The organism is Paenibacillus sp. J22FR21, assembly GCF_056269135.1.
Genome location: NZ_JBWDNJ010000006.1, coordinates 115343 through 173013 on the forward strand (window position 1 = coordinate 115343; position 57671 = coordinate 173013).

Consider the following 57671-nt stretch of genomic DNA (forward strand, 5'->3'; position numbering starts at 1 on the left):
GCGCGGAACAGCGCAATCAGTACGGCGATTCCGACAGCCGCCTCGGCAGCTGCAACGGCAATGCTGAACAGAGTGAACATCTGTCCTGTCAGCGAGGGGACAACACCATACTTGGAGAATGCGACGAGGTTGAGGTTTACTGCGTTCAGCATGAGCTCAATCGACAATAGGATGATAACGGCATTCCGTTTGACAAGCGCGCCGTAAAGCCCGATACAGAACAGAATCGCGGCCATGGTCAGATAGGAAGATAACATCTATTCGGCCTCCTTCTTCGCCAGCACGATAGCCCCGATAAAGGCAACCGTCAGCAGCACCGATACGAGCTCGAACGGAATGACATAACCGGTAAACAGCAGCTTGCCGATCTCCATCGTATTGTCTGCCGACGCCGGCATCAGCGGCTGCTCCGGCTCCGGAAACTCGGACTGACGGATGGCATAGAACAGAATGCCGAACAGCGCAAGCGCGCCGATGGTCGTCAATGTTTCGCGCAGCGGCTTAGCCTGCTCGGCCTCCGCCTCCTGATGCTTGGTCATCATAATGCCGAAGATCATCAGAATGGAGACCGCTCCCGCGTAGATGAGCACTTGCACGAAAGCCAGAAACTCCGCTTCCAGCAGAACGAACATACCGGCAATGCCGATAAATACAGCTGCGAGCGAGACGACCATGTGGACGACTTTGGCGAAGCTGACCATCAATACGGCACCGCTGATAATCAGGACGGAGAAGACGAAGAAGGCGACGAATTCACCGGAGAAATTAAAGTTGAACATCGTCTATTTCGCTCCTCCCCTGGCCGCTGCGGGAGCACCGATATTGTTATTGTCTTGGCGGACGTTGCGGTTGTTCTCATCCAGCCACTTCAGATCCTTGAACAGCTCATCTCGGCTGTAGGACGCCAATTCGAAATTACCCGTCATGACGATCGCTTCGGTCGGACACACTTCCGTGCATAGATCACAGAGAATGCATATTTCGAAGTTGATGTCGTAGGTGTCGATGACCTTCCCTTTTTTCTCCGGATCGGGGTTCGCCTTCCCTACAAGCGAGATACACTCCGTCGGACATATACGTACACACTGATTGCACACGATGCATTTGTCCGGTTCAAAATGCTGGATGCCGCGATAGCGGTCCGGCATGATGATCGGCACATCGGGATAGGAAGTGGTAACTTTTTTCTCGGTCATTGATTTGAGCGTAACACCAAGCCCTTTTAAGAGACCTTTCATTCCGTTCCCTCCTGTATATGACTGCCATATTTGCTAGAGACACTTCTCTCAGAGCCCTCAGCCCTACCGAGCCAGAAGCTTATCACTTCACGAACAACTCCATATACACCGCCGTCAGAAACACATTCAGAATCGCTACCGGCAGCAGCACCTTCCAGCCCAGTCCCATCAACTGATCCACGCGGATACGCGGCATCGATGCCCGTATCCAGAACAAGAAGAAGACAATTGCCGAGAACTTAAGCAGGAACCAGATGATCCCCGGAATCCAAGTGAGGAACGGTGCCGGCGCATGCCAGCCGCCAAGGAACAATACGGTCGTGAGTGCCGCAATGGCATACACGTACACGTACTCTGTCAGCATGAAGAAGGCAAAACGGAAGCCGCTGTATTCCACGTGGTAACCGGCCACAAGCTCCGATTCTGCCTCCGGCAAGTCAAACGGCGTTCGGTTGAGCTCCGATACGGCCGCGATCACGAAGATCACGAAGCCGATGATTTGCGGAATGAAATTCCACTGCCAGAACCAATCACCTTGCTGCTCCGCAATGGAGCGAAGGTTGAGCGAACCAGACATCATGATAACGCCGACTACGGAGATGACAAGCGGGACTTCATAGCTGATCATTTGTGCTGCGGAGCGCATGCCGCCGAGCAGTGCGTATTTGTTATTGGACGACCAACCGCCCAGTACAATCGCAATGGTCGAGATCCCAGACAGCGCCACGTAATAGAGCAAGCCCACGTTAATGTCGGCAAAATAAAGCTTTTGCGTATACGGGATAACCGCCAGCACGGCAAAAGCAGGCACATAAGCAAGTGCAGGAGCGAGAATGAACAGCAGCCGATCTGCTTTGCGCGGAATCGTATCTTCTTTAATCAGCAGCTTCGTAATATCGGCTACCGATTGCAGCAGCCCCCAAGGGCCAACGCGGTTCGGACCGATCCGGAATTGCATCCAGCCGATAACCTTACGTTCGAAGAAGATCGCATAGGTCACAAAGCCGAGTACAATCACGAGCAGGATGACGCCCCACAGGAAGAACAGCAGCGCGTTGCCCCACGTAAGTGTTTCTTCGAGCCAAGATCCCATTAGCAGTCAACCTCCCCTACGACAATATCAATGCCGCCCAGAATGGTAATGAGGTTCGTCATGGTTTCCCCGACTAACAGCTTCGGCAATATTTGCAGGTTCACGAAGGATGGGCGACGGAATTTAAGGCGATACGGCTCCGCTTTGCCTTTGGAGACGATATGACAGCCGATCTCGCCTCGCGGTGATTCGATCGCGACATAGAGCTCGCCGGCCGGAGGCCGTATAACGCGAGGAACCTTGCCCATAACATCGCCTGATGACGGGAATTGTTCCACGGCTTGTTTTAAGATACGCAGCGATTGGCGAATCTCTTCCAAGCGGATTAGATAACGATCATAACAATCGCCATTCTTTCCGACCGGTACATCGAATTCGAAGCGGTCGTATAAGCTGTACGGTTTCGCTTTGCGCAAATCCCAGTCGACGCCTGTGGAACGCAGATTCGCTCCGGAGAGTCCATAATCAATCGCGGTTTGCGCATCGTAGCGGCCAATGCCTTTAATCCGTGCCAGGAAGATTTCGTTACCGCTAATGAGTCTGTCATACTCGTCAAGCTTGCCTTCCATGTACGGGATAAACTCGCGCACCTTCTCGATCCAGCCGGGAGGCGCATCCCATTTAACCCCGCCAACACGCATGTAATTGTACGTTAATCGTGCGCCGCATAGTTCATTAAACAAATTGATAATGATTTCGCGGTCGCGGAATGCGAAGAGGAACGGACTCATGGCGCCGATATCAAGCAGGTACGTGCCCCACCACACCAAGTGGCTGGCTACTCGTTGCATCTCCATGACGATCAGTCGCATAAACTCTGCCCGCTCCGGAATTTCAAGCTCCATCATCGTCTCTACCGCATGGCAGAGCACATAGTTGGTTGTCATCGCCGAGACGTAATCCATCCGGTCGGTATAAGGAATGATTTGAGTATAGTTCAAATCCTCCGCAAGCTTCTCGGTCCCACGGTGCAGGTATCCCATGACAGGCGTTGCTTCCGTGATGACTTCGCCGTCGAGCTTGACGACAATACGGAATACGCCGTGCGTGCTGGGATGCTGTGGGCCGACGTTAAGCAGCAGTTCTTCTGTACGAATCACGGCTCATCACACCTCCGGGTCTAGCGGTTCGTAATCTTTGCGCAGCGGGTACCCCACCCAATCGTCCGGCATCATGATGCGGCGCAGGTCGGGATGACCCGGAAAATCAATTCCGAGCAAATCGTACACCTCGCGCTCATTCCAGTTGGCCGTATTCCAAATCGGAACGACGGACGGAATTTGCGGATTGTCGCGATCGGTCTTCACCTTCACCGTCATCTCCCGCTTCGATTGCAGCGATACCAGATGATACACGGTTTCCAAATGCGTCTCATAATCGACGCCGGATAAGTTCCGCAAGTAATCGAATTGTTGCGTTTCATGCGACTTTAACAGCTCGGCACTCTCAAGCAGACGATCCGTCCGAATGACCAGCGTCGGCATATGGCCGTTTATTTCATTTATGTAGGCTTCCACGATGGCATCACCAGAAACGATTGAACGTATGAGGGCAGCAGCTTCATCGAGCTGCGGCTGCTTCGGAGACGGAGGCTTCGGCTCAGCCGGAACGGCTTCGCTCTCCGCAGCTGCTTTGGCTGCTGCTCGAGCTGCGCGCGCTTCCTCTGCAGCTTTGATCTTCGCTGCCTTCTCCGCGTCGACATCGCCGACCGGAGCAGCGCTGCCTCCTTCGCCTTCGGCAGCGGCCTTAGCCGCGGCTCGTGCCGCTCGCGCTTCCGCTGCAGCTTTCAGCTTCGCTTCTCGCTCCGGATCCACAGCTGCTTGCTCCGCAGCAGCTGGCGCAGCCGGCGCGGCAGCGGGTTCGCTCGCTGCAGGTGCCGCTGGCTCGCTCACCGGAGCTGCGGGCGCAGGCTGCGCAGACGGCTCACTTGCTGTCGCTGCCACAGCAGGCTCGGCAGCTTGTTCGCTAGGCGCTGCTGCCGGCTCAGCCGGCTGCGCCTCCGCAGCAGCGTTCTCGCTCACCGGCTGCTCCGGCTTCGATTCCACAGCGGCTTCGCTCCCCGACTTCAGCTGCTCCGACTCCGCAGGCTGTTCTTTCTGCTGAAGTTCCTTCTCTTTATCATCGCTCATCTTATCATCGCTCATCGATTCGTCACCCGCTTCCCGGTCTTCGCCTCGTAGCGGATCTTCTCTTGAAGTTTATTAATTCCATAGATAAGTGCTGCAGGATTCGGCGGACAGCCCGGTATGTACACATCAACAGGGACAATCTGATCGACGCCCTTCATGACCGCGTAGGACTTCACATACGGTCCGCCTGCGGTTGCGCATGAACCCATGGCAATCACCCACTTGGGCTCAGGCATCTGATCATAGAGCCTGCGAAGCAGCGGTCCCATCTTCTTCGTGACCGTACCCGCCACGATCATCACGTCCGACTGACGCGGCGATGTGCGGAACATGACACCGAATCGATCCAAGTCATAGTGGGATGCGCCCGTGCCCATCATCTCAATCGCGCAGCACGCCAGTCCAAAAGTTAGCGGCCAAAGCGAGTTGCTGCGGGCCCATGCCTTCAGTTCCTCCAACGTACCCATAAATACGTTGCGTTCCAGTTCCTTGCGTTCCTCGGGAGTAATCGACTCTAAATTGAATTCCATTTGAGCACCTTCTTCTTCCAGGCGTAGAGTAGTCCAATTAACAATAATCCTGTGAAAATGGCCATTTCGACAAGCACAAATAAGCCGAGCTGCTTATACGCAACGGCCCAAGGGTATAGGAAAACGGTTTCGACATCAAAGATAACGAACATGAGCGCAAACAAGTAGTAACGCACATTAAAACGGACCTGACCCTCACCAACGGGCTCATTCCCGCTCTCGTAAGTGGTCTTCTTCTCTTCATTCGGTTTGTGCGGACGCAGCAAACGGCCGACAGCCAAAGCAACCACCGGAAGCAGGATACCGAGAAGAATGAAGATCGCCACAATCACGTAATTGTTGATGTACTTCTCCACACAATTCGCCTCCATGGGTATGAGTCTATAGGGCGGGATAGGTGCTGACGCCTTGGTCAATTTTCCCTCACAATTATAACAAACCCTGCCACTTGCGTCTATGATGTAGTTGGATGCGCTTCCTTTTTACAAAAAAGGCCAGAATCTGCAGGTTTTCCCCATTAGAATGTACTGCCAATGGAAATTTTATGCAAATTAAACATTTGTAATAGTCGGCATAAGACCTAACATTAGCGTACCAGCTACCAAAATCCCGCATAAACCAACTCGCGGCTCGCTCTCCGCGAAAAGCTAAGAACTTAAGACCTCTACGATTCATTAGAGAATTAAAAAAAGCCCCCTGCGCCAACTATGGCGAATGGAAGGGTGTTTTCATGCGCGCTTGGTAGTCTTCCGGCGAAATGGCCTTAATTTCTCCCCACCTATTTTTAAGTTTACATGTTCTATTCCTATCCATATTGCAAAATCCCTACCATTAAAGGACCTGTTTCCCCCCTTCTCATAACAAACTTCTCTATGCGGATTATCGATAATGGTAAAAAATAGTTATGTAAGCGCTTTACATATGAGAGGAGTGAACTTAATGAAGAAGAATTCACGCTTCATGTCTCTGTGTTTGTCACTTGCAATGCTGTTTGGCGCACTAGTCTTACCGTCCTCAGCCGGGGCGGCGTATGGCGATCGGATCACGATTGCCGGTACGAACTTCTATGCAGGCGGTCAGCAGATCTTCATGAATGGGGCCAACACGCCGTGGAACAGCTGGAATGATTTTGGCGGCTCCTTCGACTACACGTGGTGGGATAACCATTTCCAGACGCTTCGCAACAACGGCATCAACTCCACGCGGATCTGGATTACCTGCGATGGCGAAGTCGGCATTAACATCAACAGCAGCGGTGTCGTATCCGGTGCCACAACCGCTCACTGGAACAACCTCGACAGCCTGTTCCAAATCGCGCAAAATCGCGGCGTCTATGTCATGGCAACCCTAATGTCCTTCGACCATTTCAAAAACACCCACACCAGCTACAATAGCTGGCGCAACATGCTCAGCACGAACGCCAACATCGACACCTACGTCAACAATTACGTCATTCCATTCGTAAATCGCTACAAAACCAACCCATGGCTCTGGTCCATCGACCTCATGAACGAGCCGGACTGGGTGTATGAAGACGCTGCAGCCGGTCAAATCGCATGGGCTCGCCTACAGACGTATTTTGCCAAAGCAGCCGTCGCCATCCATCAGAACAGCAACATTCTAACCACTGTTGGCCTAGGCATGGTCAAGTACAACAGCGCCACCCAATCCGGCTCCACCGACAACAAAATCAGCGATGCTGCTCTGCAAGCACAAGTCAGCAATACACTCGCGAAAGTCGACTTTTACTCTCCTCACTATTATGGCTGGCAAGACCCTTATTTCGGCATCCCATTCTACATGACGCCTACCGCGTTCGGCATCGTCCATGACCGCCCTGTCGTGATTGGCGAATCCCCGGCGCTTGGTTCCACCGGTCATACCATTACAAGCGACTTCGCGAATGCATACACCAACGGATACGCAGGCGTTATGCCTTGGACCTCTAACGGAGTTGATGCCAATGGCAGCATTACAAATCTTGGACCCGCTACACAAGCATTCCGTGATGCTCACTACTCCCTGGTGTTCCCGCCAGCGACAGGCGATACCGCTAAGTTCAATTTTGAGAACAACTCCTTGCAAAGCTTCTTCGGCCGAAATGGTCTAGCCGTATCTGCAAGCACTGACCGTGCGTATGCCGGCAGCTATTCCCTGAAAATGACCTCCAGCGCAACAGGCGTAGCTACCTACTATGCTCAGCTCGATAATCCAAGCAGCCTAAGCGCGAACACGACGCTTACCTTCCGCGTCTGGGTACCAAGCGGCGCTGCCATTGCATCCGTCCAGCCTTATGTCCAAAGCAATAACTGGACCTGGTACGGCACTTATAAAACCTATGCCAGCTTGACGAAGAATGCATGGAACACGATCACCTTGACCATCCCTTCCGGCGCAGCCACTCCGATCAAGAACATCGGCGTTGAGCTCGTCACAACCGGCGCTTGGAGCGGAAGTATTTATGTAGACAGCATTAACTAAAGATGCAGTTAAAGTGAAATAAATCAAAGAGGCATATGTGCATGCACATATGCCTCTTTGATTTAACCTCTCCCAATAGGGATTGGCCATAAAACAGTAAAGTTAATAGTGATTCAAATGAGTTAACTAAACAATACCGAAGGCTCTTTTAAAATTTTTCGTGGAATGCACAAGATAATTATTACTTCGCAGTATGCTCCAACTGCTCACGAGACATTTGCAACTTCTTCTCTCTCTTGCCTTTTTGCACTCCTTCCACTACTGGACCGTGTGAGATACCGTCCTAATGCGATTGAAGGTAGTTCAACCCATCTCCAGGAGAAGTACGTGACTAGAAATATCGGCACAACTGACAACAATACAATCAGCCATGCGTTTAATCGATCGTGTAAGAGATGAACCAAAGCGAAAATAACGGTTGTATGGACAAGGTACATACTATACGATGTTTTTCCAAGAAAACTTACCAAACGGTTATTTAGAGCTTTAGAAAGCTTTTCACTCGCAAGAGCAGCAATAATCACAATTGCGACTCCTACGGAAATGCCCCAATCCATCACAATATCTAAAGCTCTAATATGGAGTATTTCTATGCCTCTTGAATAAGAGTAGGCAAAAAGTCCGACTGCAAATAAGCTTATTTTGTTCTTATTGCTTAAGTCACGGAAGGCGTCTATCAAGTATGAATGATGTTTTGCTAACAGCGCCCCAATTATGAACATTGCAGTATAATGCGCACTGTCCAACCATCCGGTTGGCATCACATAGGATTCTTCTATTCCAAACAGTTTGTTTAATCCACCGACTATGGAAAAACACAACGCGGTTAGTAAAGACACACGCCAATGCGCTTTGGTGATCATAATCATGAGCAAGGGGAAGATTAACGAAATTCTCATTTCATGTATCAATGACCAAACCACGGGATTGTAAACTGATGTGTTGTGGTTCGTATACAGATTGAGTTGTTCAACCCAAGTGTTTAACGTGACATCCTGATTCCACTTGGCGCTCATCCATACTCCAACATCTGACACGCCGCCTTGGAACAGCACCTTGCACAGGATCAAAGCAAATGACATGGCAATTACAAACGGTAGATAGATCCGGCAGAATCTCCTAATTAAATAAGGGATATAGGCAATATTCTTGCCACTATAAAAAGGCAATGCAAGAACGAAGCCACTCAGCACAAAAAAGAAAATCACAGCTTCATGACCTGCGCCGGCTAATAGATACAGTGGCGAGTATTGTATCAACGGGCTTAGCGTCGTGACCACAGCGACCAAATGACACAATAAAACCGCAACTGCTGCTAATCCTCGTAAAGAATCTAACTCATGATAACGCACAGTGTTACCTCCATACGACCTGAATATTTATGCCAACTATAACACGATATAGGTCTTGTGGCCAGCCTAGCCAGCTGATATAATTTTAGTTCTGCATCTTGCCGAAATAGTGTATTGAATATAATATTAATTCGGTAATTTAAAACAGTTAGGAGTTGACTGAGTGTCTTATAAATGGTCTTTGTTTTCGCTTTTTCTCATTTTGACGTTTAGAATACTTTTGGATTTTTCATATATTCATTTCGTCCATCCAATCTTTAACAAATACTCACTAGACATTTCACAAACAAAATTAATAGAATCGTATATTCTTACAATTCTTTTGGCTTTGACCATAATCCGTTTATTTCCTGCCTTAACCAGACCAAGTTATATTGTTGTTTACATTCTATTTTTATGCCTGCTGATCCCGCTATTGTCCATATATGGCCTGGCAAACAACCCTAGAAGTTTTCTTTATATGTGTATCTTGAGTTTGGTAATCATCATTGCCATCACGAGAGGGCTCAAACCAATAAAGTCGCCAACCTTGACGCAAGGTAGAACATTGCTGAAGGTGTTTATTTTCGGCCTCTCCGCCTATGTTTTTCTAAGTCTTATAGCCAGCGGAGGACTTTCAAGACTAAATTTGAACCTATTAAAGATTTATGAGGTTCGTGAGCAGTTCAATGAATCAAAAGGCTTCTTGATGGGATATTTTCTTAGTTGGCAGGCGCTTTCTGTGAACAGTTTATTATTGGCTTACTTCTTGCATAATCGAAAAAAGATTGGAATTGTATTTATTCTTCTTTTCCAAATGTTCATTTATGCGACTACCGGGTTCAAATCTTTCTTGTTTGCTCCATTTTTAATTATTGCCCTTCACTTCATTTTGAACAAAAACAGAGAAAATAAAGCATTGCCATTATTGACGTTAGGTTTTACAAGCTTGGTTGCTTATAGTCTTGTTAGGTACTTCGGCTCGCAGGACATAGTTACCGGGTCAATATTGATACGGAGAACATTTTTCACGCCTGCCATGATTCATAACTTGTACTATGACTTTTTTACCGCTAACCCATTAGTTATGCTCTCAAATTCCATTTTTGCTCCCTTCGTAGCCAATCCATACGGAGATGTGAAAATTATACACGTACTCTCGTCTTATTACTTTGATGAACAGTTTGGGCTGAACGTCGGATACATCGGGAATGCGTATATGAACTTCGGCTTCCTAGGTGTACTCATCTTTTCAATTGTATTTGGTTTGCTGCTGAATTGGTTAGATAGCATTACAAAATATGTGCCTCTATCCGTCGCAGTTTCCAGCATTATCATTCCTTCTATGGCTTTCGTAAACTCTGCTTTCATCACGGTTTTGATCACTCATGGATTTTTGATTTCTTGTTTGTGTTTGTGGCTGTCAGCGAGAGCCAATAAACCTCTCGAAGTAATTCCCCAGAAAGACTTCGAGAGGCGCTCTATGGTAAGGTCGAGTTAAAGCAGAAATAAAATTGCGTCCAAACGGGTGGCGGATAAATTCGCTACCCTGATGGTGCGTAATTCCCGCGCATTAGTTTCCGGTTAAGCTCCGTTTTTCCACCCAAGTCCCCGGCGTTCCAGATGTGATACATTCCCAGGCGTCAATAACATACTTACTGCCTGTTGAAACTCCTGGCTGTCAAATACAATGCAAAGACATACTCGCACGAAAACAATACACGAAGGAGTGAACGGACCTTAAACTCCTCTCTCGCAAGTGTGGGGCAACGGACTAACTTTGCATGGATGCCTCCTGATAGATGAAAAGTTAATATAAACACTTTAATTCCAACATTCGACAAATGCGGTATATTTTTCCGAAATATTAATTCCTCTGACTGAGACATACGTATTAAGCGCCGGGTTGTTTTTAAAGATGGAATTTACGGCAATTACGCCCTCATTGTACTGGTCTCTTACCCCGCCCCCGGAAGGGACCGTGTACGAACTGTCCTGCACATCGACAATGGTATTTCCAGTAACAGAAAAACCTTTGTTTGTATTGTGCATGTTGATTCCAAGTGCGTAAGAATTCTTCAGGTTGTTGCCTTCAACGACGATCCCCATCGTATCCTGAGCATAAATAGCTCCTGAAACGTTGTTGCCGTTCTCTCCACAGGCGTAAAGTTGATTTCCTTTTACGATGCACCCAAAAGCATACTCAGTGGGGCTGACCAGCGTTCCGCGCGCCACCGCCACAACGATCCCGCGGCCTGTGCCGATACCATAGATGGAGTTGTTTATCGCTTTACAATTGAGAGGAGCGAACACATCAGTAGACCCTCCGCTCACGCCCGTTGCCACGATGGAAATGCCGATTTTGCAATTTCGGATCGTGTTGCCTTCAAACAGGATGTTTTCGCCGCTGTGGGTGTCCATCCCCTCCCATAGTGGGTTGTCTTCGATTTCGAAGTTTGTTACTGAGCAATCTTTGCTTTTCGGGTTGGAGGTTAAATCGTTAGGTATTTCGCCCCGCGTAAACGCAATGCCGTAAGCAATGGTCCCGTTCCGGGTGAAATCCCCTTCACCTTGCATTTGTTCACGTGCACTTCCTCCACGGAGAATCCAACAATCCCCGTGTACCCGATATCTTCTATCGTGCAATTGTCAATGCGTATGTTCTTTGCAAATTGAAGGAAAACACTATATCCCCCAAAGCCATGAATGTAACAATCCTCGATGGCACCTTTGGCTTTATAGCTTGAAACAGTCCCGGAACATTCGATTCCCTTGCCGTTATAGTTTAAGGATGAATTGCCTGCGCCTTGGATTTCAAGGCCGAAAAGCTTAAAGTTGTTCCCGAAATTCAGAACACTTTGCTGCGAAGAGGTGATAATCTTTGGCCCATACCCGTAAATCGCTGTATTATCCGGTGTGGTTAGAGTGGACACTTTGAAAATGTACGCTTTGACGTTTTCCGCAATATCCGCCAACTGCGCATCATTGCCGCTCAGTCGGGGCGAACCTATTTGTGTAATATATAACCCAACACTGACATATCTGGCAGGCATTTATTGCAATATCGTCACAACCGGCGCTTGTGGGGGAAGTATTTTTTGTAGACAGCATTAACTAGAATGGACTTTTATGAGGCTTAAAATTAAAGGGACTTATGTGCATGCACATAAGTCCCTTTATAAATTTACGCAGCTATTAATTTAGTTCATATGGCCTAGAATGATCATATTTTCCTAGTATTCGATAAATCCCTTTAAACATCTAACTTTCGCTATATTTTTCGTTTCTTCGCTAATATATTTCTCATACTTTCTTTAATATTTCTTTAGGTTGTCGACATATTGTGACACACTACGCACCAGTACCTTAGTATGATATGTAATATATCTACAGGGAGGTAGAAGTAATGCCAAATTACTATTTCAAAGAAGTATGGTCACCCTTGAAATTGATTGGTGTACGGTTTTACCGCGATGACGACAACCAACTGTGGGTTAAAGTATGGTCCAAGCAAAGACGGCGTGTTGGCTGACCAAACCGTTTATCCATCCACGTTTATAACATCTAGATCCTGTCTATACTTCTCACTAAAACGAGAAGTGTGGCTTATAGAGATGGATCGAGAATCATATAAAAGGTCTTGGGTAGGACTCTTCTGGGGCACGTTGATTAGCACCTTCTTCTGGACAATCATGATCATTGCAATTATGGGCTGGATGAATATCTTTGAAGAGTTCTAGCAAACAAAACGACTGCCCTCAGAATCCACTGAGAGCAGTCGTTTTGTTTGTTCGGTCTGTTTAGGCCATGCCCTTCATGATCTCTCTACCGGCCTCAACTTGGCTATTGAACTCTTTACGGTAGTCCGCAATGACAGCCGTGCTGTAACCATTCGCCTTCAGCTGCGTTTCAACTTCACCTACGATTGTGTTAAAGGAAGCTGTGCACGCATCAAGCTTGGCATAGCCTTGATTCTTAAGCTTTTCTTTCAGCTTCGCATCATCCGTGCTGATGTATTGGATGCCAATATCCATCAATGACGCTTGGCAGCTATTCTGCAGGCTTGTAAGCCGTGACTGCGCATTATCCGTGATGGACTCATAAGATGGCTTAACCGGTCCAGCGCCACCGCCAGTGGAGCCACCTGTCGACCCACCGTTAGAACCACCAGTACCATTGCTTCCAGTACCGCCGTTATTCCCCTGCGAGCCATGCTCAGCCCGATAAGCAGCCGACTCAGCCGATACTTGCTTCTTCACCGGATCCCACTGAATCGCCGTTCCTACCGCTTCTGACATGAAGCGCACTGGCACGTACAACGCACCTTTAACGATGTAACCAGACTGTCCATCTGGAATCACTTTTGTTTTACCATCCACGACAACCTTCACACTCTTCGGTGTAAGCTGTACGGATAAGCCGCCCTTAGCCGACATTTCATTACCATGTGCAATGACATTAGTAAGGTAGTCCTTCAGAACAACAGCTTCTTGTTTGTTCGGATTCGCTACAGTAACCTGGGAAGTCTTAGCATCCCACTGTACGCTCTTTTGCAGCGCATAAGAGACAAAACGCAGCGGCACATAGGAAGTACCATTTACAGCGAATACATATTGTCCGTCCGGAAGCACAAGCGTCTTTCCGTCGAACACCATGTTAAAGGAGCTTGTCTTAACTTTGATCGCAGCTGATGGAGCTGCTGCGACAATGGATTGCGCCGTGAAAATAAGTGCAATGATCACTATGAATGAAAGTACTAGTTTATTAGTTTTATTATAAATCAATGTTATTCACCTTCTCGGATAAATTATTATTTCAAAATAAAAGTGCTTAATACGTTAGATTTGCAATTCTTCCTTAAGAAATACCATAGACTCCAAAACGTAATCTCCCGACATGTCTCCATTCCGATTTTACTTAATTTTGTATCCACAGTCTATTTATGTCTAAATTTTCTTCTTTCACGCTTCCTGCACTCACCATGTCACTTCTTTTATCATTTGGATACAAACAAATAATAACTAATGCTAGCATAATACCTTGTGTTAGCATAGGAGTAAGAAGTGCAGAATTAGTAAGGGAGTACACCGGGATTCCAATAAGTAAGCTGTAGTCTTACTTTTCAAAAAAAGAACCATTATATCTTACGCTACCTTCAACTCAGTTGCACTTGTAACCTTTCTATAATTAATAATAAATATTAAAATCATTAAAAACAACCTAAATACATTTGCAACTAAATTTCCGATACAAAAACCAATTAACCCGTATAGATTATAAAATAAAAAAGAGCATAATATATACACAAACACGTTGGAAAAACCAATTAACCACTGCCAATTAATATTAGTAAATCTCAAAATATACGGATGTATTACAGAAGTAATAACTCCTAAAATTGCACTTGCTGTAGTAATATTTATTAACTCCATAGATTCAGCTGCCCAATTTGGATAGAGAATTTTTAACAATGAATAGCTTACTTGAATAATTGCAAAATAACCGATTAATCCAACTATACTTGTAAAAGTAATCATATATGTGAAATTCTTAATTCTCAACTTATTTGATTTAGATAAGTAACTTAACATCACTCCGTTTATTGGTGTAATCATCATTGAAATTATTCTTCCCGAAACTGAAGCAGTATAGTATATTGATACCGCTGTTGGACCAAGAAGAGGGAATAACAGTAGTTTATCAGCGTACGATAATATATTTTTGAGAAAAATTGAACAAAATAATACAAAACTCTTATAGGTTGTTAACTTAAAAAATTCAGTAGTAGTGAAGCCTTCTTTTAGAAGGTTGGAGTGTCTTGTAATGTACAGCAAACTGAGTCCTAAACCAAAAATTATAGTAGCTTGCCAATAACCAGTAATATAAAAGAATAGTACGCCAATTACGTACCCGATACCTAATATAAAATTATTGATTAATATAGCTTTATAATTTAAGTTGATCCTAAAAGTTACAATTAAGTATTCTCTCAATAAATTAATAGATGATAAAATAATAATTAAAAGTACGTTCACAATTGAAAAAGATCCCTCATAGTATACCGTTCCCACAACTAGCAAAACAGAACTTATTACTAAACTACAAAGGAGTAGAACATTATAATCACCTTTGATGTTATTCTTTTCATAATCATTATTCATTAGTAACCTGACATTATTCAGGACATTTCCAAATGGTAAGCTTAATAATGTATAAAGACTTACTAAGGTAACCACCAAACCATATTGAGCATTCCCCAATTCCTTTCCGAAAATCGGAAGTACGATCAATTGGAGCACTAATATTGGAATTCCAGAAGCTATTATGTTCAACATGGCATCTATTATAATTTTTTTTTTGAACATTAAGTTATTACCTCATTTTCACTTCAATCTTCTTCATTTTACCTATCTTCGGAAATATCAAGTAAATATTTAAGATGAGTTAGTCAACCATCACGTTTCCAACTCGGAACTTTACTAAGTATTGGCCCAACTTTATCAAGCCTCAAATGATGAATATATATCGTTAAGCTTTATTTTCATCTTATCCCACGAATAATTGTTGTAGAAATTTCTCGAGGTTTCCCCCATCTCTTTAAGGATATTCTTATTATTACATATTGTATCTAGCATCTCATCAAAACTAGATACTGAGTAATCAATTAAAAAGCCGATGTTATTTGCTCCAACCAACCGATCCAAACCTGTATTCTTGGCTACTACAATTGGTTTTCCTAAATACATAGCTTCATATACCTTGTTAGGTGCAGAATATTTATGATTTTTCACAGAAGGATTATAAATTGCCATCATTAAATCACACGAACTATAATAACTAAAGGTATCCGAATAGTTTACTTTTCCTAAAAACTTAATATTTTCTACTCCTCTAATTTCTTCCTTTAACCATTCCTCTAGCGGTCCTAATCCACCAATAGTAATATGGACTTTCTTGTTCTTTTTTGCAATCTCGACAATCTCTTTGATAAATCTTTTATCTGATAATGTTCCAATATAACATATTTTCAGAGCATCATCTGATAAAGGGATCTCAACCGAGTGAATCTTTTTAGCTTCACTCAAAATTACAGGTGTATTATGTACAACAGTTAAATTTTTAGGTTTTGAACCTTGAATTTGGTTAATGCGATCCTCGGTACAAATTATTGTTGAGTCTGCATTATTAATGACATTGTATTCAATAAATTTGACTATGTTTTCTAACCTTTTTGGTATACCGCGTCTGCTATCGATATAAAAATCAGCGATATGATAAATATGTTTCTTTCTAAATACTTTTGCAAAGATGCTACAAGGAAGACCTGCATCTAAATCAAAACTATGTATAATATTAATTTCTTTCCGTTTTTTTACTAGGATTTTAAAGATTATTGCCTGATATAAAAATAAATTAATTAAATTTGCAATTCCTCTACCCATTTCTGATTCCAGATTAATTTCATAGTTTTCAATTGGCATCTCTTCATAAATAAATTTTTTCTTCGTAACCTTTTTGTTAATTTCTTTATCTCTATTTCTAGTTATTAACATCGGTTGATTTTTTACTGCAGCGGCACCCACAGCCCTAATTAAACTAGCGTTTTTTTCTACCGCAGCATTTCTCACAATACAAATATTCATTATGCACCTCTGAACTTTCAAATAACTACTAGGGTCCTTAATCATGTTTGTTATTGCGTAATATTAAATCAGGACCCTCCCTAAGATTCCACTTGTGGTGGACATTTTCCTACAATTTATATGTCCCTTCAAGCATACATATATTTTTGGTATCTAGAATATACTTGTCTTTTATTTCATTCAAATTACTTTTGATATGGTCATGCCCTACCATAATAATAAGGATTTCGATCTCATTTAGAAAATCCTCAAAATTCATAAATTGATGATCTACCATTCTTGTTTTTACTAATGGATCATATACCTTAACACCAAATGCTAAGTGCTCATCCATTCTTTCTAGTAATTGCAGTGTAGGACTTTCTCTTATATCATCGACGTTCTCCTTATATGTTAGACCATATAAGCCAACTTTTGAAATATCTTTAATTCCACGCTCTCTCATAATATCTCTAATTCTACCAAGTACATGCCTAGGCATAGAATCATTTATTTTTCGTGCTGATAGAATTAAGTTAGTTAGATCCGGGTAATCTCCAACCAGAAACCACGGGTCTACTGATATACAATGCCCGCCTACACCTGGACCAGGTTGTAATATATTAACCCGCGGATGCTTATTAGCAATTTTTATAATCTCATAAACATCCATATTATCGGCACGGCAAATTTTCGTCAATTCATTAGCGAAAGCAATATTAATATCACGATATGTATTTTCTACTACTTTAGACATTTCTGCAGACCTGATATCCGTTACAACTATTTCTGATTCGCAAAAGTTTGCATACAGGGATTTTACCTTCTCACCAATTTCCAAATTGTCTGCACCTATGGTTCTAGAGTTATGTTCAAGCTCATAGATCATATTTCCAGGAATTATTCTTTCAGGAGCATGTAACAAATGAACATCCTCACCTATAACAAATCCCTTTTTTTCAATTTCCGGACGAACATATTTATCAATTGTTCCGGGGGAAATCGTTGATTCAATAATTAATGCTGCGCCTTTTTCACAAACTTCTAGAACACTATTCACAGCCGAACATACATACTTTGGATCAAGTTTCTTACTATCCTTGATATAAGGCGTTGGAACTGCAATAACGTAAGTATGTGTTTTTACATATTCTGTTGTAAATTTGATTCCATTAGAAATTGCTTCCTGGAAGAGATCTTCTAATCCCTCTTCTTCAAATGTAAGCTTTCCTTCATTTAATGACTCGACTAGATTTGAATTATAATCGGTTCCCACTACTTTTACACCACTTTTTGCAAACATAAGCGCTGTTGGTAAACCAATATAACCCAGTCCTATTATATTAATCATTGTTATCTTCCCTTCATTTTTGAGAAAAACTCTAACATCAATTGAAATGGCAACATTAGATCAAAAAAACCTTGATTCAGCCACTCGTAGAAATTACCTTATAAAAAAGATTGGATATTATTTCAGTGGTATGTTTCTCCTCAACAAACTTTCGCCCATTTAACCCAAATTGTCTACCAACATTTTCATATCCCTTATAAATATGCATAATGCTCTCTGCCAATTTTTCAGGGTTATTTGGATTAATAGTCACTCCTGCTTGTGCAATAGATATTAAACTCCCTCGAACATTTGAAGCAAAAATAATAGGCCTATTTGAAGCCATGTAGTCATAAAACTTATTCTTGCTTATCCCGTACTTAAACGCTTCTCTCTCCATTAAACCACAAAACAAGAGCTTAGATTTTTTCAATATTAACGGTATACTATCCCTGGATTGTTTATCCACTAATATCACATTATTCAACTTATAATCTTCAATAATCTTCACAAGGTTTGCTTTCTCTGGCCCACCTCCAACAACTACTAAATTTATGTCCGAATACTCTTTTAATAATTTAGCGGATTCAACAAATGTAGGTAGTCCTTCACTTTTAGAGAGAGCCCCAGTATAGGTAACACAAAATTTCGAGTTTAAAACATCATTTAATTCCTTGGGTAGAATATTATCAGAGTAGTTAGCGTGAATATCAAACTTTTCTATATCTATGCCGTGTGGTATGTAATGAATTTTATTTCTATTGATTTTATACTTCTCTTCCATGTATTCAAATGCGAATGGCGCTGTTGTTATTATCGCATCAGCTAGTCCATAATATTTCTTTTCCAGGTTTTCCAAGTATGCGAAAATGAGTTTCTTTTTTAAACCTGTAAAATCTTCATACATACTTAAAGGCCATAAATCTCTAACTTCAACTATAAATTTAGCATTGTACTTCCGGCTCAACTTATATCCAGCAATCCATGCCAATGGGTGTACAGAAGAAGCAATTACAACCGTAGGAGGCTTCTCAAAGTTTTCATATGAAACAGCCATTTTTTTGTAATTATTGTAATTAATAAACCTACCCAAAGTGCCTCTATAGCCGGGTGTCGTTTTAAATCTAACAATCTTAAAGTTATCAGAGAACTTCGCTTCATTTATTTCTTCTTTGGTGAGATAACTTTTTCTCCCATGATCATAAGAAGATGCCAATATACAAACATTGTGTCCTTTATCTGATAGACTCTTAGCTAACTCGTAGTGTCTTCCACCGCCACCAGTATCTGGTGCTGTTGCATGGTGATTTAAAATCACTATATTTTCTGCGCTTCTAGCTATCATTTCATGTACCTCTCTCAAACTATTCTTTTGTTAAGTACAATAGCTTAATAAACTTTAAAACTATGTAATGATTTAATTTTTTTTCATTAATTTCGCAGGATTTCCTACAAATACAGAATAGGGAACCTCTATATTTTTAGTTACAACCGCACCGGCTCCAATGACAACATCATTGGTTATTTTAATATATGGTAAGACGGCTGCTCCTAGGCCAAGGAAAGAACCTTCACCTAATTCAACAAACCCACCAAGATTAACGCCTGGTGATACTTGAGAGAAATTATGTAGAGTAACGTCATGCGCTATAGTAGATAATTTATTTACAATTATATGTTTGTTTATCTTTGCCTCAGGATCAACAACCACACCTGGTAATATAATGCTACCTTCGCCAATTTGTGCAAAAGGAGATATGGTGGATTCCTTACTAACTACGCTTGTGTAGCGTAGCCCTAAATATTCGGTTACAATTCTTCTTCTTATATTGTTATTGGCAATAGCTATAACAAAACGTATATCGGTCTTATTTCTTAGATAAATAGTCTTTTCAACTTTCCCAATCACCGGGGCACCTAATACACTACTCCCTTGAAAATCTTCATTATCATCAAGAAGAGCTACGTTGGGTTGTTTATAATCCTTATTTCTGAGAATACAATCTATTGTCAACTTACCTAAACTACCAGCACCGATAACGATTATTTTTTCTTCAGGTGAAGTGTTGTCCCACCATTTCTCGGTGTAATTCATTTCATGTCAACTCCAACTATGCTCAAGTTAATTAACGCTTGTTCCTTTAAATTTCTCCATCGATATATGAGAGCTTTGATTTACGCTTTCTTTCTTAATAACTTTATATATTGTTTGAAATAGTAGTTTTATATCTAAGAAGAAAGATACCTTATTTACATAAAAAATGTCCTTTTCAAACTTTTCTTCCCACGTAATAGCATTCCGTCCGTTTACTTGTGCATAGCCCGTTACTCCCGGTCTAACACAATGCCTACGCGCTTGAGCCTCATTATAAAGTGATAGATACTCAACTAATAACGGCCTTGGCCCTACTAAACTCATATCACCTTTTAAAACATTTACTAGTTCAGGTAATTCATCTAGACTTGTACTTCTTAAAAACCGTCCAAACCTTGTATGCCTTAATTCATTTGGTAATAGTTGCCCCTTTTCATCTCTCTCATCTGTCATAGTTCTAAACTTATACATTGTAAATATTTTTTCATTTAATCCAGGGCGCTTTTGCTTAAAAATTACTGGTCCTCCAAGTTTGACTCTGACTAGTAAAGTAACGAATATAATGACCGGACTCAAAACAATAATAGCAATAAAAGCTAATATAAAATCCATTGGTCTTTTAATAAACTCACTATAAAATCTGATGCTATTTTTTTTCTCCATCTATGCCCACCATAACTTTTTTATAGTCTCTACAACACGTTCTAAATCCGCATCTGTCATATTTGTATCGGAGGGCAGACACACTCCATTATTAAATAGTTTTTCCGATACGTCAGTTCCTACGAAATCGTATTTTTCAAAGAACGGTTGCAAGTGCATTGGTTTCCACACAGGGCGAGACTCAATATTTTCTTTTTCTAAAGCTGTAAAAATATCAATAGGTCTCACTCTACCATTCAAAATCAATGAACTTAGCCAAAAGTTTGGTTCGTTCCACTCATTACAAGGCATGAAAGAGATACCTTCGAGTGAGCCCAACTCTCTTCTGTAGTACTCAAAAATATATCTCTTCTTCTCTACTCTTTGATTAAGCACTTTTAACTGTCCTCTACCGATCCCTGCTGAAATATTACTCATTCGGTAATTAAATCCTAACTCACTATGTTCATAGTGTCTTGCTTGATCCCTACTTTGTGTAGCCCAGAACCTAGCTTTGGCTATTCTTTCCTCATTATTAGAAACCAACATTCCACCACCTGATGTGGTTATTATCTTGTTTCCATTAAACGAGAAAATGCCGTAATCCCCAAATGTTCCAGTGTGTTTATTCTTATAATATGTACCTAAAGACTCCGCGGCATCCTCAATTAATGCAACGTTATGCTTCCTGCAAAGCTCGACGATTTTATCCATATCCGCTGATAGTCCATAAAGATGCACTACAATAACAGCTTTCACTTGTGGATACTTTTCAAATGCCTGTTCCAAAACAGTCGGACACATATTCCAAGTCGTTTCGTCACTATCAATAAAAACAGGGATTGCATTCTGATAGATTATTGGATTTGCTGTCGCTGAAAAGGTTAGCGACTGACAAAAAACAATGTCATTTTCAACTACTCCTGCTGCTTTCAGTGCTAAATGAATTGCTGCAGTTCCAGAAGAAAGGGCTGCTGCTGACTTTGAACCCACCTTTGCCGCTAGTTCGATTTCAAATTGATTAACATTTTCTCCCAGTGGAGCAATCCAATTTGTATCAAAAGCTTCATTTACATACTGAAGTTCATAGCCCTCTTCGCTCATGTGTGGCGAAGAGAGAAATATTCTATCTTTCATTAGATAAACTTCCCTTCAAGAAACAATTATTGCGAAAAGAATCATTTTCCATTGATAGCTGATTATAACAATCGCTTCCCGGAGCGCTGATGGGTACTGACCACCAACAGTCGCACAGAAAGCGATTTGTGGATTACATTCACTTGTTTGAATCACCCTTGCTTGTTTTCTTTACTACCTCATCATATTTCTTCCCTTGGCTGACACCATATTTATGTGCAATTACTGAGAGTTTGTTATACTGTTCTGGGCTTACTCCATCGAGTATGATTTTCCGTGCCTCTCTCTTTTCCTCTATTGTTAGGCCGCCACCTGCTAGTTTTTGCAGTTGTTTCATTTCGTTCATACTCAGCTTTGCTAGAAGTATTGAAGTAACGGCAGCTTTATCTTTCACGGTAACTTTATCTTTTACGCTGTTAGCCTTATCTACCGATACTTCCGCAGAGTATTTATTAAGATCTTCTTTTTCATTAGGCTTTACACTATCATCTGAGGATTTCTCTTCATTAGGAGCATTATTGGCTTGATTATTGCCTTTTGGTTCACCACTTGTTCCCGATGTATCTGTTACATCTGGTGTACTAGTTGGTGATGAATCATTATCTTTATTGTCTATTTTGTCTCCTGGTGGAGTATTATCTTTAGTTTCATCTAGTAATTCGGATTCAAAACTATCTGCCAAAGAGCCAATTACCTTATTAGCCACATAATTAACTGTAAACACACCTGCAATACCAATAATTACCACAATAGATGCCACCCAAACAAAAACTTTTTTCCATCTCTTCATTTTTCGCAATGTATTCATTCCTCTCACTTACATTTCCTGATGTTAGGAAACATCCTTATACAACGGTACAATGTACTCAATGACATTTCGAATATCATCCTTCTCTTCAACAATTGCACGCTCAAGACGTTTAAACTGAAGCTCCAACTCCGCTTGGTTAATACCCAATGGCTTACCAATAAATATTCGATTATGCTTCGTCTTCGCAATCGCCTCTTCATTCAGTAGCAGTTCTTCATACAGCTTCTCCCCAGCACGGATACCGGTAAACTCGATTGGTATCTCGGTATATGGTTCGAAACCAGACAATCGGATAACATCCTCTGCAAGCTCTACAATCTTGACAGGCTGGCCCATATCTAATACGAAGATTTCACCTCCGGCAGCAAAGGCACCTGCTTGGATGACGAGCTGTACGGCCTCAGGGATAGTCATGAAGTAACGCACCATCTCCGGATGCGTGACAGTTACAGGACCACCGGCTGCGATCTGCTCTTTGAACCTAGGTATAACACTGCCTCTGCTACCTAGAACATTACCGAACCGGACAGCAACATATTTGGTATTACTTATTTGATCTCTCATTTGGATATACATTTCCGCAATCCGCTTGGTCGCACCCATGATGCTTGATGGATTAACTGCCTTGTCTGAAGAGATGAGAACGAATCTCTCAACCTCATAACGATCAGCTGCATCAGCTACATTCTTGGTGCCAAACACGTTATTCTTAACGGCCTCAGCCGGGTTTCTTTCCATAAGTGGAACATGCTTATGCGCGGCTGCATGGAAGACGACTTGTGGTCTATGTAAGCGGAATACATCATCAATGCGTTGACGATCTTGGATGTCCGCAATGATGGTTTCGAGTGCGAGGTCTGGGAAGCGTCTGCGCAGTTCCATCTCAATGGTATAGATGCTATTTTCTCCATGCCCCAATAGAATCAAGGTCTTGGGCCTAAATATCGTGATTTGTCGGCACAATTCAGAACCTATGGATCCACCGGCACCCGTTACAAGAACAACCTTGTTCTCTACATAATCGGCAATCCCTTTCAGATCTGGCAGGATAGGATCGCGCCCCAGTAAATCTTCCAGATCTATATCTCGCATTGCACTAACCGATACCTTGCCGGCAATCAGATCATTCAATGCAGGTATGATTTTCACTTTAGCATCTGTTACCCTGCAAATCGAAATGATCTCGGACAGCTCTGACTTCTCAGCTGATGGAATGGCAATTATAATCTCGTTAATCTTATGTCTTCTCACAATTGCTTCAATTGCGTACCGATCGCCGAGAACAGGTATTCCCAGTATGCGTTGCAGTAACTTCTTATTATCGTCGTCAATAAAGCCAACTACGTATAATTGCGCATTAGCATTGCTCTTAATCTCTTTCGCGATAATGGCACCGCAGTCTCCGGCTCCAATAATAAGCACTCTAGACTTATTAGTAGCAGTATTCTTACTATCTACGATCATTCTCCATATGAAGCGGATGCCACCCATAATCAACAGCATCGTCTCCATGGTACGCACCGCTATTGGCAATGGAACGTTCTCATCCATGAAGAGGGTCGTTAAACCATAAGAAATTCCCCAGCCAAGTATGACTGCTCTCAGCAGAGAAACTAGTTCACCAATACTAGCGTATCTCCATATACGTTGGTACATCTTGAAGTAAACCATCGTAATGTTGCATATTACCGCCGTTACTAATGCATAGATCACCATTTGCAATACAGAGTCTGCTGGAATGGTCCCCTGGTAACGGAATAAATAAGAGGTTCCAACGCTAAAGCAAACGATTAATGAATCAATTCCCAATAAAAGCAAAGAACGCTTCTTGTACAGCATTGGACTTCCCCCATGTTCTCAGTATTACTATCCGGCTTATATGCCCTCAATTGGTAGTATTAGACAATAGTCCCAGATATAATAATAGAACTTTTTACCTGGTATAACAATACTTAAGAACTACTTTTCTGTTTCACTATAATAATAGTAGTAGTAGCCATCGCTATTCTTCTGCTCAATGTTCTTCAGTACCACACCGAGAATTCTTGCCTTTACATGCGTTAGTTGTTGCTTTGCCTTGATAACCGCATCGCGTTTGACCTTACCTGATTCGACGACAAGCAGGACGCCATCACATTTTGTCGAAATAAGCTGTGCATCTGTTACGGCTAACGTCGGAGGGGTATCGATTAATACAATATCAAACTTGGTTCGCAGTTCTTCGATTAGTGCACTCATCCGCTGAGACGCAACCATCTCGGAAGGATTAGGCGGTACAGGACCGGAAGGAATAATAAATAAATTAGGAATGTCCGTCGCTTTAACCGCCTCATCCAGCTCACACTGCCGTGACAGTAAGGAAGACAAGCCATGACGATTGCTTAGCCCAAATGTGTGATGCATCGTCGGCTTGCGCATATCGGAATCGATGAGTACGACTTTCTTATTCGCTTGGGCATAAACTACGGCAATATTAGCGATTGTCGTTGACTTTCCTTCTCCCGGTGATGCAGAGGTTCCCATAATGACTTGAATGTGATCATCGACTGAGGAGAAATCAATATTCGTCCGCATCGCACGATAAGCTTCTGAAATAGGTGACTTTGGTTCGTAATATGTAATCAGATATCTGCTATTTCCCAACTTGGACACTCGAAATCTCACCTGCCTTTACGTTACCCGTCTTAATCGCTTCTTCTCGATTCGCATGTTCGTTCTTTACTTTGGCGATTTGGCCCATTGTCGGCAGTTCCAAGTATCGCAGGACATCCGCCTCAGTCTTAATGGTGTCATCTAAATACTCAAGTAAGAAAGCAATTCCTGCGGCTGCCATAAGAGATACTACGAAAGCCAAAATCACATTCAGCTCAAGCTTGTTATTGACCGGAACCGGATCTTTGCTTGGATTCACCTTCGCCAAGTTCAGTACGGTTACATTCTGCACGTTGAAGATTGTCGGAATTTGTTCTTTAAACACCTGCGTCACTGCATTCACAATCTCTGCTGCTTTCTCATAGGAGAGATCCTGAACAGCCATCGTCATTACTTGCGTATTGTTGACGGAGCTTACTTTCACTTTCTTAATCAGATCATCCACGCTCATGTTAAACTCCGGATGCTTGTTGGACACTGCTTCCATAATAGCCGGTGTCTTTATAACTTCTTTGTAAGTATCAATCAAACGAAGATTGGCATTCACTTCGTTCAAATCCAAGTCGTTGGCGGAAGCACCTGTGGCGGCTGTTCGATTGACAACAATCTTCGTCGTCGCTTGATAAACCGGTTCAATCATGAAATAACTATACAACCCCGCTGCCATTGAACAGATGACTACAATTGCGACGATCATCCATTTCCGTTTGGTAATAATCCGTATATAGTCTCGGAGTTCTAACTCGATTTGCACATCATATCCCTCGCAATTTCATCATCAAAATTTTGGATTAATCTGGGTGAATTTTGTTCTTTAAAGCAATATACATCCCCCATTGAAGGGGGATGTATATTATGCCATTCCATCCTGTGATGCTAGTTGATTAACCCTTGAAGTTAAATGCACGGTAGATAATAACTGCTGCTTGAGCGCGTGTAGCTGTAGCGTTTGGATTGAATTTACCTTTATCACCAACAACAAGTCCGTTGTTCGCTGCAAAAGCTACTCCGTCCTTCAAGCTAGTACTAATCGAACCAGCATCCTTGAATGCGTCTAGAGCCTTCAGGTCTTCTGCGTTAGCTTTGACCCCTTTAGCCGCTTCCAGGCCACGAGCAACCATTACAGCCATCTCTGCGCGTGTAATTGTAGCGTTAGGCGCGAAGGAAGTAGCTGTACGGCCCTTGATGATACCAGCTTCGGATGCTGCAGCTACGAATGGTGCGAACCAGTCAGCAGCGTTCACGTCGCTAAAGCCTTCTTTGGCCAATACGTTGTCCAGATCAAGTGCACGAACGAGCATTTTAGCGAACTCAGCGCGTGTTACTTCGCCATTCGGAACGAATGAGCCATTAGCGCGGCCTTGGATAGCGCCTTTAGCAGCCATAACTTCGATCTGGCGGCCAGCCCATGCTTTTACTTTGTTCGTATCTTTGAAGGTTACTTTATTCTCAACGACTACATATGTGGAGAAGTGGTCACGCTTCTCAGTGATCACGCCGTCGTGGAATACGCCCCCATAATAAGTCGTACCGTCGAATACTGTTAGAAGTTCTTTGTCGACACCTGTTGTATTTACAGGAATGTTAACTTCAATTGGGCTGCTGAACTCGTGAACTTCTTTACCGCCAACTGCTAGGGCGAAGTCGTAAGCGTCAGATACAGCTTTCAACGAAGTTGCAGGACCCGCAGGAGCGTTGTTCTTCACATTGAACGTGAAAGCATCGTTGATCTCAGCACCAACTGGCAATGTCGCGCTAAAGCCATTGAAGCCAAAGTTAAATCCAAGTACGCCAGCACCGGTAACTTTCTTCACGCTGTCGCCGATAACGGAAACACTAACATCTTTGGCATTAACAGTTCCGAGATCAACTGTCAGTACCACTTTAATAGCTGCTTCCGCACCAGGAGCCGCATCTTTCAAAGCTGCGATAACCTTTGCGATTTCGTTGATAGCTTTTTCAATTGCTGCCGCACTTACCGTTACAGTTGCTTTACCATCTACAATTTTAACATCGCCTTTAGCATCGATCTTCGCGAGTTCTGCGATAGCTGCTGCAGCTTTATCAATCGCTTCTTGGATCAGCTTGGCTTTCTCTGCGCCTGTTGCAGCTGCGATCTTGCCTTTAAGGTCCTTTAATACATCTGCAATCGATGGTGCTGTGACTGGTGGAATATAGACTGTGCCAGTAGAGTAAGTCAATGTATCTGATTTCTCAAAGATTACTTTGCCTTGAAACTTCGCTTGGATTAATGCTGTGCCAGAAGTTGCCGTAGATGCCAGTGTTACTTTACCTGCTACTACTTCAACATTCACATTGCCGCTTGCGGTCCATGTAAGCAACGCATTTGGAATTGTAATTCCTTTAAGTGTAAGTGTGTATGTGTGAGTGCGTCCGTTGTCTGCAGTCGTAAACGTGTTTACGGTTTCTGCGCGAACAGCTGCTACCACTAGTGCTTTCGTTGCTGCTTCTCCCGCTGGTAGTGCAGTTGTGAAGTTCTCGAATGTAGCCGCCAACCCGTCTGCCAGATCTTGATTTGAAGTGTTACCTTTTAGAGCGTTGAGCACCTTGCTAACAACTAGCGTATCGTTATCCAATACATCCTTCACACCGGCTTTGATCAAAGCTACTGCCAGTGAGCCTGACTCATCAGTAAGCAAATCTGCTAGATTCGTTTGCACAGCTTCAACTGCTGCCGTTTCAACTGCATCAACAAATGCCAGCAGGTCATTTACAGTAAGCTTATCTGTGTTCGTTGCAGCAGCCAATGCTACTAGAGCTGCTTGCAGATCTTCATTGGAACGAATCACTTCGATTTCTTCGTTGCGCGTGCTGTACATAATCGAACCAAGAGCTTGGAATGTGTCAAACAGTAATTCTTTGTTAGCATCATTCTTAATTGCCACTGGAACATAAACCCATAGTGGATTGATAGCACTGTTGTTAGCTACAAAAGTCAATCCACCGATTTGAGTGCGAAGATCACGAACCTTCTGCGCTTCGCCACCTGCGATTAGCGCTGTGTGAATACGATCTAGTCTAGCCAAGAAATCAGCATATGTTGGCGTTGTTGCCGTTGCTGCTGATGCAACATTCGACAATCCAAGTTGCTCTGCCAATCCTTTGTTGCTAAGTGGCAATCCTGCCAACGAACCGGCTACTAGACTTGCTGCGATGGTAGTTACTACTAATTTTTTTCTTACTGTCACTATAAGTCACCTCTACTTAAGAATTTGTCTAAAATTGCCGCCATATGTAACAATCACTACCAATAGTACCATCCATTAACTAGGTGGTCAATTATCTACCAAAGAATTTTAGGAGATTTGACAGCTTTTTACTTTTGGAAGTTTTGCCCATCACTGGAGATTCATTGAATACATAATTTCTAATTATGGCTTCAGCATTTTGCCTGTAACATTGCTCGAAGTTCTCTCCCAATTCTTCTCTTACTCTCTTATAAGCTTCTTGAAGGCGATAACCGCGACGCACGACATGATGGGCATCTGAAGAGAGCGTATGTATGAGACCTTCTTGGCATAGCTGCCAGGCGGAACGTTCGATTTGTTTACCAAATCCACCAAGCAGAGAGTGAGTCGTCACTTGGCCATAGGCACCTGCGTCTACCATTTCTCTTAATTTGGATGGATTCTGAACAACCTCAGCATTACGCTCGGGATGGGCAATGATCGGCCGTATGCCCATAATCTTGAATTCATGAATATATTCCAGCATCCGCTTAGGAACGGAGGAAGACGGCATCTCTAATAAAATATAGCGGGATTTGGCCAATGTGGTCAGCTCCCCAGCACTTAGTGCTTCAAACATATCACTATGTACACGAATCTCTTGTCCCACATGCAGTTCAAGCGAAATACTCTCCGTTGCAAGACGCTCTCTCAGCAGCTCTACTTGCTGGTTCGTGAAAGCCGCATCATTCATATAACGGCCATTCGCGTGATGCGGTGTGGCAATCAGTCCGGTAATGCCATCCGACACAGCGGCTCTAGCCAAATCCAGTGCTTCTTCCATATCAGCAGCACCGTCATCAATGCCCGGCAATATATGCGTATGAATATCGATCATGGCAGGACCTCCTTACGATGTCGGATTTTCTCATTATACTACAGATTTACCATCTGAGTGTGTCCATCATTTGTCAGTTTATTTCCAAATGATTACATCTAAGATCACAAAACAAAAAGACTGATTCTCTCACAGAATACCTCTGCGAAAAGAATCAGTCTTCTTCGCTAACTATCTTAGCGCGACTTTACCGAGATACGGTTAAGTGCACGCTGCAAGGCGAGCTCAGCGCGAATTTGATCATACTCGTCGCGCTTGCCGTTAATGCGTTGCTCTGCACGCTGCTTCGCGGATTCTGCACGGGAAAGATCGATGTCGCCCGGCAGTTCTGCACTCTCAGCCAAGATAACCACTTTATCCTTACGGATCTCAAGGAACCCGCCGTTAACGGCAATTGTTTCTTCAGAGCGGTCTTTCTTGATCGTAACAGGAGCAATTCGCAAAGGCGTTACCATCGGAATGTGATTAGGCATAATACCCATCTCACCCTCGGAGCCTTTAACGATAATCATATTTACATCCTCCGCGTAAACTTTACGCTCAGGTGTTACAATTTCCAATAAAAAGGAGCTCATGATATTACCTCCCTAGCTATGAGCGATTAAACCTCTTGAGCAAGTTTTTCCGCTTTAGCAACCGCGTCTTCGATCGTTCCGACGTTATGGAATGCCGATTCTGGAAGGTGGTCGTACTTACCTTCAAGAATTTCTTTGAAGCTGCGTACCGTTTCTTTAACAGGAACGTACAAGCCCGGGATACCATTGAACGCTTCCGCAACGTGCAGTGGTTGCGCGAAGAACACTTGAATACGACGCGCACGGTGAACGATCAGCTTGTCTTCTTCAGACAATTCGTCCATACCGAGGATCGCGATGATATCCAGAAGCTCTTTATAACGTTGCAGAACTTTCTTAACGGTTTGCGCTACTTGGTAGTGCTCTTCGCCAAGAATTTCAGGCGTCAGGATACGGGAAGACGAAGCGAGCGGATCTACGGCCGGGAAGATACCCATTGCAGCGATGTTACGCTCAAGGTTAGTCGTTGCATCCAAGTGGGCAAACGCCGTTGCAGGAGCCGGATCCGTATAGTCATCGGCAGGAACGTAGATCGCTTGAATGGAAGTAACGGAACCCTTCTTCGTGGAAGTGATACGCTCTTGCAGTTGACCCATTTCAGTTGCCAATGTTGGTTGGTAACCTACTGCGGATGGCATACGGCCCAGCAAAGCGGATACTTCTGAACCAGCTTGCGTGAAGCGGAAGATATTATCGACGAACAGAAGAACGTCTCTTCCTTCTTCATCACGGAAATACTCAGCCATTGTAAGACCCGTCAAAGCTACGCGAAGACGCGCACCCGGAGGCTCATTCATTTGACCGAATACCATCGCTGTCTTAGCGATAACACCGGAGTCGCTCATCTCGTGGTAAAGGTCATTACCTTCACGAGTACGCTCACCAACGCCGGCGAATACGGAGATACCGCCGTGCTCTTGTGCGATGTTGTGGATAAGCTCTTGCATCGTTACGGTTTTACCTACGCCCGCACCGCCGAAGAGACCGATTTTACCACCCTTGGAGTAAGGAGCCATCAAGTCGATAACTTTGATCCCTGTTTCCAAGATTTCTTGTGATGTCGACAATTCTTCAAACGGAGGTGCTTGACGGTGGATCGGGTTAGAGATCGTACGGTCAACATCACCATTGTTATCGATTGGATCACCAAGTACGTTAAATACACGGCCAAGTGTTGCTGGTCCTACAGGTACTGTGATCGGTTTACCCAAATCCACAGCCTCTGTTCCTCTGACAAGACCGTCAGTGGAAGACATCGCAACGCAGCGAACCAGATTGTCGCCGAGGTGAGTTGCTACTTCAACCGTAAGGTTGATATCGCGCTCGCCTGCGCCTTGAGCCGCTCTTTCGATTTTTATCGCATTAAGAATCTCAGGCAATTGTCCGTTGTCGAACGCAATGTCGACTACCGGTCCTGTTACCTGGACTACACGCCCCTTGCTCATTCTTGTACCTCCTTCATGTTTTCCGAAGCTGCACCGCCGGAATTGAAACGGCCGTTAGACCGATCACAACCAGCTGGTGCTTACTTCGGATGCATTAATGGTGAAGCTTATGCCTGTGCGTTAGCTCCGCCGACGATCTCTGCGATTTCTTGTGTGATTGCTGCCTGACGTGCACGGTTGTACGTCAACGTCAAGCCTGCGATCATCTTCGTCGCGTTCTTCGTTGCATTGCCCATCGCTGTCATACGTGCGCCGAACTCGCTCGCTTTACCTTCCAATACCGCGCTGTAAACAACCGTTTCCGCGTATTTCGGCAATAGAACGTCGAGTACCTTCTCAGGTGACGGCTCATATTCGTAACTTGCCTTCGCGCCTGTAAATTCAGACTGATCCAGTGGAAGCAGCTGCTTAATGACAGGAACTTGGGTAATTGCATTATAGAATTGGTTATACACCAGGTTTAGCTCGTCATATTTACCGCTTTCGAAGCCTTTAACAGCAGCTGCTGCCAACGACTTGATATCGGCAAATTTCGGTGAATCGGAAAGTCCTGTTACTTCATCAGCAAGGTTGATGTTCCGGCGTTTGAAGTAATCCCGGCCTTTACGTCCGATGACGAAAACGTCGTATTCAGCAGCAGACTTATGCTTCTCCTGAATCTCCGTCCATACTTTACGAAGCACGTTCGCATTGTATCCGCCCGCCAAACCGCGGTCCGACGTGACGACCAGGTAGGCCGTACGTTTGACTTCGCGGCTTTGCAGCATAGGATGCTTAATCGCGCCCCCGCCCGATGCAATGCTCGCTACGACTTCCTTGATCTTGTCGGTATATGGACGTGATGCTACAGCGGCATCTTGAGCTCTCTTGAGCTTAGCGGATGCAACCATCTCCATTGCCTTCGTGATCTGTTTCGTATTCTGCTTACTCTTGATCGAGCGCTTAATTTCGCGCATACCTTTAGCCATTCGTTGTCACCACCTTATTACCGGCCGTATGGGTGAAGCAAGCCTCACCCTAACCAGTTCTATTCCGCACAGTATTCAAACGGTATACGTTAAGCAGCATACCGTTTGAATGATTAAAGAAAGGTTTTAAACCGACACTGCAAAGCTGTTCTTGAACGATTTGATCGCTTCAACAAGCACTTTCTCATTGTCGGAAGTCAAATCTTTCGTATCGCGGATGGAAGCGAAAATTTCTGGTTTGTTAGCATCCACGTAAGCCAGAAGGCCAGCTTCGAAGCGGCGTACATCTTGAACCGGAATATCATCAACGTGTCCACGTGTAACCGTGTAAAGGGAAACGACCTGGCGCTCTACCGGCAATGGCGCATTAACGCCTTGCTTCAAGATTTCCAGTGTGCGCTCGCCGCGGTTTAGACGGGATTGCGTTACTTTATCAAGATCAGATCCGAATGCTGCAAATGCTGCCAATTCACGGTATTGAGCAAGGTCAGTTTTGAGCGTGCCCGCAACTTTCTTCATGGCTTTGATTTGAGCGGAGCTACCTACACGGGATACAGAGTTACCAACGTTAACCGCTGGACGCTGACCGGAGTAGAATAGGTCGGACTCTAGGAAGATTTGACCATCCGTAATCGAAATTACGTTTGTCGGGATGTAAGCCGAGATATCGCCGGCTTGCGTCTCGATGAATGGCAATGCAGTCAAGGAACCGCCGCCAAGCTCATCGTTCAGCTTAGCTGCGCGCTCAAGCAAACGGGAGTGAAGATAGAATACGTCCCCTGGATAAGCCTCACGACCCGGCGGACGGCGAAGCAGCAAGGAAAGCTCACGGTATGCTGCCGCTTGTTTGGAAAGGTCATCATAGATAACTAGTACGTGTTTACCGTTGTACATGAACTCCTCACCCATCGAGCAGCCTGTGTAAGGTGCCAGGTAAAGAAGCGGGGATGGCTCGGAAGCACTCGCTGTAACAACGATTGTGTAATCCAAAGCGCCTTGTTGGCGAAGGGATTCAACAACCGTACGAACAGTGGATTGTTTCTGACCGATTGCAACGTAGATACAGATAACGCCGTTGCCTTTTTGGTTCACGATCGTGTCGATCGCGATTTGAGTCTTACCTGTTTGGCGGTCGCCGATGATAAGCTCACGTTGACCACGGCCGATTGGAATCATCGCATCGATCGCTTTGATACCCGTTTGCATCGGCTCGAATACCGATTTACGAGCCATTACGCCCGGTGCCGGAGATTCGATTGGACGTGCTTTAGTTGTGTTGATTGGTCCGTTGCCGTCAACCGGTTGTCCCAGTGCGTTTACTACGCGGCCAAGCAAAGCTTCGCCAACCGGAACTTCCATGATACGACCTGTTCTCTTCACTTGGTCGCCTTCGCGGATGCCTGTGTAAGGTCCCATGATAACGACACCGACGTTGCTCTCTTCAAGGTTAAGGGCCATACCCATAACGCCGTTCGAGAATTCGAGCAGTTCGCCGGCCATAGCGTTCTCTAGGCCGTGTACACGTGCGATACCGTCACCGACTTGGATGACCGTACCGACATCAACGACTTGAATTTCGGATTTAAATTGTTCGATCTGTTGTTTAATCAGCGTGCTGATTTCATCAGGTCTGATACTCAATTCCGTTCACCCCTATCTACAATGCTTGAGTTTTCAAAGCTTGTTCAAGTCGAGCCAGCTTGCCGGAGAGGCTGCCGTCATACAGACGGTCGCCGATGCGCACTTGCACGCCGCCGAGCAAAGCCGGTTCAACGATTTGTTTCGCGATAATGCGTTTGCCAACCATTGTACCGAATTGCGCAGCCACTTTGGACAGCTCTTCAGCGGACAAGGATTTAGCCGTATATATAGTAGCGTGTGCCTGACCGAGCGCATCGCCCGCTACCTTCGTATAAGCTTCGTACACTTCTGCGATCGCGTCATGACGGCCGCGGAGAATGAGCAGCTCTACTGTATTCAGTACCATTACCGACACTTTGTCAGATAGCGCACCTTTAATAATGTCGATCTTCTTCGTCACTTCAACGTTTGGCAAACCAAGAAACTTACGGATTTCCGCGTCTCCGGTCATTGCGTCGACGACGATTTTCAGTTGTTTCTCAACATCTGCAATCGCATTATTGCTTTGTGCAAGTTCAAACAGCGCTTTAGCGTAGCGTTTAGCTACGACGCTCTCGCGGCTCATTTGCTTCCAACCTCATTCAAGTATTGGTCAACAAGCTGCTCTTGCGATTTGTCATCGATTTGTTTCTCGATGATTTTGGAAGCGATCATGACGGACATACCGCTAACTTGACTGCGGAGTGCAGAAATCGCTTTGTTCTTCTCGCTTTCGATATCTTTGACAGCGTCGTCCTTCAGGCGAGTAGCCTCGGATTTAGCAGCATGTACGATTTCATCAGCTTGCTTCGTGCTAGTTTGTTTCGCTTGCTCAATAATTTCATAAGCATCTTTACGTGCTTGTTGAAGGGATTGCTTCTGCTCTTCATACTGTGCTTCGGCTTGTTTGCGGCTGTTCTCCGCGCTCTCAAGCTGTTCTTTCACGAACTGCTTGCGCTGTTCCATGATGGAGAATAGCGGACCGAAAGCGTAACGGCTTAGCAGCCAGTAAAGAATTCCGAAAGCAACCAGTTGGATGAAAAAATTGGACCATACGATATCCAACGTACGTCACTCCTTTCCGTAGATTAGCCGGCTCTCAATTGAAGCAGGCAAAAGGAAGGCGCGGAGGCTGATTGCACTCCCCGCCATAATGCATTAGTAATCTTACGCTTTGCCCAAGAAGATGAACGCTAGTACTAGGGAAATAACTGGAAGTGCCTCTACAAGCGCTACCCCGATGAACATTGTAGTTTGAAGAGTACCACGAAGTTCTGGTTGACGGGAAATACCCTCAACTGTACGACCTACGATCAAACCGTTACCAATACCTGCACCCAGTGCTCCAAGACCGAATACAATTGCTGCTGCAACTAATGCCAAAGCTCCCATTAGAGAAATCCTCCTTAAAATGTTTACATATAGTTTTATTGTTTCCTGCCAGTAGCAGGTTTGTTACTGACTTAATGATGTTCTTCGTGAACGATCGCTTGCGACATGTAAACCATCGTTAGCATAACGAATACGAACGATTGAATTGCGCCTACGAAAACACTGAATCCTTGCCATACAATCAGCGCCGGGATACCAAACCATCCCATGCCCATGATGACGCCAATCATAACCTCACCCGCGAAAATGTTACCGTATAGACGAAGCGATAGCGAAAGCGGCTTAGCGACCTCTTTGATTACGTTAAGCGGGAAGAACGCTGCATAAGGCTCGAAGTAATGCTTGAGGTAATGCTTACGATTGCGACGCAGACCCTCGATGTGCGTGAGCACGATTACGATAGCCATCAATGCGCCGGAAACCGCGACATCGGCAGTTGGTGATTTCCACCATGCGAGATGCGCTTCCTCTTCACCGTGCAAGTTAAGCTCCATGCCTGCAAATGTCGCTCCATGATGCGCCTCGGTAATGATACCGAATGGTAGACCCAGCAAGTTGGCAACAAACAGGTACATGATCATAGCAATACCCAGCGTCAGGTACGGACGGCCTTTCTTCAAGTCCATCGTTGTACCGATGATGTTCTGTACGAATTCGATAACCCACTCCAAGAAATTCTGCATCTTAGTCGGGTTAGTGACCGAAGCGTTACGAACCGCCAGCTTAGCAATAATAAATACGATAATGCTGGTGATAACTATCATGATAATGGCAGCCAAATCAAATCGAATGCCACCCAGATTCACTTCAGGAAAAATATGATCCATTAGTTGTTTTCACCCCTTTCATCGGTGGATTGCCGTACGGCCGGATCTCTCTTGGCTTTAAATCCCAATATGAGTGTTGCCAATTGAACAACAAATAATCCAGCTACTGTTCCATAGAGGCTAAACGAAAAGTACTTGGTTGCGATTACAACCGCCAACAGTGCAATACATGCGCGAGTCAGAAAACCAAGGTTATGGCGTTTCTGAATTCCCGCAGCCGATATAGCGCCGACTCGCTGTACTTTCCAAGAAAGATGGAAGGCGTTTGCAAGACTTGCCGCAGTTCCGAGAACAAGACCGCCGAAGAACGGTTTATATTCCGGAAGGAGGGCCCATCCAATAAAACATAGAGACAAAAAAAAGAACGTAATACGCTTAACCGTTCGAAGGTGGCCGGACAAATCATCCATTATTTCGCTTTGCCCCCTGTAAACGCCTTGATCAGAATGATGGTGATGAAGACCGCGACAACAAAACCAATAGCCATGCCAACAATGGAGCCGTACCCGGTGTCTTGCGCTTGATCAACCTTGAGTCCAATCCAGTAGCCCAGTCCAAGACAGGCACCGATTGTCCCGCCAACGGATCCGATAAGACCCATGGCACGCCAAGGATTATCTCCGAAGCTGCTGTTATCCGTGTTGCGATTATTGTCGTTATGGGACGGATTCGTCATCCTAGAATCACTCCAAAACTCTTATTTATTTTAGCCAAGCGGGTTCGCTTTTGTCAATTGATATAAATTCAAACATTTAGTGAACGGTTACCCGAAAACCCTTGATTTACCTGGGGTTTCCGGGTTTCCAAACCGTACAGTAGCACTGTATGCTGTTGCGTTACTCGGAATGCTATACTACCGATGTAAACTATGAACGTTGTGTGAACGGCTCTGGACGATTGTCCACTTTTCCAAAATGATGCAGGATCGCCTGAACAATCCGAACAGATGCTTGCCCATCGCCGTAAGGATTGGCCGCTTGGCTCATTTTCTCATACAGCTTGGAGTCGGAAAGCAGCGCATGAGCACGCTCATAAACAACCTCTTCGTCCGTGCCTACCAGCTCAAGTGTCCCTGCATCAATACCTTCAGGTCGCTCGGTCGTATCGCGAAGCACTAGGGTCGGAACGCCGAAGGACGGCGCTTCTTCCTGCAAACCGCCGGAATCCGTCATAATCATGTACGTATGCGGGTAGAAGTTATGGAATTCAAACACATCGAGCGGCTCGATTAGCTTAATACGCGGATGATTGCCAAGGATCTCATTCGCCGGCTCGCGAACTGCAGGATTCAGATGCACCGCATACACGACAACCACGTCTTCAAATTCATCAGCAATCCGTTTCACCGCGCGGAAAATATTACGATGAGGCTCGCCCAGCGCTTCACGGCGATGAGCCGTCATCAGAATCATGCGCTTACCCGCCGCCCATTCGATCACGGGATGCGTGAATGACTTGTCCACCGTGTATTGGAATACGTCTGTCGCCGTGTTGCCGGTTATGTAGATCGTAGACTCCGATTTGTTCTCTTTGCGCAGATTGTCAGCCGCTCTGTCCGTCGGTGCGAAATGCACATCCGAGAGCACGCCTGCCAGTTGGCGGTTCATCTCTTCCGGATATGGAGACATTTTGTTCCATGTACGCAGGCCTGCTTCAACATGCCCAACCTGGATCTGCTGCACGAAGGAAGCATAGCTGGCCAAGAAACAAGTCTGCGTATCGCCATGCACGAGCACGATATCCGGTTTCGCTTCGCGAAGTATGGGTTCAAGACCTTCAAGTACTTTGACGGTCGTTTCCGTCAGCGTCTGCCGATCCTTCATCACGTTGAGATCGTACTCCGGCGTGATTTTGAAAAAATCGAGCACTTGATCGAGCATTTGGCGATGCTGCGCGGTCACGCAGACAACGGACTCAATCTGATCCGGATGCTTCTCCAGCTCAAGTACCAACGGCGCCATCTTAACCGCTTCCGGTCGGGTGCCAAAAATCGTCATTACTTTAATTTTAGACAAAGCATGTCACTCCTAATTGTAGCGTAGCAAATAGAGCCCCAAGTTGCAGACGCTTGATTATTTGGTGCCAAACATACGGTCACCGGCGTCGCCCAGACCTGGTACGATATAGCCGTGATCGTTAAGATGACTGTCCAGCGAAGCAAGGAAAATATCGACTTCCGGATGCGCCTTCTGTACAGCAGCAACACCTTCCGGTGCCGCGATGAGACACATTAGCTTGATTTGCGTGCAGCCGCGTGTCTTGAGCGCTTGAATAGCTGCGTTCGCCGATCCGCCCGTAGCGAGCATCGGATCAATAACGATTAACTGACGCTCTGTAGCATCAGCAGGCAGGTTGACGTAATACTCCACCGGCTCGAGTGTTTCCGGATTACGGAACAGCCCGATGTGGCCGACTTTAGCCGAAGGAATCAACTTAAGCATCCCTTCCACCATACCGAGTCCTGCGCGCAGTATTGGAATAAGGCCAACCATGCGTCCGGAGACGATTTTGCTTGTCGCTTCAATGACCGGCGTTGTGACTGTAGTCGTTTCAAGCGGTAAATCTCTCGTAATTTCATATGCCATCATCGTGGCGACTTCATCGACTAATTCGCGGAAATCCTTGGTTTTCGTATCTTTGTCGCGAATAAAGGTCAGCTTATGCTGGATTAGCGGATGGTCACATATTGTGAGATTGCCCATAGTTCTATTCATCCTCCTGAAATGCTTCTTCAACTGACTATTATAACATTCGGCGCATCAATGTGCTATGTGGGCCATGCAAAGCAAGAAACACATGCAAAGTATACCCGAAAGGGGCTTGAATTACGTGGACGAGAGCGTGAGCGAGAAAATGGACGGGAACGCGGACGTGCGCGTGAATGTGAACATGGGAGTGAGCGTAATTACAAGCTTAGCTGCTGCCGCCGCAGCTGCTTCCACAGGACGAACCGCCTCCCGAGTCGCCACTACCACCTGAACAATTGCTGCCACCGCCATCGAATCCTCCGTTGCCGGAATCACCATTGCCGGCATCATTATTGCCGCCGTCATTATAGTCAGAGGAGCCCCTATCGTCGTCGTTGCTGCAAATCGGGGTAGTCCCACCGCTGCCGTCGCCGTTCGCGTTACGTTGTTCCTCGGTTTGACTCTCATCCATCTGATTATGAAAGTTGTCGATCGGCCCGAATGAAGAGTAGAAAAACATCCCGGAGAGCACTCCGGTCGTCATCATGTCGGAGGAGTCCATGACACGGTTATCTTTGTAAATCGGCTGTTCCTTAGCGGACGCGAGCTTGCCGCCACGATCAATTAAGTAATCGATGGTTGCATTCAAATCATCAAATTGCGCTGCTGCCTTCTCGTTGAATCGTTTGCTGCGCAAGTCATCGGAGTCGCTCGTTTCCAGCTCATACATCAACTCATGCGGCAGCGGTGTCCGATAAAACGCGCCCCATAGCTGTCCGCTCACCGGTACAGGAAGAAACAGCTCACCGTAGATCCAATCGAACCAGGCTCGTTCGCCCTGTGCAGGCTTCGCATCCGGACCATGCGGGGCATGATGAATCGTCCCTCCGCAAAACTGCTTGCAGAACTGCTCATACTCCCGGGTGAACATCAGCATTTCATGCCAAACCTCATCTACGCGCACGCTGTACATCGGTACGTTCCGAAGCACCCCGCACATGAGAAAATAACGCTTCAGCTCAAACCACTGCCATTGCCATTCGCCCTCACGCATGCTTGGCGTGCGTTTCATTACGCGGTCTTTCACGCGCGCTTCGAAGTCCTGCGACAGCGCAGCCTCGAGCCGCTCGGCAGCGGAACGTGCCGGATGCCCCTCGGGTACGCCGAGGTATTCCGGTGGCTTACGCGTCGGCATGACGTTTCGACGGCCACTGCCTGCATGGAAGCCGCCTGCTCGAGACTGCTGCTGAGTACCTCGGGATTGGAACAGCTTCACCACGATAAACACCAAGATAATTATGAAAAAAACTCCAAATATGCTCATACGTCGAGGCTCACCGCCTTTGTTAGGGATATAGGGTCATCATATCATGCCGAGGCAGATGCGCTGATTATTTTTCGCTAAATTCAGGAAAATTAATCGGTTGGTTGAGCGAGGTAAGCGTGAAAAAGAAGCTGTTGCAGGTCGCATGTGGGAATGGTTTGTGGGTGGCGGCTAATATGATGGTAACGTGTTAATAGGATGGTAACGAGTAAATGTTGCTAGAATGGCAACATCTCTCTCCTCCCAATGGGCACTCTCTACCTTATGTTGCGCGAAATGCAACATTCCAATGGGGATTGGCCCTTAATCGGCTGTTTGAAGCAAGAATGTTGTAATCTCAGCATCATTTTCCTCTATGAGACTATTAAATCCACATAATGTTGCATATTGGGCAATATATCGTCCACCTCGTTCCAGATCAGCGGTATATCCATCACAAGGAACTGCCGAGCAAATAAAAAAGATGGCATCCGGTCGAGCCGAATGCCATCTTTTCGTAGGATTACCCGCGGAGCAGCAGGCGGTTAAAGTAGTCGATTGTGAACTGAACGCCTTTGTCGCCGAGCTCGCCCGTCCATGTGTGGGAATGCGGTTCGATGCTCAAGCCGCCTTGGTAGCCACTCCCATAGAGGATCGCCATGAACGTTCCCCAATCTGTCTGATCCATGCCTGCCGGCGGATCATCGAAACGTTTGCCGTCAATGATGACGGAGCCTTTGATGTGGATATGCTTGATGCGCGAGCCCCAATCCACGATTTCTTTCAAATAATCTTGTCCGGCATATCGGGCATGCGAAGGATCGTATTTGATGCCAAGCTCCGGCAAATGGCCGTGAATGAGCTTCCACGCTGCATCGTCCACAATGTAATTGTTCCAGTGGCAGTTGTACGTCGCAATGGTGATTCCGCGCGTTTTGCCATATTCAATCAGGACGGTGAAGTAGTTAATCGCCGCTGTGATGTTCTCGTAATAGGAGAGCTCTTCGATGTAGTTGCAGCCGCCTACAAATACCGGACAACCAAGCTCTTGGCAAGCATCGATAAGTGCTTGTGATGCCTTCAGTTCCTCTTCGTTGATGCTGCCATCCTTATTGATCCGATCAGGGCCCCAACGTCCGATCGATGCAACAGCTACGCCGGTCCGCTCACTCGCGGCTTTCAGCTCCGGCACAAGGTCCGTGAAGGTAGCAGCAGGAGTGCCCACATTGACGCAAAACTCTAAAAAGGCCAAGCCGAGATTGGCCGCATAATCGAAGCTTTCAGCACGATAATCTGCAATGATTCCAAGTTTCATGTTCGGTTCGACTCCTTCGTCTTCATCCTATTATGGCTAGCCATTCCGAAACGTTTCGGATTACCCGCACTCCCACTATATAACCAGAAAGAAAGCGATTGCAACATAAATTAATCGACAAAAGCTAGATGATTAGTGTGAGTAATTTGCATGGTCGGCAGGGCAGTAGCAGGACAGAGATCGAGCAGCGGGACTGCGGGTTGCTACAGATGGAACAGTATGCGGCGGGACTGCGGATCGCGATAGTTGGGGCGATGAGTTGTGGTGTAGCAGGAGCGACAGTTAGGAAAATGAGCAAGGGGTTCGAGCGGGGAAATTGTGTATCAGGCGGCGGTGTTGGCAAGCTAGTTGCTGTGGTTACTCACTCGTACCCTCACCTCACCTCACCTCCACTCCCACTCTCAATTTCACTCTCGCTAACGAACCGTACAGGTCTTATTTTGCGGAAATAGGGTCTTCTAAAATTCTAACGAACCACAGGGGGCTTATTTCGTCGGAAATGGCGGTATCGAGCATGATTGAGGTGATATAAGACCTGTGCGGTTCGTTAGAATTTTAAATCGGGGGAAAACGGCGAAATAAGACCTCTACGGTTCGTTAGAGTTGAACGTGCGGTGGCAGGAGTGCAGCAGCGCTCCCCTCTCACCTGACTAATGATTCCGGCTCCGCGGCATGCATGGTGCTGAACGCAAAAAGGCGGCACAGGACTGAACCCCACGGAACGCACAAAAAGGTGGCATAGGGATGAACCCTTTGCCACCTTTTTGTGATTTTGCCAAGTCGATATTAGTAAGTCATGCCCGGGTAAAGCGGGTATTGCGACACGAGGTCGCTTACCATACCGCGTGCTTTCTCCAGAACGGACTCGTCCTTCGGATTCTTGAGCGTCATGGCGATGACTTCTGCGATTGTAGCCATTGCGTCTACGCCCATGCCGCGCGATGTCGCTGCAGGCGTACCGATACGGATACCGCTTGTGATGAACGGGCTCGTTGGATCGAACGGAATCGCGTTTTTGTTGACTGTGATTTGAACGGAATCCAGAACGTGCTCCGCATCTTTACCTGTGATGTTCAGGTTGCGAAGGTCGATCAGCATCAAGTGGTTGTCGGTACCGCCGGAAACGATGTTGATGCCTTTCTCAATAAGAGCGTCAGCAAGCGCTTTTGCGTTGTCGACAACGTTCTTGCCGTATTCTTTGAACGAAGGCTGAAGCGCTTCGCCGAAAGCTACTGCTTTTGCCGCGATAATGTGCATCAGAGGTCCGCCTTGGGAACCCGGGAATACTGCTTTATCGATCGCTTGCGCCCATGCTTTGCGGCAAAGGATCATACCGCCGCGAGGTCCGCGAAGCGTTTTGTGCGTAGTTGTTGTTACAAAGTGTGCATGTGGAACCGGGCTTGGGTGCAAGCCAGCAGCTACCAGACCTGCGATGTGCGCCATGTCAACGAAGAGCAATGCGCCTACGTCGTTAGCAATACGGCCCATTTCTTCAAAATCGATGATGCGCGGGTAAGCCGATGCGCCTGCAACGATCATGCGCGGACGGTGTTTGAACGCCAGCTTGCGCACTTCTGCATAGTCGATTGTAAATGTTTCTTCGTTAACGCCGTAGGCCACGAAGTTGTACAGAAGACCGGATGCATTAACCGGGCTGCCGTGCGTCAAGTGACCGCCATGCGCCAGGTTCATACCAAGAACCGTGTCGCCCGGGTTTAGAGCTGCCAGGTAAACAGCCATGTTCGCTTGTGCACCGGAGTGAGGCTGAACGTTCGCGTGCTCGGCACCGAACAATTCTTTGGCACGGTTGCGTGCGATATCTTCCGCGATATCGACATGCTCACAGCCGCCGTAGTAACGTTTGCCCGGGTAGCCTTCTGCGTATTTGTTCGTCAGCACAGTGCCCATTGCTTCCAATACCGCTTCGGAAACGATGTTCTCGGATGCGATAAGCTCGATGTTGTCGCGTTGGCGCTGAAGTTCCAGGCCTAGGGCTTTCAGGATTTCCGGATCTTGTTTACGTAGGTTTTCCATGTTGATGAGTCCTCCTCAAGATAAATAAGTATATTCGTTAGTCGCAAGTGCCAGCAGATGTTGCCGGGCCAGCCGCTTCTCGCGTGTAAACCGCACGTTCCCCGCCAATTAGCTTCGGACGGGTGTAAGCCATCGTTAAATGCGCGGATCCGATTGCTCGAATCGTTGGTCGCACCGGTACCGCAACACGCTTCAAGTGCATGCCGATGAAGGTGTCGCCGATATCGATGCCCGCATGTGCCTGAACCGTCTCGGTCAGCACGGCATCCTGCAGCGTTTGGAACGCGTAGGCTGCCATCGAACCGCCGGCTTTGCGCACAGGGATTGCCGAAACGAGATCTAAGCCATACCGCTCGGCAGCTTCCCGTTCCATGACAAGGGCCCTGTTGAGATGTTCGCAGCACTGATAAACCGGATAAAACTGCAAGTCTTGACGCACCTTCTCGACCCCCGCATAGATCGCAGCTGCCGTTTCTATCGTGCCTGATGTACCGATCCGCTGTCCGAGCACCTCGCTGGTAGACACGCCGATTACGAGCAGCTGTCCTTGGCGAATGCCGGACGCGGCTGCAAGCTCGCGGACTATGGTTTCTACATCCTTGGTCAGCTTTGCCGAATCCATGCTGTTTATTCCGTGGTCTTGGTCGCTCATCGCCGGGTACGCCCCTTACTCAGATTTCGCCGCATCGGCGAAGTCTGCTTCAAGCTTCATTACTTTGTTCACACGGCCGATATGACGCTCGCCACTAGAGAACGGGGTCTCGAGCCAAATCCGGATAATCTCTTGGGCCACGCCGGGACCAATAACGCGCTCACCCATGGCCAGTACATTGGTATCGTTGTGCTCGCGGGTTGCTTTGGCCGAGAACATATCGTGCACGAGCGCGCAGCGAATGCCTTTGACTTTGTTAGCCGCGATGGACATGCCGATTCCAGTGCCGCAGATGAGAATGCCGCGCTCTGCCTTGCCTTGTGCAACAAGCTCCGCAACAGGAAGAGCATAATCCGGGTAGTCTACGGACTGGTCGCAATCGCAGCCAACGTCCTCAATCTCGTGACCAAGCGATTTGATAAACGGAACTAGCTCATCTTTCAAGCGGTAGCCCGCGTGGTCTGCGCCGATGGCGATTTTCATATCCATTTTCCTCCCAATAGAACCGCACATGGCGGAAATTGTCGATTCACAATGGCATTAGTATACCTGATTTCGCCGAAAAAGACGAAAAAAGAGCAAGCATGCATAATGCACGCTGCTCTTTGCCCAGGCGACCGGCCGTATGATCCGATGCTCCACCGTGGTTTAACCCACTTTCGTCGCCAGTTACATCGGAAACCGTCTTTAGTTGCTTTTATCATAACGGATTTCGGCCTCAAAATCAATCGTTGCCGGCAAGAAACGGCATCTGCCATCCTTTGGAAGCACTCTCTGTGGCGCAAAGAAAAGAGAGGGAAATTTACAGAAATAATATCAAACTTATCCCTTCAGTCGGTCCAGGAGACGGCCCAGCGCCGCTTCGATTTGGGTCGCACTCTGCTCATACATGGCCAGCGATCCGCCGAAAGGATCTTCCACATCGAAGCTGGGAATTTGCCGCTCCAGCTCTAAGAGCTTGGACCGCTCCTGCGGAGTCAGCGGCTGGCCCAGCGCTTGCTTGATCTGCCAGGTCGAATAGAGCCCTTCCAGTTCGGCGATGTCCGAGAGCACCTTGGGGTCCGTATTCACGAACTCGAGCAGCGTATGCGTCTTGTCCACCGCAGCCGGAAAATGCTGCAGCAGCTGCCTCTTATGGCTGGCAGTCATCGTCAATATAAGATCAGCCCACGCAATCGAGCCGCCTTCGAGCGCTTTTGAGGTGCCGTTGTGCGCGATATCACGATTGGACAGCGCTGTCCGTGCATGATTGGAAACAGGCAGTCCATCGATCGTGGACACGCCTGCGGAACGAATATCGAGCTGCATGCCCCTTTGCTGGGACATCGCCCGAAGCAGCGCTTCAGCCATTGGTGAACGGCAAGTATTGCCGGTGCACACGAATAGAATCCGTTTCACGATTGATTTCGCTCCTCTTCGTAGGTGTGGTTTGGGATATGGTGAACTGGTGAATTGGTGAATTGGTGAAGAAAATGATGCTGACGCAAGATTGCTATGCCGTATTTCGTTTCGCGCTAACGAATCGCTGTATGATTCGTAAGCGTGCGTGTGCCGGAAGGTCAGAACAGGAACAGCAAGCCGAATGTAAATAAGATGACGCCGCCGCACGCTTCCCCGTACCCGCCGAGACTTGTCCCCACCTTACGACCGAGCAGCAGTCCAAATACGGACATCATCCCTCCGGCAACGCCGAACAGCAGTACGGTCAGCAGCATGTCCGTATCGAACATGCCAAGAGAGATGCCGACGGAAAAGGAATCCACGCTCACGCCTAACGCGAACAGCAGCATCCCCCATGAACTGCGATAGTCGATCGACTCTACGGCGTCGCCGCGCAGCGAGCTGTAGATCATATGGCCGCCGAGCAGCAGCAGCAGCGCACCTGCCGCAGTCGTCGCAACGCCGCCAAGCAGCGTACTTACATATTTACCCGTGAAAATGCCCATGAGCGGCATGATCATGTGAAAAAGCGCAATGATCGCGCTAAGCTTTGCTATATCCTGCAGCCGAATGCCTTTGAGCCCAATGCCGATACCCAGCGAAAAAGCATCCATCCCTAGTGCCACAGCAATGATCAGCAGCGTCAGCAATTGTCCGGCATGCATGCCCGCCTCAACCATTTCATCCTCTCCTTGTCCGCAACCTCTCCACAAGCATATGCGGACAAGATTGGAAAGATGACCTTGGGGAGGCGCTAGGCGCGCGAAAGGGCCGGTGGCACGGGCTGCGGCGGGGTGATGCGGTTAAGGCTGGACCGGTGGCGCTTGGTGCGCGCGGATTCGCTAGGCCCGGCGCGGTGAGAGCAACCGCGTAGCTGGAGCACGGCAAGCGCCGTCGCTAGACGTGGACCACCGCGTGGCCGGCCGCTTTGGATAAGCGGTTCATGAGCGCATGGCCGATCCCCTGCTCCGAGCAGGTCTCGGCCCAAATGCGCTGTACGCCGCGATTGTCGAACTCGCGCAGCGCATTATAGAGGCCGTGCGCAGCCGTTTCCAGCTGCGCCAGGCTGCCGACGACGAGCACGCAGTCGGCGTCGTACCGAGCAGCATGCTCGGCGAAGGCGAGCACGCCTGTGCGCTCGCCGCGCGCTTTCGCTGCGCTGGCCTCCGCCTGAATATAGGCGGAGACGGCGTCAGCGTCGCCTTTGACCAAGTGCATCAGCCCCTGCGGGGCGTAATGCGCATATTTCATGCCGGGCGAGCGCGGCGCCTGCGCTTCCGCAGCGCGAGCTTCCGCCGCTGATGGCGCAGCAGCGGCTGCCTCCATGCCGGCGCCCGGCGCGGCAACCGCGTCGAAATCGACCTGCGCCGCAACCTCGCGCAGTGCTTCGGCCGTCACGCCGCCGGGGCGCAAGATCCGCACAAGATCGCCGTCAACCTCGACGACGGTCGATTCAAGGCCTACACCTGCAGCGCCGCCGTCGACAATACCGTCGATCAGGCCGCTCAGGTCATCTCGCACATGGGAGGCCAGTGTCGGACTCGGACGGCCGGAGCGATTCGCGCTTGGTGCCGCCAGCGGACAACCCGAAGCAGCAATAAGCTGCAGCGCCACAGGATGAGCAGGCATCCGCACCGCAACGGTAGCAAGTCCGGCTGTAACCCGTGGCGAAACAGCCCCAGGCTTCACCGGCAGCACAATCGTCAGCGGCCCCGGCCAGAAACGATCCATGAGCCGCTCAGCGAGCATGGACGATTCTCCTTCCAGCGGAAGTGTCAGCTCCTCCAGCTGCTTGCGATCCGAGATATGAACGATTAGCGGATTGTCGGAGGGGCGCCCTTTTGCCTCAAAAATCCGTTCAACCGCTGCCGTACTCCTCGCATCCGCCCCTAGCCCGTAGACCGTTTCAGTCGGAAAAGCAACGGTCCCGCCTTCTCGCAGCAAAGCTGCAGCCTCGTTAAGTTCACCGTCACGCGGGTGGTGGCTGTCCACTTCCCAGAGTAATGTTTTTCGTAGATGGATGGTCAATGTCGTATCCCCAGCTTCTGCTTTGTTTTGCCCCATTATACCATACGCCGCCAAGCGCCATCCAAACAGCCCTCTCCCATACAATAAAAGCCCAATCGCGAGGTGCGCGATTGAGCTTTATTAATTGTTAGCTAAAGAGGCTGCGGAAGAAGCTCAAGATCGACTTGATGATTTCCCACAGAAAAAACTTCACTTCCGGCTGCTTCGCTTCACCTGCTTGAACATCTTGATCGGAAGCTTTATCTTGGGCAGGAGCATCTGCCGCGACTGAGGTTACTTTTGCATCGTTGTCTGCTTTGGCACTTACACTTGCTGTTGCAGCTACCGCCGGAGTTGACGCTTCCCCACTCACAGCATCCACGAAGCAGAGCGGCGGGAACAGTACGCACCACCAGTTTTGTCCGGCACCAGCACCGAGCGTGATGCGAAGCGCTTCGTAGTTACCGGCAGGGTACACTTGCGTGCCATATATTTTAGTTGGAAACGGCACTTGGCCGAGTTCCGCTTGGAATCCATAGTGAAAACCGCGCGAGCTGAGTTCGGCCGAAATAATGCCTTCGATGTCGCTCATATGATTGCGGATTGTGGCACGCGCTTCCTCGATTGTTTGCGGACCAGCCACCCAGTTGTTCATTTCCGCTACGATGGCATCACGAACCTCACGTTTTACCGCTTGATCGGACGCGCTGTCGGAATTCGCTAGAATACGTAGACGAATAGATTCAGACGGAATGCCGCCGCCGGCAATCGCCGCATCGGCACGTTGACTTTCCCAGCTCATAAGCAATACTGCGGCGATAAGAAGGACATACCCATAAATCGGACGATAAGGAAAACGGGAATAAGTGCGAATCATAACGACAAGCTCCTTTGTGGCACCCGTCGGTGCATCGGCTTGCGTTCCGGAACGATCATATCCCCATTATGTCCCTCGCGGCGGCTCTCTAAACCTATCAATCCTCTTAAAAAGTTTCGTAGAGTAAAAGAGAAACAGCGCCTCATGTAACTTGGCTCATGTATGTTAGTTGGAGTAGTTTCGAGTGCGTAAAATCGGCTATTATAGGCGGAACATGTTGGCGTTTAGAAAACACTCTTGGGATTGAACAACTGTAAGCGGAATAGCCGCTTAAGAATGGTGGAAACTAGCTAGTTTGGTCCTCTTTAGCGGCATAGTCGCTAATTCTAACGTTTTCTGGAGCCTGCACCTGTTCTGTTTTCGCCATTTCAACCTTCAAAACGGCCAACAAAAAGCCTGAGAGCTCAATTTCGGAACTCTCAGGCAAATATACACGCTAGTTCACTGCTGAGAGTCGGATTTTTGTACTCTCAGCTCCAACTAGAAGCTGCTTCCGCTGATCGTCATACTGAGAGTTCGATTTCCGATCTCTCAGCCCCATAGAAAGCGCGATTCTCACCGCAACAACAAAGGCTATTCCACCGCCAGCACATGTCGGCCAATGCCTGCATAGTCGTCGATGATGCGCACCTCGCGCCAAGCGCCGATGCCGCGGAGCAGGTCGGCGACCGCTTCGGCTTGGCCCATGCCGAGCTCGAAGCCGACGATGCGCGGCAGCGCGGACAGCTGCATGAGCTGCTCGGCCATGCGCCGATACGGCGTCAGGCCGTCATCGCCGCCATCGAGAGCAAGACGCGGTTCATGATCGCGCACTTCCGGCTGCAAGCCGGCAATGTCACCCGCCGGAATATACGGCGGGTTCGAGACCAGCACGTCGATGCGCAGGCCGGCCACGCCGCCATTCGCGTCGACTCCAGGCTCCTCGGGCCGCGTCTGCGCGAACGGCCCGAGCAGGTCGCCCTGCACGAACGTCATGCGCGCCGCTGCGCCTTGGCGTTCCGCATTCGTTCGGGCGACAGCGAGCGCGTCCGGCGACAGATCGGACGCGCATACGCGCCACTGCGGACGCAGCGTTGCCAGCGTCACGCCAATGGCGCCGCTGCCTGTGCCGACATCAACCACTGTCGGCCCCATGACGACACTCGCCCTACTCGCTGCTTCACCTTCTTTTACAGCCTTGCCACTCACTTCCCCGCCTTCTTTTACCGCCTCGCCGCTCACTCCCGCGCCTTCGCTTACAGGCGCACTACCACTCGCCGCTGCTCCTTCACTTCCTGCATCGCCCTCGCCCGCAGCTTCCGGCCACAGTTTATCCGCCGCTTCCAGTACGGCTTCAACCAGCAGCTCCGTCTCCGGTCGCGGGATGAGCACCGCGGGCGTGACAAGATACGGCAAGCCGTAGAACCACTGCTCGCCGATTAAATACTGCACCGGCTCGCCGGCTGCTTTGCGGGCAAGCAGCGCTTCCCATTCTGCCGCGTGCTGCTGCGGAAAAGGGTCTCGCCAATCGCGAATCAGCGCCGCCCGCTCTATTCCGAGCACATGCAGCAGCAGCAGCTCCGCATTATTGCGAGGTTCGCTGACGCCACGGGCTTCCAGCATCTTCGTCGCACGCACGCAGACTTCCCCAATTGTAAGGTGCACCCCGCTTCCGCTAACTCCTCCAGCTTGACCATTTTCCACCACAACAAGCACTCCCTTATTCTCAAACTTTATAATCTCTACACAAGTTCGCTGCTTCTCTCGAAGTTCGATTTCCTCTCTCGAGGTTCGCTTCTTCTCTCAAAGTTCGCTTACTTCGTTCCTTCAAGCTCCACTCGCATCATTCTTTCGAGGTCCCACATCTCCAAGCTACACAAACGGGAGCAGCCTAGGCCGCTCCCGTTTACTCCATCTATAATTCGCTCTAAGATTGCTATTTCACCGAACTCTTAAACCAAATTCTCGCGTTCCATCAATTCCGTCTGAGCCGTTAAGGTCAGCGCATTGATGATTTCTCCCATATCGCCGTTCAATACGGAATCGAGCTTGTGCAGCGTAAGGCCGATACGGTGATCCGTTACCCGGCTTTGCGGGTAGTTGTAGGTCCGAATCCGCTCGCTGCGGTCGCCTGTACCGACTTTGCTCTTGCGTTCGCCGGCATACTTGGCTTCTTCTTCTTGACGCTTGATATCCGAAATCCGCGCACGAAGAACTTGAAGCGCCTTCGCTTTGTTCTCGTTCTGCGACTTCCCATCCTGACACTGAGCCATGATGCCCGTCGGAACGTGAAGCACTCGAACCGCTGATTTGGTTGTATTAACGGACTGACCGCCTGCACCGCTGGAGCAGAACGTATCGACCCGAATATCTTTATCGAGGATTTCAATCTCGACCTCTTCAACCTCAGGCATAACTGCAACCGTTGATGTCGACGTGTGAATCCGGCCGCCGGACTCCGTTACCGGAATCCGCTGAACGCGGTGCGCGCCGCTCTCGAATTTCAGCTTACTGTATGCGCCTTTGCCGGTTACCATGAAGATAACCTCTTTGAAGCCGCCAAGATCGCTCTCGCTGAATTCAAGAAGCTCTACGCGCCAGCCTTGAGTATCCGCAAATTTCATATACATCCGGTACAAATCCGATGCGAACAAGGCCGCTTCGTCGCCGCCGGCAGCGCCGCGAATCTCAACGATAACGTTCTTATCGTCATTCGGGTCTTTAGGCAGCAGGAGAACATGAATATGTTCTTCAAGCTCAGCCTGGCGCGTGCTCAGCTCATCGACTTCCATCTTCACCATCTCACGCATTTCATCATCAAGCTTCTCGTTCTGCATTACTTTTGCATCATCAAGCTGCTCGGAAACTTGCTTATATTCCGTATATGCCTCATAAGGAGCTTGCAAGTCCGACTGCTCCTTGGAGTAGTCGCGCAGCTTCTTCGGATCGCTAGCCACATCCGGATCGCACAACAGCTCGCTCAATTTCTCATACCGGTCAGCGAGTGCCTGTAAACGGTCCAACACTGTCATTCACCTCTACTTTAGAATAAATCCAATTGATTGTTCCTTTAGTATAACATAACGCACTACAAACCATAAACGTGACAATTTTGGAGAATTTGCCGACTTTAGTACAACTGCCGCAAGACATAGCAAAAGGACCCGAGAATTTCGGGCCCTAAAACCAACCATTCAATCGCTAAACGTTGAAACGGAAATGCATAACGTCGCCGTCTTGCACCACGTATTCTTTACCTTCAAGGCGAAGCTGTCCTTTTTCCTTCGCGGCATTCATGGAACCTGCCGCCATCAGATCGTCATAGGAAACAACCTCAGCACGGATAAAGCCGCGCTCAAAATCCGTATGAATAACGCCGGCCGCTTGCGGTGCCTTCATCCCTTTACGAATCGTCCAAGCACGCACTTCTTGCACGCCTGCCGTAAAGTAAGTGTACAGTCCAAGCAGCTTGTATGCTGCGCGGATCAGGCGGTTAAGGCCGGATTCCGTGAGGCCAAGCTCCTCTAGGAACATTTCTTTGTCTTCGCCTTCAAGCTCAGCGATTTCGGATTCTACTTTCGCGCTGATCGGCACTACTTCCGCGCCTTCTGCTTTCGCGAATTCACGTACCAATTCCACGTATTGGTTGCCATCGGAGTTTGCCGCTTCGCCTTCGCTAACGTTGGCTGCGTACAAGATCGGTTTCATCGTCAGCAGGTGAAGATCGCGAACAAGCGCTTTCTCATCCTCGGAGAGGTCCAGGCTGCGCGCCGGTTGATCGTTGTACAACGCTTCTTTAATTCGTTCAAGCGTTTCTACCTCTTGCACGACCTTCTTGTCGCCGCCTTTAAGGTTTTTGCGGGAACGCTCGATCTTGCGGTCAACGGAATCGATATCCGCCAAAATCAACTCCAGGTTGATCGTGTTGATATCGCCGATTGGATCGACTTTACCGGATACATGCGTGATGTTGTCATCTTGGAAGCAGCGAACGACGTGTACGATCGCATCAACTTCGCGGATGTGCGCAAGAAACTTGTTGCCGAGGCCTTCGCCCTTGCTCGCGCCTTTCACAATACCTGCAATATCGATGAATTCAAAAGCAGTCGGAACGGTTTTGTTCGGGACAACCAGCTCCGTCAATTTATCAAGACGCACATCCGGTACTTCAACGACGCCTACGTTCGGGTCAATCGTACAGAACGGATAGTTCGCGGATTCCGCGCCCGCTTGCGTTATTGCATTAAATAAAGTGGATTTGCCTACGTTCGGCAAACCGACGATTCCAGCTTTCAAAGCCATGTATGAAGACACCCCTGTTCCGTATTAAACAATCTCATGACATTATACATGAAGGGGGGGAAATAAAAAAGGAGACTCCGCGGATTCCCAGCATGCAAATGTTTGATTTTCCACGTTAATCAGCTAATACTGGAGAAATTGTTCGGCTTCCAAACGTTCGTCAACATCCCGCATGCCACCCCCTCAATCCGAACATACTACCTCATGTGCGACCATCCTTCGGAGGTGAACCGACATGGAAAACCAAACGCATAAAGGCAATTACAAAGGCACCACCAAGATGCATGCCAAGAATCAGGATATGGCCTTCGTCAACGATACCATTGAGGATGCCAAGTCCATCACTAACTTCAACCACGTGAAGAAGAAAACCGATAAGTAAGCCGGTCTCGCGGACCCTCCCTCTGCGTAGGAGCGGCACGACAAAGAGGGTGTCCCGCAAGATCATTACTGATCCGCGGACACCCTTTTTCTTGTTCGCCTTTTCCCTACGTCTCTAGCTTACGCCGGTATAAATATGAATCGCATCGCGCAGAAACTCGGCCGATCCCGGTTGATCCACGTCGTAATACGCTTTGAACCGTTCATCGTCCACATACATTTGCGACAGGTTAGCATGAGCTTCCTTGGTGTACTGCGGCCAATAGAAACCCAACCATTGACGGTGCAGATCGGCTGTCTTCTGTGCGAGCTCGCCTGCCGGATCCCCCTGCTTGAAAGCCTCCGCCAGCGATTCCTTGACCTCCTCGGCCAAGCGAGTGACCCGCTCGTGATCTTCTTGCGACATGCCTTTAACCTTCGCATTCGACTTGTTCACGACGTCATCGCCGTATTTCTCGCGCGCTTCCTTGCCGTATTTCTGCTCATTCTCGTCAATTAAGCGCTGTTTAAAGCCCTCAAATTTCTGTTTATCGCTCATAGAAATTCTCCCTTCAGCGGCAGCGATCGTTTGATCCACGTTTGCGATCAGCGCATCGAGCTGCCTTCTTCTGTCGAGAAGCTGTTCCCGGTGCTGGACCAAGGCTGCGGTGCCATTGAAGGACGGATCAGTCAGAAGCTCTTTAATGCGATCCAAGCTGACGCCAAGCTCCCGATAAAATAAAATCTGCTGCAGTCTGTCGACCTCCGCCTGACCATAAATACGGTACCCTGAAGAATTCATTCTTGCCGGCTTAAGAATGCCTACTTCGTCATAGAACCGCAATGTCCTCGTACTGATACCCGCGAGCCTGCCCAGCTTCTGAACGGTATATTCCACCTTCATCACCTCCCGACAACCTCACTCTACACCTTTACGTAACGTGAATGTCAAACCCATTTTTATTTATAAAATTGCGCGTTTTCCGCTCCCCTTACCCACGCATCCGTATCATATCCGCGTTCTTCCCAATATCCGGTATGATTCCCTTCAATAAGCTCAACCCGATTCAACCACTTGACCGACTTATATGCGTACATCTTCGGAACGATCAGCCGCACCGGGCCCCCAAGGTCGCTTGGAATCGGTTTGCCGTCGTGCAGCACCGCTACCAGGACATCATCCATATCAGCCTGCTCTAAAGTAAGGGAATCCGTATAGACGCCGTCGCCGGAGTACAGCTTCACTGTCTTCGCGGAAGACTTCACGCCTGCCATCTTCAAGAAATCCTTGAGCTTGATCCCTTCCCACGTGTTGCCCAGAACCGACCAGCCGGTCACGCAGTGGAAATCACTCACTTGGACTTCCCGCTTGAGTGCCACGAACTGCTCCCAGGTCCACTGCAAACGTTTCTCCACCAAACCGTCTACAATGAAACTGAATGTGCTGTTATCGAACTGCGGAATCGGCGTCACCGTATAAATGCGGAACGAGCCGCGGCTTCCTCCGCCAATGGGCGGCGAAGAGGCCGGAAGCGGTTTCGGTGCAGGAATGAGCGAATTGGCGTCAGCCTCTATGATTTCATCCAGATTCGCGCCGGGCGTCAGCTGGTTGCCGAACCATTTTAGAAAAGATGGCCCGATCGCAATGGCAATACCCGCTCCTACCGTAACGCGAATAAACGAACGCCTCGACATAACCGCCTCCGGTTTGGCTGCCGGATGAAGGCCTTCGCCTTGTTGTCCTGTCTTAACTGTGCGGCGATGCGGCTCTTTGAGCCATTTCAGCCTTGTGATGGAGTGGTAGATGATATAAGGAAGTCCGATCCATGTCAGCAGGTCATGAATGGTGAGCGCGCTGCTCGACCATGCCGGCCCAACCGCCTTGAATTGCCACAGAAGCACGCCGGACAGCAGCCAGCCGATCAACAGACCCAGTACGATGATGACGTTCGCTTTCTGCCACGACTTGCCCTTCAACTGTTTCCAGTGCTTCGCGGCCAGCGCTAAGTAGAACACAACCGGCAGCAGCGATGCGATCCCGACCACGATATGCACATAGCGGATGATGACCCGGCCTTCACCCAGAATGCCGCGCCATAACCCTTGAAACAGCACCAGTCCTGTCAGCGTCAGAATGACGACAATCCAACCGTTCACGGAATGAAGCTTAGCCAACTTCTTGCCGTACCCTTTGCGAAGCTGCGCGAGCCAGTTCTGCATGGAAGACCATTCCCCCTTGGCGGTTTATTCACTACCCACTACCTATACAGACGTGCGAATGAATCCGAAAAGCTCGTTATTCCATATGTATTTACGCAACGAAGCCCTCACACCATGTAGGCGCGAGGGCTCGTGAAGCAATACTTAGATTTGGCCTTGAATTTTGTTTTTCAGGGCGTCTTTGGATTGCAGACCAACCATTTTATCAACCGGTTGACCGTCTTTGAACAGAATTAGTGTCGGGATCGACATAACGCCGAATTGGGATGCCAATTCAGGCTCCTCGTCCACGTTGATTTTAGCGATTGTAGCTGTACCGGCAAGCTCGCCGGAAAGCTCTTCTACGATTGGAAGCTGCATTTTGCAAGGTCCGCACCATGGCGCCCAGAAATCAACGAGCGTTACGCCGCTCTCGATGCTTTTGTTGAATGTGTCTTTCGTCAATGCTACTGCCATATTCAATCATCCTCTCTACTATAAGTTCACAAGCTTATGGGAAGGGAAAACCCGTCACACCTTGTTCAGCACTGCTCGCATTCCTTAATCTGACCCAGCACATCGGAGATCGTGATGCCGCCAAAATAATTCTCCAGCTGCTTCTCCGCTCTGCAAAAGATCCCATCCATGACTTCACGCATGTTAGAGCCGACGACACAATCCATCTCTGGATTGCCCGAGCACCAGCTCGGAATAACGGAGCCTTGCGCCATTAACCGGTAAATGTCGGCTAGGTTGACGACGGCCGGATCCAGTGTTAACCGATATCCGCCTCCAGCGCCTTCCCTTGTATCGACATAACCGCCTCGCTTCAAACAGCTCATCACCTTGCGGATTCTGGCAGGATTGGTCGAGACATTATCGGCAATGGCTTCGCTGGGAGCCATGCGTTCTGGCAAATAAGCCAAGTAAACCAAACTGTGTACGGCAATGGTGAATTCGCTGTTCATGCTTAACGGCACCCCGCTTTGTACTGTAATCATATCAGTTACAGTTGAACCTGTCAACGGCGGTTGTACTTCTATTTTGCGAATAGGAGCAGTTGTCTATTCAAACAGCTCCAGCTGCTGCGCAGTTTCCTGCGGCGGAGGAGCCAGCTTAAACGAACCGCGCGGCGGCAGCTGGTGCAGCATCGCCATAAGCTGTAAGGCGTTATCCGCCGCATCGCCGCCGGAGTTGTTATTGAACAGCACGCATACCGTGCCGGTTGATTGCTCCAATCGCCTTAGTCGCTCCACCCACTCTGACAGTTCCGTTTCATTATAACGGTACAAATATCGAACATCCCGCCAGTTAGGTTGTCCAGCGGACACCCATCCATCCGTGTTGCGCCCATGCAGCCGTACGATGGTGAACTGTTCATCCGTAGCCGCTTCTACGATGGGAATGGAGCCTTCACCGGCTTGCGGCTCATCGCACACCGTATGAATCCAGCCTTCTCGGCGCGTAAAAGCAATGGTTTTCTCGCTCATTTCGCTTGTGAACCAGCTCTGGTTCCGAAATTCGAGTGCGCAAGGGATATCTGCCATCCGTGCCTTGGCCGTCCGCAGTGTCTCCACGTTAGGCCGCGTGCAATTAAACCACGGCGGGTATTGGAATAGTACGGCAAGCAGCTTGCCAGCGGCGCGGATCGGCTCAATTGCTTCTCGGAACGCTTGGAACATGGCCGCCTCGCTTTCGTAGGGATGATGCCCTTTTCCCCCGCGCGCATGACCTGTCATCCCTTGATAAGCCTTGATGACGAAGCGGAAGTGATCCGGCGTTTCAGTTGCCCATTTCTCCATGACCTGCGGGGACTGAATCGCATAGAAGGTGCTATCCACCTCGACGACCCGAAACCAGTGCGCATAGGCAGGCAGCTTATTCTTGTCCTTGCCCGCTTCCCGATATAGCTCCGAATGATCGCCCCAGCCGCATAGACCGATTTCAATCATACCGTCCCCTCCTTATTCACCTAACCGAAGTTTCTTATACCGATTATTTTACTGTCCTCCTAAATATTAACGCAACTATTCGAAAATGCACCATGCGCCGTATCTGCCCTTGCTTGATATGCAAAACTACATTAGCATGGTTATGTAACCGCAACATATTAAGAAAAGACCTGACAAACTATTCGAAAGGTTGTCGTTTCCATATGCATATTGACCTGTACTCGGATGTGGTCTGCCCCTGGTGCCGCATCGGCAAGCAAAATCTATACCGTGCGCTCGAGCTCTGGTCGGAGAAGAACGATGAGCCGGTCACCGTCACTTATCACGCTTATCAGCTTGATCCCGGTCTGCCTGAAGAGGGCAAACCGTTCGATGATGTGATGGCTAAGAAAATGGGCGGCCCCGAATCGATGAAACGCGCCACTCAGCAGGTTACGCAAGCCGGTGCGGCTGTCGGCGTGACGTTCCATTTTGACCGGGTCACTCGGATGCCGAACACGCGTCTTGCGCATCGTTTTGTCGCGATTGTGCCTGAGGAGCGTAAGGCGGAAGCAGTGGAA

60 protein-coding genes and 1 riboswitch (2 of these 61 running past the window's edge) are annotated in these 57671 nt (G+C 47.6%); of the genes, 6 read left to right on the forward strand and 54 right to left on the reverse strand.

Annotated elements, in window-relative coordinates:
* The 8 genes from nuoK to AC0YNS_RS21515 all read right to left on the reverse strand — a co-directional run.
* Positions 1–257, reverse strand: the 5' portion of a protein-coding gene (gene nuoK / locus AC0YNS_RS21480; RefSeq protein WP_090982274.1) for an NADH-quinone oxidoreductase subunit NuoK. Its footprint begins 46 nt before the window's first position; 257 of the gene's 303 nt are visible here — the first part of the coding sequence; the start codon lies at positions 255–257; its stop codon lies off the left edge, out of view.
* Entirely contained in the window at positions 258–779 is a 522-nt protein-coding gene (locus AC0YNS_RS21485) for an NADH-quinone oxidoreductase subunit J (RefSeq protein WP_475783015.1), read from the reverse strand.
* 3 nt (positions 780–782) lie between these two features.
* On the reverse strand, positions 783–1238 hold the full coding sequence (nuoI, locus tag AC0YNS_RS21490) for an NADH-quinone oxidoreductase subunit NuoI (RefSeq protein ID WP_090982270.1): 456 nt from the start codon (positions 1236–1238) through the stop codon (positions 783–785).
* Positions 1239–1320: 82 nt separating this feature from the next.
* The gene (gene nuoH / locus AC0YNS_RS21495; RefSeq protein ID WP_475783016.1) at positions 1321–2331 is read right to left on the reverse strand and encodes an NADH-quinone oxidoreductase subunit NuoH; all 1011 of its coding nucleotides are present in this window, start codon (positions 2329–2331) and stop codon (positions 1321–1323) included.
* On the reverse strand, positions 2331–3431 hold the full coding sequence (locus AC0YNS_RS21500; protein WP_475783017.1) for an NADH-quinone oxidoreductase subunit D: 1101 nt from the start codon (positions 3429–3431) through the stop codon (positions 2331–2333). The genes nuoH and AC0YNS_RS21500 overlap by 1 nt, the downstream gene beginning before the upstream one ends.
* Positions 3432–3437: 6 nt before the next feature.
* Entirely contained in the window at positions 3438–4475 is a 1038-nt protein-coding gene (locus AC0YNS_RS21505; protein WP_475783018.1) for an NADH-quinone oxidoreductase subunit C, read from the reverse strand.
* Entirely contained in the window at positions 4472–4990 is a 519-nt protein-coding gene (locus AC0YNS_RS21510; RefSeq protein WP_090982261.1) for a NuoB/complex I 20 kDa subunit family protein, read from the reverse strand. The genes AC0YNS_RS21505 and AC0YNS_RS21510 overlap by 4 nt, the downstream gene beginning before the upstream one ends.
* A complete protein-coding gene (locus AC0YNS_RS21515; RefSeq protein WP_090982453.1) occupies positions 4975–5361 on the reverse strand; it encodes an NADH-quinone oxidoreductase subunit A in 387 nt (128 codons plus the stop codon). The genes AC0YNS_RS21510 and AC0YNS_RS21515 overlap by 16 nt, the downstream gene beginning before the upstream one ends.
* A 568-nt stretch (positions 5362–5929) precedes the next feature.
* On the opposite strand from AC0YNS_RS21515, the gene AC0YNS_RS21520 reads away from it, so the two are divergent.
* Positions 5930–7471, forward strand: coding sequence for a carbohydrate binding domain-containing protein (locus AC0YNS_RS21520; protein WP_475783019.1), 1542 nt, complete (start codon positions 5930–5932; stop codon positions 7469–7471).
* A 206-nt stretch (positions 7472–7677) separates the two neighbouring features.
* Here AC0YNS_RS21520 and AC0YNS_RS21525 read toward each other — a convergent pair whose 3' ends face one another.
* The gene (locus AC0YNS_RS21525) at positions 7678–8823 is read right to left on the reverse strand and encodes an acyltransferase family protein (protein WP_475783020.1); all 1146 of its coding nucleotides are present in this window, start codon (positions 8821–8823) and stop codon (positions 7678–7680) included.
* Positions 8824–8986: 163 nt separating this feature from the next.
* Here AC0YNS_RS21525 and AC0YNS_RS21530 point away from each other — a divergent pair, with 163 nt between their 5' ends.
* Entirely contained in the window at positions 8987–10303 is a 1317-nt protein-coding gene (locus tag AC0YNS_RS21530; protein WP_475783021.1) for an O-antigen polymerase, read from the forward strand.
* Between the two features lie 323 nt (positions 10304–10626).
* Here AC0YNS_RS21530 and AC0YNS_RS21535 read toward each other — a convergent pair whose 3' ends face one another.
* Positions 10627–11379, reverse strand: coding sequence for a hypothetical protein (locus AC0YNS_RS21535; protein ID WP_475783022.1), 753 nt, complete (start codon positions 11377–11379; stop codon positions 10627–10629).
* Positions 11295–11855, reverse strand: a complete 561-nt coding sequence (locus AC0YNS_RS21540) for a right-handed parallel beta-helix repeat-containing protein (protein ID WP_475783023.1) — start codon at positions 11853–11855, stop codon at positions 11295–11297. The genes AC0YNS_RS21535 and AC0YNS_RS21540 overlap by 85 nt, the downstream gene beginning before the upstream one ends.
* Positions 11856–12208: 353 nt before the next feature.
* Here AC0YNS_RS21540 and AC0YNS_RS21545 point away from each other — a divergent pair, with 353 nt between their 5' ends.
* Positions 12209–12334: a hypothetical protein gene (locus AC0YNS_RS21545; protein ID WP_475783024.1), complete on the forward strand. Its 126-nt coding sequence runs from the start codon at positions 12209–12211 to the stop codon at positions 12332–12334.
* Between the two features lie 82 nt (positions 12335–12416).
* Entirely contained in the window at positions 12417–12542 is a 126-nt protein-coding gene (locus AC0YNS_RS21550; RefSeq protein ID WP_475783025.1) for a hypothetical protein, read from the forward strand.
* 60 nt (positions 12543–12602) lie between these two features.
* On the opposite strand, the gene AC0YNS_RS21555 is transcribed toward AC0YNS_RS21550, so the two are convergent.
* From AC0YNS_RS21555 to ychF, 38 genes are all read right to left on the reverse strand, one after another.
* Complete coding sequence (locus tag AC0YNS_RS21555; protein WP_475783026.1) at positions 12603–13586, reverse strand: stalk domain-containing protein; 984 nt, start codon at positions 13584–13586, stop codon at positions 12603–12605.
* Positions 13587–13946: 360 nt separating this feature from the next.
* Positions 13947–15167, reverse strand: coding sequence for a lipopolysaccharide biosynthesis protein (locus AC0YNS_RS21560; RefSeq protein ID WP_475783027.1), 1221 nt, complete (start codon positions 15165–15167; stop codon positions 13947–13949).
* Positions 15168–15302: 135 nt separating this feature from the next.
* Positions 15303–16445: a glycosyltransferase gene (locus AC0YNS_RS21565; protein ID WP_475783028.1), complete on the reverse strand. Its 1143-nt coding sequence runs from the start codon at positions 16443–16445 to the stop codon at positions 15303–15305.
* A 109-nt stretch (positions 16446–16554) separates the two neighbouring features.
* A complete protein-coding gene (locus tag AC0YNS_RS21570) occupies positions 16555–17775 on the reverse strand; it encodes a nucleotide sugar dehydrogenase (protein ID WP_475783029.1) in 1221 nt (406 codons plus the stop codon).
* Between the two features lie 76 nt (positions 17776–17851).
* Positions 17852–19099: a glycosyltransferase family 4 protein gene (locus AC0YNS_RS21575; protein ID WP_475783030.1), complete on the reverse strand. Its 1248-nt coding sequence runs from the start codon at positions 19097–19099 to the stop codon at positions 17852–17854.
* Between the two features lie 72 nt (positions 19100–19171).
* Positions 19172–19849 (reverse strand): acetyltransferase, encoded by a 678-nt coding sequence (locus AC0YNS_RS21580; RefSeq protein ID WP_475783031.1) that lies wholly within the window; start codon positions 19847–19849, stop codon positions 19172–19174.
* A 27-nt stretch (positions 19850–19876) separates the two neighbouring features.
* The gene (locus AC0YNS_RS21585; RefSeq protein ID WP_475783032.1) at positions 19877–20512 is read right to left on the reverse strand and encodes a sugar transferase; all 636 of its coding nucleotides are present in this window, start codon (positions 20510–20512) and stop codon (positions 19877–19879) included.
* Entirely contained in the window at positions 20513–21628 is a 1116-nt protein-coding gene (locus AC0YNS_RS21590; protein WP_475783033.1) for a DegT/DnrJ/EryC1/StrS family aminotransferase, read from the reverse strand.
* 139 nt (positions 21629–21767) lie between these two features.
* Positions 21768–22427: a hypothetical protein gene (locus AC0YNS_RS21595; protein WP_475783034.1), complete on the reverse strand. Its 660-nt coding sequence runs from the start codon at positions 22425–22427 to the stop codon at positions 21768–21770.
* Positions 22428–22460: 33 nt separating this feature from the next.
* On the reverse strand, positions 22461–24278 hold the full coding sequence (locus AC0YNS_RS21600; protein WP_475783035.1) for a polysaccharide biosynthesis protein: 1818 nt from the start codon (positions 24276–24278) through the stop codon (positions 22461–22463).
* 120 nt (positions 24279–24398) lie between these two features.
* Positions 24399–25091, reverse strand: coding sequence for a CpsD/CapB family tyrosine-protein kinase (locus AC0YNS_RS21605; RefSeq protein ID WP_475783036.1), 693 nt, complete (start codon positions 25089–25091; stop codon positions 24399–24401).
* Positions 25072–25845 carry a YveK family protein gene (locus tag AC0YNS_RS21610; protein WP_475783037.1) on the reverse strand — a complete coding sequence of 258 codons (774 nt, stop codon included), beginning with the start codon at positions 25843–25845 and terminating at the stop codon, positions 25072–25074. Before AC0YNS_RS21610 ends, AC0YNS_RS21605 begins: the two co-directional genes overlap by 20 nt.
* Before the next feature lie 130 nt (positions 25846–25975).
* Positions 25976–28300: an S-layer homology domain-containing protein gene (locus tag AC0YNS_RS21615; protein ID WP_475783038.1), complete on the reverse strand. Its 2325-nt coding sequence runs from the start codon at positions 28298–28300 to the stop codon at positions 25976–25978.
* 91 nt (positions 28301–28391) lie between these two features.
* Entirely contained in the window at positions 28392–29177 is a 786-nt protein-coding gene (locus tag AC0YNS_RS21620) for a tyrosine-protein phosphatase (RefSeq protein ID WP_475783039.1), read from the reverse strand.
* Between the two features lie 176 nt (positions 29178–29353).
* Positions 29354–29752: a F0F1 ATP synthase subunit epsilon gene (locus AC0YNS_RS21625; protein ID WP_475783040.1), complete on the reverse strand. Its 399-nt coding sequence runs from the start codon at positions 29750–29752 to the stop codon at positions 29354–29356.
* Positions 29753–29778: 26 nt separating this feature from the next.
* Positions 29779–31197: a F0F1 ATP synthase subunit beta gene (gene atpD, locus AC0YNS_RS21630; RefSeq protein WP_475783041.1), complete on the reverse strand. Its 1419-nt coding sequence runs from the start codon at positions 31195–31197 to the stop codon at positions 29779–29781.
* A gap of 107 nt (positions 31198–31304) precedes the next feature.
* On the reverse strand, positions 31305–32165 hold the full coding sequence (gene atpG / locus AC0YNS_RS21635) for an ATP synthase F1 subunit gamma (RefSeq protein ID WP_475783042.1): 861 nt from the start codon (positions 32163–32165) through the stop codon (positions 31305–31307).
* Positions 32166–32291: 126 nt separating this feature from the next.
* The gene (gene atpA, locus AC0YNS_RS21640) at positions 32292–33806 is read right to left on the reverse strand and encodes a F0F1 ATP synthase subunit alpha (RefSeq protein ID WP_475783043.1); all 1515 of its coding nucleotides are present in this window, start codon (positions 33804–33806) and stop codon (positions 32292–32294) included.
* A gap of 16 nt (positions 33807–33822) precedes the next feature.
* The gene (locus tag AC0YNS_RS21645) at positions 33823–34371 is read right to left on the reverse strand and encodes a F0F1 ATP synthase subunit delta (protein WP_475783044.1); all 549 of its coding nucleotides are present in this window, start codon (positions 34369–34371) and stop codon (positions 33823–33825) included.
* Positions 34368–34850 carry a F0F1 ATP synthase subunit B gene (atpF, locus tag AC0YNS_RS21650; RefSeq protein ID WP_475783045.1) on the reverse strand — a complete coding sequence of 161 codons (483 nt, stop codon included), beginning with the start codon at positions 34848–34850 and terminating at the stop codon, positions 34368–34370. The genes AC0YNS_RS21645 and atpF overlap by 4 nt, the downstream gene beginning before the upstream one ends.
* Before the next feature lie 102 nt (positions 34851–34952).
* Positions 34953–35177, reverse strand: a complete 225-nt coding sequence (atpE, locus tag AC0YNS_RS21655) for a F0F1 ATP synthase subunit C (protein WP_090982204.1) — start codon at positions 35175–35177, stop codon at positions 34953–34955.
* 71 nt (positions 35178–35248) lie between these two features.
* Complete coding sequence (gene atpB / locus AC0YNS_RS21660; protein WP_475783046.1) at positions 35249–36004, reverse strand: F0F1 ATP synthase subunit A; 756 nt, start codon at positions 36002–36004, stop codon at positions 35249–35251.
* Positions 36004–36414 (reverse strand): ATP synthase subunit I, encoded by a 411-nt coding sequence (locus AC0YNS_RS21665; protein WP_475783047.1) that lies wholly within the window; start codon positions 36412–36414, stop codon positions 36004–36006. The genes atpB and AC0YNS_RS21665 overlap by 1 nt, the downstream gene beginning before the upstream one ends.
* The gene (locus AC0YNS_RS21670) at positions 36414–36680 is read right to left on the reverse strand and encodes an AtpZ/AtpI family protein (RefSeq protein ID WP_475783048.1); all 267 of its coding nucleotides are present in this window, start codon (positions 36678–36680) and stop codon (positions 36414–36416) included. Before AC0YNS_RS21670 ends, AC0YNS_RS21665 begins: the two co-directional genes overlap by 1 nt.
* Before the next feature lie 190 nt (positions 36681–36870).
* On the reverse strand, positions 36871–38019 hold the full coding sequence (wecB, locus tag AC0YNS_RS21675; protein ID WP_475783049.1) for a non-hydrolyzing UDP-N-acetylglucosamine 2-epimerase: 1149 nt from the start codon (positions 38017–38019) through the stop codon (positions 36871–36873).
* 57 nt (positions 38020–38076) lie between these two features.
* Complete coding sequence (gene upp, locus AC0YNS_RS21680) at positions 38077–38706, reverse strand: uracil phosphoribosyltransferase (RefSeq protein ID WP_475783050.1); 630 nt, start codon at positions 38704–38706, stop codon at positions 38077–38079.
* Between the two features lie 211 nt (positions 38707–38917).
* Entirely contained in the window at positions 38918–40015 is a 1098-nt protein-coding gene (locus AC0YNS_RS21685; RefSeq protein ID WP_475783051.1) for a glycine-rich domain-containing protein, read from the reverse strand.
* Positions 40016–40517: 502 nt separating this feature from the next.
* Positions 40518–41309, reverse strand: coding sequence for a sugar phosphate isomerase/epimerase family protein (locus AC0YNS_RS21690; protein ID WP_475783052.1), 792 nt, complete (start codon positions 41307–41309; stop codon positions 40518–40520).
* Positions 41310–42095: 786 nt separating this feature from the next.
* A complete protein-coding gene (locus AC0YNS_RS21695; RefSeq protein WP_475783053.1) occupies positions 42096–43343 on the reverse strand; it encodes a serine hydroxymethyltransferase in 1248 nt (415 codons plus the stop codon).
* Positions 43344–43380: 37 nt separating this feature from the next.
* Positions 43381–43995, reverse strand: coding sequence for a TIGR01440 family protein (locus tag AC0YNS_RS21700; protein ID WP_475783054.1), 615 nt, complete (start codon positions 43993–43995; stop codon positions 43381–43383).
* A gap of 15 nt (positions 43996–44010) precedes the next feature.
* Complete coding sequence (rpiB, locus tag AC0YNS_RS21705; RefSeq protein ID WP_475783055.1) at positions 44011–44478, reverse strand: ribose 5-phosphate isomerase B; 468 nt, start codon at positions 44476–44478, stop codon at positions 44011–44013.
* Positions 44479–44595: 117 nt separating this feature from the next.
* A riboswitch (ZMP/ZTP riboswitch) is annotated at positions 44596–44678 on the reverse strand.
* 139 nt (positions 44679–44817) lie between these two features.
* Positions 44818–45393 carry a low molecular weight protein arginine phosphatase gene (locus tag AC0YNS_RS21710; RefSeq protein ID WP_475783056.1) on the reverse strand — a complete coding sequence of 192 codons (576 nt, stop codon included), beginning with the start codon at positions 45391–45393 and terminating at the stop codon, positions 44818–44820.
* Between the two features lie 161 nt (positions 45394–45554).
* Complete coding sequence (locus AC0YNS_RS21715) at positions 45555–46115, reverse strand: manganese efflux pump MntP (RefSeq protein ID WP_475783057.1); 561 nt, start codon at positions 46113–46115, stop codon at positions 45555–45557.
* 217 nt (positions 46116–46332) lie between these two features.
* A complete protein-coding gene (locus AC0YNS_RS21720; RefSeq protein WP_475783317.1) occupies positions 46333–47499 on the reverse strand; it encodes an L-threonylcarbamoyladenylate synthase in 1167 nt (388 codons plus the stop codon).
* A gap of 91 nt (positions 47500–47590) precedes the next feature.
* Complete coding sequence (spoIIR, locus tag AC0YNS_RS21725; protein ID WP_475783058.1) at positions 47591–48319, reverse strand: stage II sporulation protein R; 729 nt, start codon at positions 48317–48319, stop codon at positions 47591–47593.
* 573 nt (positions 48320–48892) lie between these two features.
* Positions 48893–49936: a N5-glutamine methyltransferase family protein gene (locus tag AC0YNS_RS21730; protein ID WP_475783059.1), complete on the reverse strand. Its 1044-nt coding sequence runs from the start codon at positions 49934–49936 to the stop codon at positions 48893–48895.
* Positions 49937–50250: 314 nt separating this feature from the next.
* A complete protein-coding gene (prfA, locus tag AC0YNS_RS21735; RefSeq protein WP_475783060.1) occupies positions 50251–51324 on the reverse strand; it encodes a peptide chain release factor 1 in 1074 nt (357 codons plus the stop codon).
* Between the two features lie 175 nt (positions 51325–51499).
* Positions 51500–52600, reverse strand: a complete 1101-nt coding sequence (gene ychF, locus AC0YNS_RS21740; protein ID WP_475783061.1) for a redox-regulated ATPase YchF — start codon at positions 52598–52600, stop codon at positions 51500–51502.
* A 235-nt stretch (positions 52601–52835) separates the two neighbouring features.
* Between ychF and AC0YNS_RS21745 the strand changes: the two genes are divergently transcribed.
* The gene (locus AC0YNS_RS21745; RefSeq protein WP_177186699.1) at positions 52836–52982 is read left to right on the forward strand and encodes a hypothetical protein; all 147 of its coding nucleotides are present in this window, start codon (positions 52836–52838) and stop codon (positions 52980–52982) included.
* Between the two features lie 114 nt (positions 52983–53096).
* Here AC0YNS_RS21745 and AC0YNS_RS21750 read toward each other — a convergent pair whose 3' ends face one another.
* From AC0YNS_RS21750 to AC0YNS_RS21770, 5 genes are all read right to left on the reverse strand, one after another.
* Complete coding sequence (locus AC0YNS_RS21750) at positions 53097–53858, reverse strand: MerR family transcriptional regulator (RefSeq protein ID WP_475783062.1); 762 nt, start codon at positions 53856–53858, stop codon at positions 53097–53099.
* A gap of 62 nt (positions 53859–53920) precedes the next feature.
* Positions 53921–55180, reverse strand: coding sequence for a molybdopterin-dependent oxidoreductase (locus AC0YNS_RS21755; RefSeq protein ID WP_475783063.1), 1260 nt, complete (start codon positions 55178–55180; stop codon positions 53921–53923).
* A 144-nt stretch (positions 55181–55324) separates the two neighbouring features.
* Positions 55325–55636 carry a thioredoxin gene (gene trxA, locus AC0YNS_RS21760; protein WP_090982163.1) on the reverse strand — a complete coding sequence of 104 codons (312 nt, stop codon included), beginning with the start codon at positions 55634–55636 and terminating at the stop codon, positions 55325–55327.
* Between the two features lie 65 nt (positions 55637–55701).
* Positions 55702–56127, reverse strand: coding sequence for an RrF2 family transcriptional regulator (locus tag AC0YNS_RS21765; protein WP_475783064.1), 426 nt, complete (start codon positions 56125–56127; stop codon positions 55702–55704).
* A gap of 96 nt (positions 56128–56223) precedes the next feature.
* Complete coding sequence (locus tag AC0YNS_RS21770) at positions 56224–57111, reverse strand: DUF72 domain-containing protein (RefSeq protein WP_475783065.1); 888 nt, start codon at positions 57109–57111, stop codon at positions 56224–56226.
* 203 nt (positions 57112–57314) lie between these two features.
* Between AC0YNS_RS21770 and AC0YNS_RS21775 the strand changes: the two genes are divergently transcribed.
* On the forward strand, positions 57315–57671 hold the 5' portion of the coding sequence (locus AC0YNS_RS21775) for a DsbA family oxidoreductase (RefSeq protein WP_475783066.1). 279 nt of this gene lie beyond the right edge of the window; only the first 357 of its 636 coding nucleotides appear in the window; it begins with the start codon at positions 57315–57317; its stop codon lies off the right edge, out of view.

Excerpts from the sequence above, each read along its gene's own strand:
- AC0YNS_RS21485 (WP_475783015.1), bottom strand. The coding sequence starts at position 779 with ATGTTCAACTTTAATTTCTCCGGTGAATTCGTCGCCTTCTTCGTCTTC.
- nuoI (WP_090982270.1), bottom strand. The coding sequence starts at position 1,238 with ATGAAAGGTCTCTTAAAAGGGCTTGGTGTTACGCTCAAATCAATGACC.
- nuoH (WP_475783016.1), bottom strand. The coding sequence starts at position 2,331 with ATGGGATCTTGGCTCGAAGAAACACTTACGTGGGGCAACGCGCTGCTG.
- AC0YNS_RS21505 (WP_475783018.1), bottom strand. The coding sequence starts at position 4,475 with ATGAGCGATGATAAGATGAGCGATGATAAAGAGAAGGAACTTCAGCAG.
- AC0YNS_RS21510 (WP_090982261.1), bottom strand. The coding sequence starts at position 4,990 with ATGGAATTCAATTTAGAGTCGATTACTCCCGAGGAACGCAAGGAACTG.
- AC0YNS_RS21515 (WP_090982453.1), bottom strand. The coding sequence starts at position 5,361 with ATGGAGGCGAATTGTGTGGAGAAGTACATCAACAATTACGTGATTGTG.
- AC0YNS_RS21520 (WP_475783019.1), top strand. The coding sequence starts at position 5,930 with ATGAAGAAGAATTCACGCTTCATGTCTCTGTGTTTGTCACTTGCAATG.
- AC0YNS_RS21535 (WP_475783022.1), bottom strand. The coding sequence starts at position 11,379 with ATGCAAGGTGAAGGGGATTTCACCCGGAACGGGACCATTGCTTACGGC.
- AC0YNS_RS21540 (WP_475783023.1), bottom strand. The coding sequence starts at position 11,855 with ATGCCTGCCAGATATGTCAGTGTTGGGTTATATATTACACAAATAGGT.
- AC0YNS_RS21545 (WP_475783024.1), top strand. The coding sequence starts at position 12,209 with ATGCCAAATTACTATTTCAAAGAAGTATGGTCACCCTTGAAATTGATT.
- AC0YNS_RS21550 (WP_475783025.1), top strand. The coding sequence starts at position 12,417 with ATGGATCGAGAATCATATAAAAGGTCTTGGGTAGGACTCTTCTGGGGC.
- AC0YNS_RS21560 (WP_475783027.1), bottom strand. The coding sequence starts at position 15,167 with ATGTTCAAAAAAAAAATTATAATAGATGCCATGTTGAACATAATAGCT.
- AC0YNS_RS21565 (WP_475783028.1), bottom strand. The coding sequence starts at position 16,445 with ATGAATATTTGTATTGTGAGAAATGCTGCGGTAGAAAAAAACGCTAGT.
- AC0YNS_RS21570 (WP_475783029.1), bottom strand. The coding sequence starts at position 17,775 with ATGATTAATATAATAGGACTGGGTTATATTGGTTTACCAACAGCGCTT.
- AC0YNS_RS21575 (WP_475783030.1), bottom strand. The coding sequence starts at position 19,099 with ATGATAGCTAGAAGCGCAGAAAATATAGTGATTTTAAATCACCATGCA.
- AC0YNS_RS21580 (WP_475783031.1), bottom strand. The coding sequence starts at position 19,849 with ATGAATTACACCGAGAAATGGTGGGACAACACTTCACCTGAAGAAAAA.
- AC0YNS_RS21585 (WP_475783032.1), bottom strand. The coding sequence starts at position 20,512 with ATGGAGAAAAAAAATAGCATCAGATTTTATAGTGAGTTTATTAAAAGA.
- AC0YNS_RS21590 (WP_475783033.1), bottom strand. The coding sequence starts at position 21,628 with ATGAAAGATAGAATATTTCTCTCTTCGCCACACATGAGCGAAGAGGGC.
- AC0YNS_RS21600 (WP_475783035.1), bottom strand. The coding sequence starts at position 24,278 with ATGCTGTACAAGAAGCGTTCTTTGCTTTTATTGGGAATTGATTCATTA.
- AC0YNS_RS21620 (WP_475783039.1), bottom strand. The coding sequence starts at position 29,177 with ATGATCGATATTCATACGCATATATTGCCGGGCATTGATGACGGTGCT.
- AC0YNS_RS21625 (WP_475783040.1), bottom strand. The coding sequence starts at position 29,752 with ATGAGCTCCTTTTTATTGGAAATTGTAACACCTGAGCGTAAAGTTTAC.
- atpD (WP_475783041.1), bottom strand. The coding sequence starts at position 31,197 with ATGAGCAAGGGGCGTGTAGTCCAGGTAACAGGACCGGTAGTCGACATT.
- atpG (WP_475783042.1), bottom strand. The coding sequence starts at position 32,165 with ATGGCTAAAGGTATGCGCGAAATTAAGCGCTCGATCAAGAGTAAGCAG.
- AC0YNS_RS21645 (WP_475783044.1), bottom strand. The coding sequence starts at position 34,371 with ATGAGCCGCGAGAGCGTCGTAGCTAAACGCTACGCTAAAGCGCTGTTT.
- atpE (WP_090982204.1), bottom strand. The coding sequence starts at position 35,177 with ATGGGAGCTTTGGCATTAGTTGCAGCAGCAATTGTATTCGGTCTTGGA.
- atpB (WP_475783046.1), bottom strand. The coding sequence starts at position 36,004 with ATGGATCATATTTTTCCTGAAGTGAATCTGGGTGGCATTCGATTTGAT.
- AC0YNS_RS21665 (WP_475783047.1), bottom strand. The coding sequence starts at position 36,414 with ATGGATGATTTGTCCGGCCACCTTCGAACGGTTAAGCGTATTACGTTC.
- AC0YNS_RS21670 (WP_475783048.1), bottom strand. The coding sequence starts at position 36,680 with ATGACGAATCCGTCCCATAACGACAATAATCGCAACACGGATAACAGC.
- upp (WP_475783050.1), bottom strand. The coding sequence starts at position 38,706 with ATGGGCAATCTCACAATATGTGACCATCCGCTAATCCAGCATAAGCTG.
- AC0YNS_RS21685 (WP_475783051.1), bottom strand. The coding sequence starts at position 40,015 with ATGAGCATATTTGGAGTTTTTTTCATAATTATCTTGGTGTTTATCGTG.
- AC0YNS_RS21690 (WP_475783052.1), bottom strand. The coding sequence starts at position 41,309 with ATGAAACTTGGAATCATTGCAGATTATCGTGCTGAAAGCTTCGATTAT.
- AC0YNS_RS21695 (WP_475783053.1), bottom strand. The coding sequence starts at position 43,343 with ATGGAAAACCTACGTAAACAAGATCCGGAAATCCTGAAAGCCCTAGGC.
- AC0YNS_RS21700 (WP_475783054.1), bottom strand. The coding sequence starts at position 43,995 with ATGAGCGACCAAGACCACGGAATAAACAGCATGGATTCGGCAAAGCTG.
- rpiB (WP_475783055.1), bottom strand. The coding sequence starts at position 44,478 with ATGAAAATCGCCATCGGCGCAGACCACGCGGGCTACCGCTTGAAAGAT.
- AC0YNS_RS21715 (WP_475783057.1), bottom strand. The coding sequence starts at position 46,115 with ATGGTTGAGGCGGGCATGCATGCCGGACAATTGCTGACGCTGCTGATC.
- AC0YNS_RS21720 (WP_475783317.1), bottom strand. The coding sequence starts at position 47,499 with ATGGGGCAAAACAAAGCAGAAGCTGGGGATACGACATTGACCATCCAT.
- spoIIR (WP_475783058.1), bottom strand. The coding sequence starts at position 48,319 with ATGATTCGCACTTATTCCCGTTTTCCTTATCGTCCGATTTATGGGTAT.
- ychF (WP_475783061.1), bottom strand. The coding sequence starts at position 52,600 with ATGGCTTTGAAAGCTGGAATCGTCGGTTTGCCGAACGTAGGCAAATCC.
- AC0YNS_RS21745 (WP_177186699.1), top strand. The coding sequence starts at position 52,836 with ATGGAAAACCAAACGCATAAAGGCAATTACAAAGGCACCACCAAGATG.
- AC0YNS_RS21755 (WP_475783063.1), bottom strand. The coding sequence starts at position 55,180 with ATGCAGAACTGGCTCGCGCAGCTTCGCAAAGGGTACGGCAAGAAGTTG.
- trxA (WP_090982163.1), bottom strand. The coding sequence starts at position 55,636 with ATGGCAGTAGCATTGACGAAAGACACATTCAACAAAAGCATCGAGAGC.
- AC0YNS_RS21765 (WP_475783064.1), bottom strand. The coding sequence starts at position 56,127 with ATGAACAGCGAATTCACCATTGCCGTACACAGTTTGGTTTACTTGGCT.
- AC0YNS_RS21770 (WP_475783065.1), bottom strand. The coding sequence starts at position 57,111 with ATGATTGAAATCGGTCTATGCGGCTGGGGCGATCATTCGGAGCTATAT.